Origin of the sequence: Hyphomicrobium sp. (assembly GCF_003987855.1) — a bacterium.
Classification (GTDB): domain Bacteria; phylum Pseudomonadota; class Alphaproteobacteria; order Rhizobiales; family Hyphomicrobiaceae; genus Hyphomicrobium_B.
Genome location: NZ_RXIZ01000015.1, coordinates 385522 through 443192, shown reverse-complemented (window position 1 = coordinate 443192; position 57671 = coordinate 385522). Strand labels below are relative to the sequence as shown.

Sequence of the window (57671 nt, the reverse complement as noted above, 5' to 3'; positions counted from 1 at the left end):
ATGACCCTGAGCAGCGTGGACTTACCGGACCCCGAACGGCCGAGCAGAGAGACAATCTCGTTTTCCTTGAGTGCCAGGTTCACGTCCTTGAGGATCGGATGTTCGGTATCGTTGCTGTAGGTGTGGGTCACATGGTCGACGGTGAGTAGCGTGTCCGTGGACAGGCTGGTGGGTTTTTTGGCGAGGGTTTCCATCGGACTCTCCTATTCCAGGCGCAGGCGTTGTTCGGCGAAGGTGTAAAGGCGACGCCACAGCAGCCGGTTGAAGGCGATGACGAACAGCGACATCACCGAGATGCCGAGCACGATGCGCGGCATGTCCCCGGCTTCGGTCGCCTTGGCGATGTAGGCGCCGAGCCCCGTGGCCTCGATGCGGGTATTCCCCCAGCTCACCACCTCTGCGACGATCGAGGCGTTCCATGAGCCGCCAGCAGCGGTCAACGCGCCCGTGATGTAATAGGGAAAGATGCCCGGCAGCATAACATCCCGCCACCATTGCCAGCGCGAGACCTTCATGATGGTGGTCGCTTCGAGCAGGTCGTTGGGGAAGGCGCTTGCGCCCGCGATGACGTTGAACAGGATGTACCACTGCGTGCCAAGGATCATCAGCGGCGACAGCCAGATGTTGGGGTCGAGGTGATACCCCGCGATCACCACGACGAAGAACGGGAACATCACGTTGGCGGGAAACGCGGCGAGGAACTGCGCCAGGGGCTGCACGCGCTCGGCCACGGCCGGCCGCAGGCCGATCCACACGCCCACCGGCACCCAGATCAGACTGGCGAGCGCGATTAAGACCGCCACGCGCGCAAAAGTGATGCTGCCTAGCCAGAAGGCCGTTCCAACGTCCGAAACAGTAAGATGCTCGCGCACGAACGCGACAATGGTCCAAGCGCCCCACGCCGCGCCTGCGGCCACGCACGCAATCCATAGCCCATCGGCCCACGCGCCGCTTGCCCCGTTGACCGGCGGCACGCGCCGTGTCGCCGTGAGAAGCGTCCGCGCCCACCAATCCGACCACAGTGAAAAGAGGCGGCCCAAAAAGCGCAGCGCCCCGCTGTGGCGGAAAACATCGTAGACCCACGAGGTCGGCTTCTCGCCCTTGGCGGTCAACTCGACGCGGAACTTGTCGGCCCAGGCGACGATCGGGCGAAATACCAACTGGTCGTAAATGAGGATGACAACGCCCATGGCGACGATCGCCCAGGCCACCGCCACAAGGTCCTGCTTTTCGATGGCGAGCGCGAGGTATGAGCCGATTCCGGGCAAGGTCACCTTGGTATTGCCCACGGTGATCGCCTCCGACGCCACCACGAAGAACCAGCCGCCGGACATGGACATCATGGTGTTCCAGACGAGGCCTGGCGTGGCGAATGGCGCCTCGATGCGCCAGAAACGCATCCAGCCGGACAGCCGGAAATGCCGCGCTACCTCCTGCATGTCCTTCGGCACCGTGCGAAGGGCCTGGTAGAACGCGAAGGTCATGTTCCAGGCCTGGCTGGTAAAGATGGCGAAGATTGCCGCCATCTCCGCCCCCAACTCATTGCCGGGGAACAGCCCCATGAAGGCTGTGACGGTGAAGCTCAGGAAGCCCAGCACGGGCACCGATTGCAGGATGTCGAGCGCCGGAATGATGACAAGCTCGGCCTTCCGGCTCTTGGCGGCCAGGGTCGCGACCACGAAGGTGAACACCAGCGAGGCGATGATGGCCGCGAACATTCGCAGGGTAGAGAGAAGCGCATAGGGAATCAGATTGACCGGTTCCAACGAGACCGGCGTGAAATCAAGCGCCGCCAACGGCCGTTCCATGACGTGGGCGCCATGCGCAGCGGCGATGAAGACACCGAAAAGGATGGCGAAGGCGAAGACGTCGTAGCGATTGGGGAGGAATGCCGCCGCGCCGGGACGCATTCCGGCGGCGTGGGCGTCAGGCTTAGGATGGAAGATCATGTCTCACCTCGGTGGCCGCCATCGGCGGGCCAAGGTGAGCGTCGGTTAAACGATCACGCGAGGACCGGCGATGGCAATGGCAATCGGCTGCTACTGTCGCTAGGCATGGTCGTTAAATCTTTCGGTTTTGGACGGCACTTCGTACCGCTTGGAGAGGGGAATGCTCTCAGCCGGTTTTGTTGTCAACGAGGAAGATGTCGCCTGCCGACAATGAGGGCGAGCGGTGTTGCAGTGGATGAGACAATTCATCCCGATGGAGAGAAGACTGTCAGAGCCGTCTGCGAACAACGGACTTTCGACACAGCGGTGAAGCCGGTTGTGCGTCAGAGCGTCGTGGCGATTGGTCGGCAGGAGATGCCAAGTCGGTCACTCGAACGGTGTCAAAAGCAGCCACGCATTTCGATGATCTTTCGGCGCACGTTTCTTACCCTCGCAAGTCTTCGCGGCGACCATCGAAATGTCAGGAACGCGGTAGCTAGGTGGTAGCTACGCCGTTTTGCTTGAAAGAATGGTCGGAGCGAGAGGATTTGAACCTCCGACCCCCAGTCCCCCAGACTGTGTACTGGGAGGTGCTCCACGGTTCTAACCGGTGAATGTCTCCAAAAGACCAATAGGAATGAATAATTTGTGATGCTGCCGGGGGAAGCGCGGGGCGCGAAGTTGCGCTATCGTGAATGCTAGTTTCCCCTCTGGCATTCACGACCTAGATGAGAAAAAAAATCGTCAAATCTGCGGTGGACGGCGCGGTCGCTACGGCTGGGAAACCCATCTTTATATTCGATACCGAACTGCCAGGTTTTACGCTCAAGATCACGCCGACTGGGAGAAAGGTCTTCCAGCTGCGCTATCGCATGGGCGGCCGTGCGGCAAGACTCGTCACCTACACTATCGGGCGATACGGAGCGCTTACCCCCGAGCAGGCGCGAAAGATTGCGAAAAAGTTAGTCGGCATGATCGCCGACGGCACCAATCCAGCCGAAGTAAAAAAACGGGATAAACAGGAGCTAACCGAGGCACCGACCATTTCGCGTCTGTCCAAGGATTTCCTTGACCTATATGGCGCGACGAAGCTGAAGCCGCGTACGCTTACTGAGTACCGCCGCAACTTCAATTCTCACATCAATCCGGCAATTGGACACCTCAAGGTGCGTGATACTGCACACAGCGATGTCGAGAGGCTGCAACACTCGATGCGAGATACTCCGCCGACCGCCAATCGATCGACCTCTTGCCTGTCGGCGTTTTTTTCCTGGGCAATACGCTCCGGGTATCGTCCTGACCGGCTCAACCCGGTCAGTGGTTTGAAGAAGTATAAGGAGGAGCCTCGTAGGCGCTATCTGTCACGCCCCGAAATGTCTGCTCTAGGCGCGGCTATTCAGAGTTGCGAGCAAACCGAAAACATCTCCGTCTGGCAGGGCGCATTTTTTCGATGCCTTTTGCTAACAGCCCTGCGCCGAGACGAGTTGAGGACTCTAAGATGGCGTCAGGTCGATCTCGATCGAGGAGTGATTTTGCTCGAGGATTCAAAAGTGGGTCGGAGAGAAGTGCCGATCTCGCTCGCGGTAATACGAATTCTTCAAGCCCTTCCGCAAATCAACGGTAACCCCTACGTTTTCTGCGGAGCGAGAGCAGCGAGCCCGTTAATCAATATCGCCAAGTGCTGGAAGCGCATATTGAAGGAGGCCAAAATTGCTCATGCTCGGCCGCATGATCTACGTCACACGGCAGCGAGCGTGGCAGTCTCTGCAGGAGCAAGTATTCCTCTGATAGGCGGGGTCCTCGGGCACCGATCTTCCATGACGACAGAGCGGTACGCGCACTTGGCGCCCTCGCCGGTTCGCGCAACAGCCGAGACGATTGGGGCAGAGATCGCTCCGTTGCTAGCGATCACCTCCCCGCCCCGCGGCGGGGATAAAGCTTAGGTCGTGGCAAAAATTCCAAGATCATTTATTGCGAGGTACGAGTTCGAGCGACCGAGCCTACAAGAAGCTACTTGGTTGGACGCCACGAGGGCAGCGCGCAGGCCGACCTTCGATGAAACCGACCGGGCAAATATCGAAGAGATCTTCGCTGACTATTTGCTTCGTAACACCTCGAGGGAGGAATGGGCGTCGCATAAGGACGTGTGCAGGACGCTGGGTGTAATCGAGAGAGCCGCCAATCCAGGAGTTGTCCATTCCGTCTTCTCAAGCTGCAATCACAGAGATGATGTGCTTCGCCGACTTCGGTTGGCTGGGCTTCCGGACACCTGCTATCGCGCTCTAAGCGCGGAACAGGTCGAACCGGAAATGCTAGTCGAGCTATCCATTGCTGCCTCTACCGCATCGACTACGATCGCAGAGGAATTCGGTCGTTCGGGAGGCACTGAAAAGCTACCCGAACTCTACCGCTGCTTATCAGGCCTTGCCTGGGTATTCTCAACAAAAGGGGGCAAAATCTCCGCCGAAAAGTCAGAGAACAGTGCGCATGATGAACTTATATGGGCTCCATTCGTCCGATGGAGTTGGGCCCTTTTACAAGACCCGTGCATCCCTCTGCCTCTTCGGCCGGTATCAATAGGAGCTCTCGGGAGCTTTGCCGAGCGCAATAGGGTCTTTCTAAAAGAAGCTTCTCGACCTCCTTTTCTTTGATCACTGCACTCTGGTCGATTTCGGGGCGCGCAGACATTCAGGACCGGTGTCCCGCCCGGCTTCAACACATCGGGAGTTCGCCATGAATGAGCAAACCCTCCGAGCGAGGCTCGAAGAAGCTGATGAGATTGTGTTCACGGGGGACCTGCTAATCGCCGCGCAGCTCCGCGCCATCACCGAAATGTCGGTTAAAGGCCTCCCCACGGCTAGCGCTGAGGACCTGCTCGTTAAGTTCGAGGAGCTGCACGCTTTGCATGTTGCGCATCGGGATAGTCTTCTAACCAATCTCAATGAGCTGCTGGCGCGACGTGCACCGATCAAGGAATTCGAAATCTCGCGTCAGGTGAAGCAGGACGGCACCGACATTATGCCCCGCTTCATCGTCTTCTGCCCGAACGAAGAGTGCTCGGCCTTCATTCAATTGCCGGAAGACGCGGCCGAGCGCGTTGAGCAGCTACAAGTCATGAAATTGTTCATGATCCACAAAAGCGCATCCGGCTTCATCCTTTGCTCGGAGCTAATCGAGCCGAACTGCCTGTTTTGCGCGGCGGTCACGAGGACGGAAACCCTTGCGGCGATCCAGCGGATCAAGCGCGGCGGCAAGTTTGGCAGGATCGAATGGCAGCCGCCTGAGTGCGTCGATGATGTGATCAAGGACTTGCTGCCACCGAAATCGGTAACCATCACGAAGCAACAGCTCGAATTAATGGTCAAGGCGTTCGATAGGAACGAGGTTCCCGGCATTAGCTGGACGAGTTCGCCGCGCTAGCCACGCCGAGCGCGGCGTGCGACTCTGGCCTCTTCCCGGTGGGGTTTAGTGTCCACCGTTAGAATTTTTGGCCGACCGCCACGCTTGCCGTTCTCGCGTGCGGCGGCAGCCTTCGCCTCGGAGGTTGACCTTCCGCCTGCTGCCCCAAGAGTCGCTGCGGCAAAACTCTGCGGGTTGACCTTTCCGGCCAACAAGCTCGGGACGTACAAGTCAAGATCGAGCTGCGGCCAGTGCAAACCTAAGCCGGACGCGATAACCTCCACGTCGGCGATCTTTGTGGCCGATGCGCCGCGAAGACCACGCACTATCTCAATCGGGACAGTGAGCAAGGTTCCCGAATCCAATTTGATCGCGATCGCACGAGCATTACGGTCATATTTGGCCGCCAGCGCGTATCCCTTGGCTCGAACATCGGCGCCGCGTTCCTTGGCTTTAGCCAATTCTTTTTCAGAAATCGCCATGTATCGCACTCCAATCCGCGCATGCCTTCTCTAAATTCTTCACTACGAAGGCCAGCCAGCGGTTGATCATCTTTACTGTTACGCCGTGATCTGCTTCCCGCAATTCGGGAGGGCCGTTCGGGCAGCGGAGCAAGAAACTGGCGCTCAGTTCACCCTTACCTTTGCCTTTGATCACATGGACGTGACTGGGTCGGTGGTCGTTCGACCAGATCACAATCCTGAGATTTCCTTTCCGCCGGACCTGCCCCATGCCCCTATGTAGCAAAACCCAAGCGGTTAGGAAAGGTTGAAGCTTGCTAAATGCTAAATGTCTCGCCATCTACACGACCGCCATGCTTAAGCGTATTCCCTTCATTCGCCCAATGGCTCCGACCCTCACGAAGACCCCGCCCACCGGGCCGGAGTGGTCGCACGAGGTCAAATTTGACGGCTGGCGGGCACAAATCCACCTCGACGACGGCGAAGCTACGATCTTCAGCAAGGGCGGCTCTGACCTCACCAAGCGCTTCCGCGCTCTACGTCCGGTGCTGGACCAAATACCGGCGCGCAGGGCCATCCTCGACTGTGAGCTGGTGGCCTGCGGGCCTGACGGCATGCCCTGCTTCAAAACCCTCATGGCCTACCGCAAAACCGACGCGCCGCTCTGCCTATGGGCGTTCGATCTTCTGGCACTGGATGGCGTCCGGCTGCTGCCGTTGCCGCTCTACGAACGGCGCGCGCGCCTTGCCGACTTGATCACGGCCACGGTCAGCGAGCACATTCAGTGTTCTGGCGCGTTTGACGATCCTATGAAGCTTTTGGCCACGTGCGAGCGCATGGGGCTTGAAGGTATCGTTTCGAAGAAACGCGACGCGCCCTATAGACCCGGGCCGACGCGCGCTTGGCTTAAGACGAAGACGGTGAGCTGGCGGGAGGCGAATCGGGATCGCTGGGAACAGTTTGTGGTTGGTTGTTCCTAACGCCAAATTCACTGCTCGCAGCGGCGGTGAGCTGCTTCAACAGCGTCTGCTGCGCCTTGAGATAACCTTCGTAAACACTATTGAACCCTTCTGAAAGCTGATCGGTCCTACCCGCCAACCGCTCACGACCCTTACCGATCATCCAGCCTCGGTAGGCCAACGCGGCTCGCTCCATAACCCGTATCGGCTCGAGAAACTGCGGAAAGTATATGGCGGCGATGGCCGTGAGTTTGGACATGGGAGATACGGTCTCCTCCGATGACTTAGCATCGAGCACAATTCTTTGCCGCATAGCATCGATCCAATGTGCGTGCTCGTAGACTAAGCTGATCATCTCTTCGAGTTTTTGCTCTCTCAGTCGCCGCCGATCTTCGTCGGCCTTTGCCTTGTGAGCGTACCACTGGGTAGCTGCGCTGCCCGTTATGGCCAGCAAACCGCCGATGACCACTCCCCATAAATCGGCCATTTCGTTCTCCCGCTCGGTGAAGCGATTCTTTTAATTCTCTGCAAAGCCTCTCGAACGGCCTCTTCTGCCGTAGTGAACCGGCAGATGAGTCCACATCCGATTACCTCGACACCGTTGACCGCCGCTACCCATTTCCCATCCGCTTCCCGGATCGCGATCATGCCGTCGTCCGAAATCATCGGCGTGCTGTGCAATCCCGCGCGATAGCTTTGCAGCCTAACGCCATCGACCGTGATCCAGTGATAGAGCGGCCGAAGATCGGGCATCTTCGCCATCACCACAGGTGAGCCGGGCGCCGGCTTCGTCCTTCGCATCCGAAAGGGCGTGGCGAAACCAACCCGCCGTTCGTCGCGCCGAGCCGCCGTCAATGCCTGCGCGATCCTACGGGCGGCAGAATAGCCTTCGAGGCAGAAGCTGCCCTGCGTGATGACATCGTTCGTGATGATCTCAGTGATGATGCGCTCTGCGGCTTCACGATCTGCCGGATGCGGCGCGTCGCTCTCGTCCAGATATATTCTCAACGGTCAGCTCCCCTAGGTGCCGCCGTTCCCGATCCCCGCGACAAGGCTACGAAGGGACGCAGGCTTGTTCAAGTTCGACATCTATCGTTATGCAATGTGATGCCCGCCACCGTTGCATATGACAGTCGACCGTCAATGAATCCCCCGCCACAAACGCCTTAGTAATGCGTAGGAGATGGCGAAATGGACGGCGATGAAGCACACCTGAATGAGACCAAGTCTAGGTTGGATCAGGATTTGGAAAGCCGCGAGGACGTGACGGGAGTGGGCTTCAGCCTTCTTCTCTTCGACGCGTTCATGCGTAAAGGTTTCATAACGTGGGAACGGTTGAGTTTTGCCGGGCCGGGCCAGCGGGACCTGTGGCCGATGTACGCTAAGCGGTATCATGCTTCATCATGGGACGAAATTCCGGGCTGGAATATCGGCTTCCGGCCGAGCAAAGCGCGCCTACGGAGGCTCGCGGTGTCGCATGACCTTGCCGCAGGGGCCATTAGTTTTCCTCTGGAAAGCTACTTCGCGGCAATCAACTTGCACCTTAAGAACCATGGCACCCGCCACGGCGAGGTCATTTCGGCCGCCACTCGCGCCAGCAAAGCAATCCCAAAACTATGGCGTCGCCGACAGCGAACCACGCCCAAGCTGGAAGAGAATTCCAGATAGCGGCATCCGGAAGCCGTGGAAACAACGCCACGGCCGCTATGGTGACGACAACCACGATGGCTGTGCAGACAGCTACGCTCATAACGGCGACTGGCAGCCAAAACAGGCCTTCGGCGAGGAGCCTGAACACGCGTTCGAAGCTGAGATTGACGCCGATGAGCCGTAACGCCCCGCAGACCAATGCCGCTGTGGCCAAGACAATGAGAAACAACGCATAGGTCACGGTTGCTCCCCCGCCTTCTAACGCACGGAATCAGATATCGCTCAAAAACGAGATTTGGGCGAGACGACTCGCGCGTGATGCGCGTCATGGGGTGAAACTTTCGCCGATCAAGTTCAAGACGGTCTCCGATGGGCTCGACACATCGGGCTCGACCGGGCGCTTAGTACTGCACATGCTGGCGGCAGTTCGTCCTATTGCCGGGCCGTTGGAAGCGGCCGTCCGAATTTCTAGAAAAAATTCGATCGTGGGGGGGATACACCTGGCGAACCTCAGTTCACCCTAGGGCCACTTCTAACCGATGTGATCCTTGATGATGAGCGAAGATTTCAAAAGTCTACCCGGCAATGCAACACCTGTCGCTCGTGACCAACCGGAATTTTTCGACCAAGCATCCGCGTCCGAGTACCTTTGGCATCAGTGCGGTATCAAAGTTGCACCAGCGACGTTGAAGAAACTTCGCGTCATGGGTAACGGGCCGCCTTTTTTTCGGGGCTTCGGTCGTCGGATAACCTACCAAGGCGCGGCGCTTAAGAAGTGGGGACATGCGCAGCGTTCCCGAGCCATGGCTTCTACTTCGGAACCGAGCGAGTAGTCCTCTCTACTTCTCCTGAATGCAATTGGCGCGGAGCTAAGCTTTCCGCGACGGTCCCCCCTTGTGTCGTCTCAGCGCGGAGTAGCCATGCAGGACCTATCGACGATACTTGCCTCCGACGTAGCAGGAATTCTCAGCCAGTTATTGGGCTCTCCAACGTCTGTTTCGCGCAACGAATTCCGTTACGGTCGTCGCGGTTCGCTCGCCATTGCAGTCGCTGGGCCGAAACGTGGCTTGTGGTTCGATCACGAGGCCGGGACAGGCGGGGATCTGATCGACCTGATTATGCGCGTCCACGGTGTCAAGTTTCAGCGCGCCATCGAAATTGGGCGGGATCTTATGTCAACGCTTTCGCAGCGCAGCCATCAACGGACACCCTCGTTTCCTGTTAATCACAGCAACGCCGGAGAACGCATACGGCTTGCGCGTATTGCACTTGCTATATGGGACCGGCGCAAACCTGTGCTCGGGACAAAAGCCGAAATCTATCTTGCCAGCCGCGGGCTGAAAATCGACCGTCTCGACGTGGGACATGTGCTCGGATGGGATCCCGTTGAGTCTGCGATGCTTGCGCTTATGACCGATCCTGTCACTTCTATTCCGCGGGGCATTCACCGAACTTTCCTCGACGGCAACGCTCGCAAGCTTGGGCGCAAGATGCTGGGAGGTCAAGGAGTCGTTCGTCTCTCACCAGACGAAGACGTAAGCGACGCGCTTGGTATTTGCGAAGGCGTAGAAGACGGCCTTGCGTTGCTCATCTCAGGGTGGCAGCCGGTTTGGTCAGCGACAAGTGCTGGCGCTCTTTTCCGCTTCCCAGTGTTGCGAGCCATATCCTGCCTGACCATTTTTGCCGACCGGGACAGAGCCGGGCTCGACGCCGCTCGAGCCTGTGCTGCGCGATGGCGCGCATCCGGAAGCGATGCGGCGATCGTGGTTCCCGGAGTGATTGTAAATGTCGAATGATATAAAGGATGTGAACGAAGCCCTCGCTCGCGGTCACGACATTCTCCGCACTGCGGATGATACGTGGGGACGTTTGAAACAGCCCTCCTGGCGGGATCACGCTTTCTTGGCAAGCGAACTTCAGCGTAAGGACCATCCGCCGATTCGATACATAATTCCTGGCGTAGTTCCCGAGGGTCTCTCCATGCTGGCGGGCAGGCCAAAGCTTGGGAAAAGTTGGCTGGCACTGGAGCTTGCCGCAGCGGTGGCAGGGGGTACGCCCTGTCTTGGTGAGATTGTCCCGGAACAAGGGGATGTTCTCTACTGCGCGCTCGAAGACAACGAGCGGCGCCTCAAAAATCGAATGACGAAGCTTCTAGGGCCGAACTTGCCTTGGCCGCACTGTCTAACGCTCACCACGAAGTGGGAGCGGCTGGATAAGGGTGGGGTACGCGACATCAAGGATTGGATAGAGAGTTCTCAATCGCCGCGCCTCGTTATCCTGGACACGCTCGCCAGCGTGCGCCAGGTCACGAATAAAGAAGGATATGCCGCCGACTACCAAGCATTGACGGCGATTCATCGACTGGCGAACGATCGCGGTATCGCGATCCTCGTTCTGCACCACCAGCGAAAAGGTGAAGCGGAGGATCCGATTGACACGATCAGCGGTACGCTCGGCATTGCGGGTTGCGTAGACACCCCAATTATTCTTTCAAGAAAAACAGCTGGTGCGAGCCTATACGTCCGTGGTCGCGATGTCGAAGAAACGGAACATGCGGTGCAGTTCGACAAGGCCTTGTGCCGATGGCGCATTGTCGGCGACGCTGATGAACTCCACCGATCGGATACCAGGCGGAAAATTCTTGCCACCCTTAAGGAAGCGGCTGGCAGCCTTGGACCGTCAGTGATTGCCGATCGAGCCGGACTGAGCGAGCCAGTAGTGAGAAACCGTTTGAGCGCCATGGTCCAAGCAGGAGAGGTCACAAAGGTCGGCAGGGGCGAGTACATTCATCCGGACTGCGAGACCTCGTTACGTCCGTGACTATCGTTACCTTTTTGAGGCACGAGTAACGAAAGCAACGAATGTAACGACTGGTGAAGCTCGAAGCGAAGCCGATGGTGAACAGAATGGTTTGGTTCAAAAGGTTTGCCAAAGAAGGGCGCACAACCGTGCACGCAGACCCTGCACCCGAACCGCAGCCGCTCACCATGCCCTCCAAGTGGGCAGATGCGCCGCAGTCTGCCGGACGATCGAGCAGTCGCCGCCGAAGGCCCGTGAAGCTTGCCCGTCTTTACCCGCAGGCTAACACCCCGTCTCCTGCTGATGAGCACGTCGCTGTGCTGATATGGGCCCTCTCGGAGGCTGCCACGCGCCATCCCGAACTTAAGCGTCGTTGGATACCCAAAGAGGATCTAGAGAAATTTTATGCAAATCTCGTCGCGGTGAATGGGTGGACCCCGCAATCTTGGACTGCGATGGGAAGGGTTCTCAAGAATAAGGCTCTGCGCCGCCGTACGAAAATCGGCTCACGGTCGGTCACGGTCTATAGCTTCGCCAAGGCTTTTAATGGGGGGTCAAGGTGAGTGCCATTGCAGAGTCTTCGATTATTATACCGTCGTCATCGGGACGTGAGTACAGCGGTGCATTGCATTTCTCCCACCTATTATAGGGGGCGAAATTTCCTCGCTCTCACCTAACCGGAGCGATTATGAACACTGTACCCTTAAACCGGCGAGCTTTCGTCATAGCTGCTGGCCTTACGGTCGTTGCGCCCTCCCTACCGTCACATGCCAATTCGTCCGGAATGTCTTCGGAGTACTTAGCCTGTGAGGAGGCATGGATCGCGGCAGAACGCGTCCGCCTGTCGCAAATCGATGAACATCCTACCGCCTCTGAGATCAAGGCGCAATCAGAAGCTGGTGATCAGTACAGGGCGGCGAAGGAGAAGCTACTTGCTCGACCTATTCGCAATATCTTCGATGCGGTGGCCTTGCTTCGCACGAACGTATGGTACGGGGGAAACTTCATACGGCCCGAAGAGTGGATGGCCAACAGCGATGAATTGCGCACGTTGCGCGCCATAGAGGAATACGCCGGAACGGGGAGCTGGGCCGTTCCAGTCGATCTTATCGCGCTCGAGCAAACGATGATCGCCAAGGAAGAGCTATGGCAAAAATCCAGGAAGCTGCGCGTCAATGTAGACCGTGCATGACGAGCCTCAAGGGTCGTTTCAGATAGGAGCTCAGTGTGTTCTTTTAGGGCCTGGCCCAGCGGAACAAAATAATATCGCTCCTTTGAATTCCGATGCTTATATTATGGAACGAATATGTCCACCTCGCATCCTATTGGAACAGATAAGAGGCTGGCAATGCAATTTGGATATGCCCGCACGAGCACCGTCGAACAGAAAGCAGGTTATGAGGCACAGCTTCGCGACCTCGAAGCCGCCGGGGCCGAAAAGGTCTTCAAGGAGCAGGTATCGAGCGTTGGCGACCGGTCGGAGCTGGAACGGCTCCTCGGCATCCTACGAACAGGCGACGTGCTGATTGTGACAAAGCTCGACCGACTGGCGCGTTCAGTCGCCGACCTCGTCACCATCTCGGCCCGGATCGAGGAAGCCGGGGCGACGCTGAAGATTCTCTCGTTGCAACTCGACACCGGCAACGCCCAGGGCCGACTGATGGTCAATGTGGTCGGCGCGATTGCGCAATTTGAACGAGAATTGATGTTGGAGCGCCAGCGCGAGGGCATCAGCAAGGCGAAAGCGGACGGCAAGTATAAAGGTCGGAAGCCCCTCGATCCGGCAATCACCGCCAAAGTTCGGCAGATGCACGCGGACAAGCGACGGCCGACGGATATCGCTCGCGCGCTCGGCATCGGCCGAACTTCGGTTTATAGAGCACTTGAGAGCTAAGCTTTGAGGGGGAGTGCCGATGGCCACGTCTCCGATAATTCGTCAAGAATTGGAAAAGCTGCCACAAGTCAAAGGCACATGGTTCGAGTGGGACCTCGAACACGATGGGAATAAGAAAACGCTGGTTGTGGAAGTCTCGTTTGACACCGACCCAAACAATTCCGACTTCGCTTTCTCGGCACTCGATGACAATGGAGATGCCTTGCCTTGACGTCCTGAAGAATAAGACGACGATGATTATCAGCCGGTTCGGGTAGTTCCGGCGCGACGTTGATCCGGCAGGAATTTACAGTCCGGCGAGCGTCAAGCGGATTACCAAGGGACCTTGAACCGATCCGACGGCGGGTGAGTGACAACAACCGGAATACCTTGTTCGAATCTTGCTTTCGGCCCTTTCCCGCTGCGTTAGAATCTCGACCTGAATCTCATCCTGCCGTTACCGCTCGAGTGCGAGGGGCTTGGCCTAAATCTTGGCCCGAGGTCGGCGGCATCTTATGCGTATCTTAGTACGCGTCGGGAGGTAGAGTCCGCCAATAGCGGCCGTGTCGCTACGTACATACTAAGCCGCGAGAAGGTCTTTCTTCTCGAACCCGCTTCGCACGATGCGCCTCCGGGCAGCCGGTGATCTCGACGGCCATGTTTCGCATTCGCCTTCTTCGGCCGGAAACACCGGCATCCTCTCGTGATTGATGCTGTCGGTTAGCGTGTTCAGCGCGGTCGTCACGAATGAATAGGCGTCCAGTTGACGTTCAGGCCGTCCTTTTTCACCGGGCCGTTGCACCGCTGCCAAACGCCAGGGAACGCGAATAGCCGCCGGTCGTTGCGTAGTGCTTTGCCGCTAGCGTTGCGAAGACGGGTCGCTGCGCTTGATGTCACTCGTTTACTAAAGCGAATGTCGAGGATTTTCCTGGCTTCACTCGGCAGCTCGCAGCAAGAGATCCTTCGTTGGCGCGAGTGCCTCGGCGAGCAGCGCGTCGAGCAGGCGGCGGCGGATGGCGGCGGTCTGGTCGAGGCTCGCCTCCAGCCGGTCGCAGAGCGCCATCAGCGCATCGACCTTGGCGACGATGCGGTGTTGTTCGGCGAGCGGCGGAAGGGGGATTGGAAACTCTCTCGCATCCGTAAGGCTCATGTTCGGTTGCGCGGTGATGACGCGAGAACCAAGCATAAAGTCGATGGCCGTCGGCGAATTGAAATACTGCAGGAGATACTGCACCAACGGGCCATCTGAAATTTCGACGAGGCGGACAAGTGCTACAGCTTGGTTTATGTTTGCCTCTTTATCCAAGTCAAAGATGGCGGTGCGCCCGATTGAAGCGCCGACCAAATTCATGAGGATATCGCCTCGCCTCAACATCGACCTAGGTTCAATGTCGCGGAAGCGGCTTTCGACGTATTTCAGTTCATCGAGTTTTCTTAGCTCTTGGTTGCCCACATTTTCACTTGTAATGAAAAGAATGCCTTCGTCAGCGTTCACATAATTCACGCCTTGCCATTTCGGCGATGACCCTTTGGTGATTAACCGCGAGAGTGAATCGAGGCGAACCCATGACCATTTTAGTGGCAGGTCGAATGGTTGGTTCATAATCGGATCAAGCGGCTTTTCCTTCTTGATCTCGCCCGCCTTCACCAGCCGCGCCTTCTCCTTCGCGATCCGCTTCAGCAGTTCCGAGGCCGGCTCGTCATTCGCGTCCTGCGGCTCGAGCTTGCCGCGCACGGCGAGGTTGAGGATGCTCTGGCGCAGGCGCTTGATCTGGTCGGGGCGCGTGGTGAGGGCGGATAGCGCGTCGAGGGCGAAGCGGGCGTCGTCTTGAAAAGTTTCGGGATCGGGCGCGTTGAGGCGGGCGAGGCTCGCAGCCGCCAGCCGGTCGCGTGACCTCTCGCGGCCCGCTCGCGCCGCCTCCAGCCGGTCGCACAAGTCCATCAATTCATCGACCTTGGCGACGATGCGGCGTTGCTCGGCGAGCGGTGGGAGGGGAACCTGAAGTCGCCGGACCTTGTCCGCATTCAAATTCTGGACAACAGCGCCAGCAGCGGCAATCGAGAAGGCCTGCTTTGCATATTCAGACAAAAACATTCTGTGGATATAGAGTTTGCTGATGTGGTTTTCTGGTGTGCGGATGACGAGCCAGCCGTCGTGAATACAACCGCTAATATTGGTAATGTAAGGATATCCGAAACTCATCGAGTTTGAGAGCAGCAAGTCACCAGGTACAACCAACCTACTGCGGCTGAGACCTTCGGGCTTGATGCGTTCTTCCGTGGTGTCGATGTAGATAGTGCCTCGAGTCGAATCTCCGATTTTGATCCACGGGATTCCCCTCGGGTCTTCGGTCAAAAAGGATTTGATCGGACGGGGCGATCCCCCACGAGCAATTCCCGCAATGTCGTCCAGAAGGCACCAAGCCCAAGATGCGGGTATTGCAAAGGGTTCAGCTTTCGTGAGTTCAACACTGCCTTCAAGTGAACTAAACCCTCCCTCTTTCACCAGCAGCGCTTTCTCCTTCGCGATCCGCTTCAGCAGTTCCGAGGCCGGTTCGTCGCTCGGGTCTTGCGGCACGAGCTTGCCGCGCACGGCCAGATCGAGAATGAAGCGGCGCAGGCGGGCAATCGCGTCGGGTGCATCGGCGATCCGCTCATAGTGTTGCAGCAAGCGATCCGCGTTCATCGGGCCAGCGCTTCCGCCAGAATGGCCTTCAACTGGTCACGCAAGCCCGCCGTCTCAGCCTCGGCGCGGGCGAGGTCCGCCAGCAGCGTTTCCGGGTCGCCGTGATCGTCCGCCACGGCGTGCGGGTTCTTGATGTCGAGATTGTAGCCGCGCGCCTTGATCTCCTCGACGGTGACGCGCCACGCCTGCGGGCCTTCCTCGCGGCCCTTCCGATCCTTGCCGCCCCACCAGTCCATGCAGCCCTGAAAATGCTCCAGCCGGATCGGCTTGGTCATCGAATAGGCTTTCTGGCCTTGCGGGACGCGGTGCTCGTAGAACCAGATGTCCTTGGTCGGTGCACCCTTCTCGAAGAACAAGAGGTTGGTGCCGATCGAGGCATAGGGCTTGAACACGGAGTTCGGCAGGCGAACGATAGTGTGAAGGTTGCACGCCTCCATCAAATGTTCCTTCAGCCGCGTCTTGACGCCCTCGCCGAACAAAGTGCCATCGGGCAGCACCACGGCGGCGCGCCCGCCCTCCTTCAACAGCCGCACGATGAGGGCGAGGAACAAATCCGCCGTTTCCTTGGTGCGAAAGGTGGGGAAGTTGTTCTCGATGCCGTCCTCCTCCTTGCCGCCGAAGGGCGGGTTGGTAAGCACGATATCGACACGCTCATCCTTGCCCCATGAGATGAGCGGGCGGGCCAGCGTGTTGTCGTGGCGCACGAAGCCCGCATCCTCCACGCCATGCAGCAGCATGTTGGTGACGCAGAGCATGTGAGGCAGCGGCTTTTTCTCCACCGCGCGCAAGCCCGCCTGCATGGCCTCGCGCTGCTTCGGCGTTCGGATATGCGTCTTCTCCATGTGGCGGATGGCGCAGGTGAGAAAGCCGCCCGTGCCGCAGGCGGGATCGAACAGGGTTTCGCCTGGGTGCGGGTCGATCCGGTCCACCATGAAGGCAGTGACGGCACGGGGCGTGTAATACTCGCCCGCATTGCCTGCCGATTGCAGATCGTTGAGCAATTGCTCGTAAATCTCGCCGAAATGCTGCCGGTCGGCCAAGGTGTTGAAATCGACGCCGTTGATCTTATTGAGCACCTGCCGCATCAACTGGCCGGATTTCATGTAGTTGTAAGCGTCCTCGAACACGTCGCGCACGATCTTGCGGCGGTCGCCGGGCTTGCCGGTGAGTTGGAGGCCCTTCAGCGCCGGAAACAGTTCGCCGTTGACGAAGGCGAGCAGCGCCTCGCCGGTGATGCCTTCCGGGTCGGCCGCCCAGTTCCGCCACTGGAACTTCGCCGGGATCGGCGAGGCGTAGCCGCTACGGGTGAGTTCAAGCTCCTGATCCTGATCGTCGATGATCTTGAGGAAGAACATCCAGCACAATTGGCTGATGCGCTGCGCATCACCATCGACGCCGGAATCCTGGCGCATGATGTCCTGGATGGATTTGACGAGGGTGCGGACGGCCATGGCTTCAAGCGGTTTCCTGATAGAGCGCGTCCTGCAATTCGTGGACGGCTTGCTCGAAGCCCTCCTTGCCGCCAAACGCTTTGATGAGTTGAACGACGCTGCCCATGCCGCTGAAGGGTTCGATCTTCAGCACATTGGAATCGTCGAGATTGAGCACGCCCTCGTCGCGATATTTCTCCAGAAGCGCGTCGAGCACAGCGCGGGCTTGCGGCCCATACTTCGTGAAGACGTCGCGCTTCTTGACGTTTTCGGCGCGCTCGCGGCGGGTGAGCGGTTGTCTGTCGAAAGCGACGTGGCAGATCAGATCGAAAGGATCGAGGTTCTTGGCCAATTCCTGCCCGATGGCGTCGAGCGCCAAGCCCTCGGCTTCCAGTTCCTCGATGATCGCCTGCTTGCGTTCGGTGGACTTCCAGCGCTTGAGGAAATCGTCGAGGCTGGCGAAGCGCTTCTTCAGCGCCGTCTTGGTGAAATCGCGCAAGGATTCGGTGACGAGCTTGCCGTTCGCGTCGAGATACTCCACGCGCTCGGCGACGATCCGCGCGCCGACGCCATCGACATAGACCTTGCGGATCGGCCCACCGGGCGGGATCGGCAAGCCCGGCTGATCGACCACGGTTTCATCCGCGCCGGGTTTGGGCGGCGTGTCCTCGCCTTGCGGCGCATCATCGGGCGGCGTGATCGGATCGTCTTCGCCGGGCACGTAAATCTGCGCCGGATCGCCGTCGAAATCCGGGTCGGCGAAATGCGCGGTCGCGCCGCGAAAGTCGATCAATGTGAAATAGAACTTCTTGGTGTCCTCGTGAACGCGGGTGCCGCGCCCGACGATCTGCTTGAACTCGGTCATCGAGCCCACATGCCGGTCGAGCACGATCAGGCGGCAGGTCTGCGCATCAACGCCGGTTGAAAGCAGCCGCGAGGTTGTCACCAGCACGGGATATTTCGATTCCGGGTCGATGAAGTTGCCAAGCTGATCCTGGCCTTCCTTGTCGCTGCCGGTGATGCGCATGACGTAGCGAGCGTTCTCCGCGACCAGATCGGCGTTCTCGTTGATGAGCGCCTGCCGCATCCGCGCTGCGTGTTCCTCATCGACGCAGAAAACGATGGTCTTCTGGAAGCGGTCACCGCTTTCCTTCAGGAACTCCGTGACCTTCTTCGCCGTGAGCTTCGTGCGGTCATCGAGCACAAGGGTCCGGTCGAAGTCCTTGGTGTTGTAAATGCGGTCTTCGACTTCCTCGCCGTCGCGGTCGCGCTGGCCCTTCTCGGGGCGATAGCCTTCAACGTCGCGGTCGATATGAACCTTGATGACCTTGTAGGGCGCGAGGAAGCCGTCGCTGATGCCCTGCTTCAGCGAATAGGTGAACACGGGCGCGCCGAAGTAATCGGTGTTGGAAACGTATTCAGTTTCCTTCGGCGTGGCGGTGAGGCCGATCTGCGTGGCGCTGGAGAAATATTCGAGAATCTCCCGCCAGGCCGAATCCTCGGCGGCGCTGCCGCGATGGCACTCGTCGATTACGATCAGGTCGAAGAAGCCGGGCGAGAACTCGCGGTAGAGCTTCTGGCGATCCTCTGGCCCGGTAATCGCCTGATAGAGCCCGAGATAGATTTCAAAGGCGGTGTCGATGCGCCGCTTGGTGTCGAGCGCCAGCGTCAGATCGACCTTGGTTCCGTCCTGCCGTTCGATCGTCTTGGCGTTGGTCGATAGCTTCGCCATCGCCGCGCCGAAGGGGCGGAAATCGTTGACCATCGTCTGGTCGATCAGCACGTTGCGATCGGCGAGGAACAGGATGCGCTTCTTGCGGCCCGCCCTCCACAAGCGCCAGATGATCTGAAACGCCGTGTAGGTCTTGCCCGTGCCGGTCGCCATCACCAGCAAAACCCGGTCGCGCCCCTTGGCGATGGCCTCGATCGCCGCGTTGACGGCGTTCACCTGATAATAGCGCGGGGCCTTGCCGCTGCCGTCGTCGAAATAGTCCTGAAGCACGATCTGTTCGGCTTCAGCGTCGAGGCCCTTCCAGGCGCGATAACGCGCCCACAGATCGACGGGCGAAGGGAAGGTGTCGAGCCCGAGATTGGTTTCGATCGTGGCGCTTTGGCCGGTGCGGTCGTGGAACACGAAGCCGTCGCCATTCGAGGAAAACACGAAGGGGATATCCAGGGTCTCGGCGTAGTCTAGGCCCTGCTGCATCCCGTCGCCGACCGAATGATTGTTGTCCTTGGCCTCGATCAGCGCGATCGGGATATTCGGCTTGTAGTACAGAACGAAGTCGGCCTTCTTGGCCTTGCCGCGCGTCACCAGCTTGCCGCGAACGATGATCCGGCCTTTGGTGAAATAAACCTCCTCGCGCACCTGCAACATCTCGTCCCAGCCCGCGCGCTTGACGGCGGGCAGGATGAACTTCGTGCAAATGTCGCGCTCCGTGAGGAGGCGCTTATCCAAGCCGAGCACGCGAACTCCCCCGTCCTAAAAATGAGGACGCATCTCGATTCTCAATAGCGGAACCCTGCACGATAGCGTTCGGTGAATGCCATGTGAATGTTGGATACTTATGCAAGCGGGGCAGAAACAAATAAGTCTTTGAAAGAATGGTCGGAGCGAGAGGATTTGAACCTCCGACCCCCAGTCCCCCAGACTGGTGCGCTAACCAGGCTGCGCTACGCTCCGATTTGGAAAAGTCGACGGCGCCTGCAATTTCGGATTGCAGAACTGTGGCCGTCCCGGTCAGGGGTTGGGTACCTGGAACGTCCTCGCACGTCAAGGACGATAAGGGGCTTCAGCCCCTAATGGGCGCACGCCGTTAAAGGCACGCCATAAGTGGAGATCAGCGGCGGTATTCCGGTAAACGCTGCAATAGGTCGATTATCGGATAATCGACCCAGGCGTGGGTGACAAGATCGCGGTGACGGACGTCGCCTCCCGGGACGACGGCCACGCCGCCGGCGGCGAGGCGTGTGTTGATCTGCGGGCTGACGTCCACGTCGTGGGCGGCCAAAATGTCTTCAAGCTGCGCATTCTGGTTTTTCGTCGATCCGAGATAGACGCTGACGAAGAACGCGGACGGATCGGCCTCGATCCAGTGGGCGAACTTGTCGAGATCGCCGTAGAGAGAATCAAGCAGCACGACCCCGCGGACTCTTTTCTTCAGTCCGCCTCGCTCGATTGCGGACGCCGCAGCGACATAGCCGCCACTATACGCGACGATCACGATCGGCATGCTGGCGAAAGTGCGAAGTGATTTCTTATCGCCGTGCAGGCGCGCAAGCTGCTGACCCGCCTCACCTACAAAACGACCGAATGCGCCGGCTTGCCAAAACTTCCCTGCGCTCGAATCGCGGGCATCGACCGCGAGCTGCGGTGCCACGAGAACGACATTCGCGTTCGATGCTGATATCTGCGCTGGCACTTTCTGCCGGGCGAGGACATCACGTTCCAATGTTGCCCCATGCCCGTGAAAGAAAACCAGCATCAATGCCGGACGGCGAATGTCGAAGCCTTTCGGAATGTGAAGAAGAACGCGATTGTCGTTGTACGTTTCATCTTCCCAGTACACTCGCGAGCCGGTGCTGTGCCCCTTGCGGCCGTTCTCGTTGACGTTGAGAAACGGCGCGTCTGAGTTGGGCATCGTACCGTGATAAGGGAATGGCGCCGTATCGAAGTGGACGAGCGCCGTTTTGTCGGCCTTGAGAGGATGGCTTCGTGACTGGACCTGCGTCTTCGATGGTACGATCTGACGCTGCTTGCTCTCGGCGCGCGAGAGGCCGAACGCGAGAGCCACGCCCGCACCCAGCGCGCGCGCAAGAAATCGTCGCCGTGCGCAATTCAATGCCGGCAGCGCCATGTCTTACGACACTCCGCAGTTCAGAACGGTGGCCATGAGAATCGCGTTTACCCTCAGGATAGAATAGGCGCAGTGCCGCATATTCTGAACGAAAGTATGCATGATAAGGCTCAAAATTGTTCAATTCGTGAGGCAATCACTCCTCACGGAGCCTGCAGACGATTTGGCACATAGAGTCGTCTGCACAAAAAGTGTTTAGCGCGCATCGGTTAGATGCATTTTGGCAACGCGATTTTAACATGTCCGGCTGGCAGTTGTTGGAATCCACCCGAGTCAATAGTGTTCGCGAGTTGGTCACGGTTCAGCGATCTCATGACAACTGCAGCTAGCATCAGCGCTACGTCGTCCGTAAATCCCGGATTAGACGTCCGCACCGTATCGACCATGACAGCGACCGCGCTTGCGGTCGCGGACATGATAGGCATTGGTGTGTTCACGAGCCTCGGCTTTCAGGTCGCGAGCATCCCCTCGCCTTTCACCGTGTTGATGCTGTGGATCGTCGGTGGTATCGCCGCGCTTTGCGGCGCCTTGGCCTATGCCGAATTGGCAGCGGCCTTTCCGCGCTCGGGTGGCGAATATAACTTTCTGTCTCGCATCTATCATCCTGCCGTCGGATTTTTGGCTGGTTGGATATCGGCGACGCTGGGATTTTCCGCCCCTATCGCGCTCGCAGCGATGGCGTTCGGGGAGTACTTCAAAGGCGTCGTTCCCGGCGCATCGCCTCTTCTGCTGGGCCTCGTGGTCGTCTGGTGCGTGACAGCCATTCATCTCAGCGGCATCAAGCACTCGAGCAAATTTCAAAACATCTCTACGCTGATCAAAGGGGCGTTGATCCTCGCGCTGATCATCGCAGGTATTGCCTACGGCGTGCCGGAGCCCGTGTCGTTCGTGCCAACGTCTGTCGATATGAGCTATATCGCGAGCGCTCCGTTCGCCGTCAGTCTCGTGTTCGTGATGTACGCCTATTCGGGCTGGAACGCGGCGACCTATATCGCCGGCGAAATCCGCGAACCTGCTGTCAGTCTGCCTCGTTCTATCATCGCCGCCACGCTGATCGTGATCAGCTGCTACGTCGCGCTCAATGCCGTGTTTCTATACACCACGCCGATCTCGGCGATGGCAGGTCAGCTCGACGTTGCCATGGTTGCCGGCAAGCATATCTTCGGCGAAGTCGGTGGCACGATTGTTGGCGCACTGATTTGCATCGGGCTCGTTTCGTCGATCAGCGCTATGGCTTGGATCGGCCCGCGCGTGACAATGGCGATGGGTAAAGACCACGCTGTCTTTCGCGCGCTCTCGGTCACCAACAAGAATGGCGTGCCCACTGCCGCCATCCTGCTCCAGCTCATCATCGTCAGCTTGCTGCTGACGACGCAAAGCTTTGAAGCGGTACTTGATACGATTCAATTCAGCCTGACGCTCTGCTCATTCCTGGCTGTCCTTGGCGTCATCGTATTGCGCTGGAAAGAACCCAACCTGCCCCGCCCCTATCGTACCTGGGGTTATCCTCTCACGCCATTTGTCTTCCTCGGCGTGACCGCGTTCATGATGTACCACCTCATTGTAGAGCGTCCGCTTCAGTCATTAGCTGGTCTCGCCATCATGCTGACGGGTTTGGCCGTTTATGCCTATTCGCAACGGCGCCCGATAGATGGCAAGGACCTCAATAGGACCCAACATGGCTAGATTCCGCGTCACATCGGCGATCGCCTTCGCGGCGCTCGCCGCATTCATCGCGCCTCTTTCCGTTCAAGCTGAGCCGCGAGCGAGCCTTAACGATACAGCGCGCTTCATTGCAGGCATGCAGCCGTCAGCCGGTTCGCCTCTCAGCGCGGCCACAGGTGATGCCTATTGGAAGCAATACGCCCAGAGCTTCGACGATGCTTGGAGTGGTTTGGAGAGGCGCCAGCTCACCAAAATCAACGCGCTCGTCTCGAAGGATTTCACCAATCCCCAGCCGGTGCTATTCTATTTCTTCAGCGGACCCGACTTTCTTTACGCGGACGCTTTCTTCCCGTCGGCAACGACGTACGTGATGGCGGGCCTTGAGCCTCCGGGCCAGATTCCGGATCTTCGGAAGCTTTCGCGCGGAGAAACGGCAGGAGCACTGCGCGATCTTCGCTCCTCGCTGAGTTCGGTTCTGAGCTACAGCTTCTTCCAGACGAAATTCATGCGCGTCGATTTTAGCCGGGCGAAGCTCAACGGAACGTTGCCCGTGCTCATGACTTTCCTCGCGCGGTCGGGAAAGACAATTTACGACGCCGAGCTGTTTGATCTGCAGAGCGATGGAACGCTGCACCCTGTTGAGGAGCAGATTGCCAATCCGACGGGCAAGGGCGTGAAGATCACCTTCGGCGACGCCGCCGTTGGAAAAAAGAAGACGCTTTATTACTTCAGCACCGATTTGTCCGATGGCGGCATCAAGAACAGCGGCTTCTTGACCTTCTGCGATACGCTCGGAAAAGGCGACAGCTTCGTCAAGAGCGCGTCCTATCTCATGCATCAGGACAACTTCTCGACTGTTCGGGATTACCTGCTGAAGCACAGCGCATCGCTGTTGGAAGACGACTCGGGCATTCCAGTCCGCTTCTTTGCTCAGGGGTGGCAGCTTCATCCCTACGGCCGTTATGTCGGTCCGATCGGCCTTTTCGCCGGGCAGTATCAGTCGAAGCTCAATGAAGTATTCGGCAAGGGACGTGCAACGCCGATCGACTTCAGCCTTGGCTACCGCTGGAAGCCCAACGAGTCGAATATTCTGCGCGCGGTAAAGGACGATACGGCAACGGCCTTCGAGATGCCGCCTCCCGTTATCAAAGCTAGTGCCTCGGGAGACGCCGGCAAAGCTAAGGTCGTCGCCGCGGCAGACCATCCGACGAAGGCGCGCAATAAATACCATCGCCGCAAGCAGGAGACCGTAAGCAATTACTGGCCAAAGCTATTCGGCTACGCGCCTTGAGTTCGTCGCTCATCTTGCGTCATAATCTAGGCCGCCCATTTGACCGTTGGGCGGCCTTAAATGTTTTTGGCGCCCAAGAACGCCTCAATGTTCTTGGTTGGGAACTGGATAACCTCTGGGCGCTCGGGAAGCTCGCGCGCGGCAATCGCAGCGACGTGGGCGGGGCCGACGTCCAGACTTCTGAGGTCGAATTCTGCATTTGAGAAGACGGGGACCGGACTTGGCGATCCACCGACGACCCCATGCTCCGTCAGAAGCCGTCCGATGCCAGATCCGCGGGCTTTTGCGACTGCTTCTAGCCGGACCCAAGCCGTGAGAACGTCCGCGTCTATACTCGCAGAAAGCCGGGGCGCGTCGTGAAATCTGGCGGCGGCGCTCACGATCCGCTGCCGCCGGTCGGCCGACATCTTCAGCTTGCGCGTTACGGCTTCGAGGTCGACGCCCACCACGCTATCGGCGACCGCGATAAGGGCAAAGCCCTCAGTGTGGGAAATGCTGAACTGGGGCCCGCCTTCTGCGAGCACCGGGCGGCCGCCCTCTTCTGCGCGAATTGGCACGCGTCTTAGACTTTGGCCGCCAACCCTTTCCAACACCACACGGAGAGCGATGCGGGATGCGCGCCAATTCTGCCGTTGATGTTCATCTGAAATAGTGACCGCGCGCCGCTCATCTTCCTCCGAGAGGCGGGGGCGATTTTGCTCCTCCGCGGCGAGTGCGGCGTGAGCGGCAACAAGATCGACCATGACGATTTCGAGCGCCATCGTCCGTCTGTCGACGCTCGGGCGGCTGGGGTCGGCCTGTGAATCAGGTGCGGCTGGCACGAGGTTTCTTGAGATCGTCGGTACCGACGGCGGGATTGATGGGCTGACCGCGGAGTATAGCAGCAGCTATTTCTAATTCCCGGATCGCGGTTTTAAGTCCCGTCTTGGCGAGCGCCGCCGGCTCCTTAAGCGTTGCAACTTCCAACTCTGCGGCGACCGGTGCTTTTGCGAGAGGTTTCCGGCCTCTTTTGCGGGCGGCAGGGGTGGCAGCGGGCGCTGCCTGGGCTGGAGCGGATCGATGGGCAGCGGCTTTAACCTGGTCGACGCCATGCTCGCGCAAGATCTTTTGCACGCCGCGGATGGTATAGCCCTCCGCATGGAGCAGCGTACGGATACCGCGCAGGAGTTCCATATCCTCTGGGCGATAATAACGCCGTCCGCCGCCACGCTTCATTGGCCGGATCTGGGGAAAACGTCCCTCCCAGAAACGGAGCACGTGTTTCGGGATCTGAAGCTCGTCCGCCACTTCACCGATCGTACGAAATGCTTCCGCCGACTTGTTCATGGCTTGCCCCCTCGTGCTCATGAAACCAAGCGAATTGAACGCTTAGTTTCCCGCACTTTGCAACAGGCTACATCAGCGCTTTGTGTGACCTTTGTTGATCCTGTCCTTCATGATGTTGGACGGCCGGAAGACCAGCACGCGGCGCGGCGTGATCGGCACTTCTTCCCCGGTCTTGGGGTTACGGCCGATCCGCTGACCTTTCTGGCGAATGCCGAAAGAACCAAAGGAGGAGAGTTTTACTGCGTCTCCGCCAGCCAAGCTCCCGGAGATCTCGTCCAGCACGCGTTCGACCAGATCCTGGCTCTCGTTGCGCGGCAACCCGACTTTCTCCACGACGGCTTCCGCAAGATCAGCTCGCGTCAATGTCTTGCCCACCATCTTCACCTCCCGGCCGAGCTACATTCCGACCGGGGATGGTAGCGGCGGTTGGTCGCGGGGTCAACGGGACGGGCTACCAACTGACTGAAAAAGAACGATTTTCTACGCTGCAGTGCACCAAATTGGTTACCATCGGGCCAATACGGCGCCCCAAGTGAAGCCGCCGCCCATGGCTTCCATGAGGATCAAACTGCCTTCTTTCACCCTGTGGGCCTCAAACGCGTCATTGAGCGCGAGGGGGATGGATGCGGCCGACGTGTTGCCGTGCTTGTCGAGGGTCATGACGATCTTTTCAGGCGCAACGCCAAGCTTTTTGGCGATACCGTCGAGAATGCGCTTGTTGGCCTGATGTGGAATGAAAAGATCAATCTCTTCAGGCGTGTAACCCGTTTCGACGAGGGTCTCTTCGATGACCCCGGAAATTTTCTGCACTGCGTGCCGGAAAACTTCCCGGCCATTCATCCGCAGGTGCCCGACCGTCTTCGTCGACCCGGGGCCGCCGTCGACGTAAAGCAGGTCTTCGAAGCGCCCGTCCGATCTGATGAGGGTCGAGATGATGCCGCGATCCTCGCGACCTCCGCGTTGGGGCTGAGCCTCGAGCACGACCGCACCCGCTCCGTCCCCGAACAGAACGCACGTCGAGCGATCGGACCAGTCGAGAATCCGCGAAAACGTCTCGGCGCCGATGACAAGCGCCCGTTTCGACTGGCCGGCTTTGAGGAAATTATCCGCCGTCGCAAGCGCAAAAACGAAGCCGGAGCATACCGCTTGAAGATCAAAGGCGGCGCCCTTGGTCACCCCCAGCATCGACTGGATTCTGACCGCGGTCGCGGGAAACGTACGATCGGGAGTCGAGGTGGCGCAAACGATCAGGTCGATGTCGACGGGATCGATACCGGCACGGATCAAGGCCTGCTTGGCTGCGGCGGCGCCAAGCTCCGACGTCAGTTCCTTCTCATCGGAGATATGGCGCCGAACAATGCCGGAGCGTTCGCGGATCCAAGCGTCGCTCGTGTCTACGATTTTTGCGAGATCATCGTTCGTCACTATGCGCTTGGGAAGATGCGCGCCGACGCCGCGAATAACAGAGCGGAGAACTGCCAAATCTATGCCTTTCCGAGCAAGCTTCCGGTTGCGTCGCGGCCGGTACCGCCGCCAGCGTTGGCCGAAAGCCTATGATGGAAGCCGTCGATATCGGCCGTCAGGCGCGCAATCAAGCCGGAATCGGCCATTTCGTAGGCAAGATCGACGGCGCTCGCAAATCCAAAGGCGTCGGTGCCTCCGTGGCTCTTCACCGCAATTCCATTGAGGCCCAGGAATGTGCCGCCGTTGACGCGGCGGGGGTCCATTTTCTCCTTAAGCACCCGGAACCCGCCCTGCGCCAGCAAAGCCCCGACTTTGCTCATGAAAGAGCTGGTCATGGCCGCGCGAAGATAGCTGCTGATCTGCTTTGCCGTACCCTCGGCGGTTTTGAGAGCGATATTGCCGGCAAAGCCCTCGACCACGACGACGTCTACGGCACCCTGACCGATCTGGTCACCCTCGACGAACCCCTTGTACTCGAGAGGCAAGACATCGATCGACTTCAGGAGCGCGTGCGCCGCCTTTACGTCCTCGTTGCCCTTCATTTCTTCGGTGCCGACGTTCAAGAGGCCGACTGATGGCTTTTCAATGTGAAACACGGCCCGCGCCATTGCCGCGCCCATGAGAGAGAAGTCAGCAAGCTGACTGGCGGTGGCGCCAATGTTTGCGCCGACATCAAGAACGATGCATTCCGAGTTGATCGTCGGCCAGAGAGCGGCGATGGCCGGGCGCTCGATGCCGGCCATCGGACGCAAGACGAGCTTTGCGATCGCCATCAGGGCGCCAGTGTTGCCAGCTGAAACCGCGGCATCGGCTTCACCCGATTTGACCGCTTCGAGCGGAAGCCACATGCTCGAGCCCTTACCGCGGCGGAGCGCCTGGCTCGGTTTCTCTTCCATTGCAATGACGAGGTCGGTGTGGACGACACGGCTCTTTGCGCGCAAGGCCGGATGCTGCGCCAGCGCCGCATCGATGCGCGCCTGCTGACCGTACATGATGAAGTTCAACGCGGGTTGGCGCTCAAGTGATAGAGCTGCCCCTGGGATCACGACCTCGGGGCCGTGATCGCCGCCCATTGCGTCGAGTGCAATCGTCTTTGGGCTTGCCATTCTTGTCGATTGCCGCGAATCCGTGTTTTGGCGCCTGACGCGCGCCGACTCGGGTTACGGCCCTGTCTGTCCCCGAAAATTCGGCGAGACCATAGCCTTTTGGAGCCCGCCCACAAGGCGAAATCGCGCCTCGTGACAGAACCACTCACACCCCATTACTTTAGCTTGGCTTTTCATCCCCATACGGCGGCCGAAAGAAAGAAACTCGAGGCTATAAACAGGTGGTCGGCCGGGACAGGGCGGAATTCAGCTCTGGTCCTTGAGCTTGGCCAATGCCGCGAACGGATTGGGCGCCGCCGTTTCATCAGCCTTGTCCTGCCACGTGAATTCGGCTCCCTCACGTCGCGGGTAGGGGTCAAGGGACGCCGAGAGTGTCTCGAATGCGATGCGTCCCACGGGGATGGTCCCATGCTCGAGAGGTTCGACGTCCGAGCCATCGAGTACTCCCGCTTCTTCGTCGCTTTCCTCATTTGAAAGGTCGGGCCAGAACTCGACGTCGAACGCGGCATCGACTTTCCCGGCAACAGGCTCGAGCGACACGACGCACGCCTGTTCAACGTCCGCATTGAGCGACCCGGAAAGGCGATACGCAGCGCCGGAAATGGAAACGATGCGGTATTGAACCGAAAGCGCCGAAACATTCAAGATGTTCAGCGTTTGGGCAACCGCCTTCGTCTCGTCGTTTGTCGCGGTGCGCGTCCGACTGAGGCCCCCAGCTGGTATTTCCGTCGTTTTTTCCGTCCAATCCAAAACGTTCGTCACGTCACCGTCATCCTAGAGTTCGAAAGGCAATTACCTAAGAGCGTCCGCCCCGTTTCGCTTTGCGCCCACGCGACAAAATCCTTTTCCGTCAGAGCGGCCGACGCATCTTTTACATAGAGAGCCAAGATGCGGGCAGCATCCTTGTGGGCTTCGCCACTGCCTAAGATGTATTGTCCCAGGCTCGAGGCAAGAATGGATTTATCGGTTGCGAGATCGCGCTGATAGATGGTCGCCCGCTCGTAAAAGGCCGCCGCTGCGCGCTTAACCTTCTTGGGCACAGAAAGATCACCAACGCCCATTTCGCGCATGCAGTCGTCCATGTCGGTTACGAACGTTTCGATCGCACGCTGTCTGATGTCGTCCGCATTCGGTCCGTGAAGCGCTTCAAGGGCAAGATAGAGGTGAAGAACGATCAGTTCGAAGCGGCCGACCGGTGTGTCCGGAACGCCTAGAACACTGTAAAAAGCGGGCTGCCGCGCCATGGCCACGACGCTGCCATAAAGCTCTTCTGCTCTGCGGCCGGCTTCCGCCCGCTTTCTCAGCCATTGCAACATCTCGGGGTCCTGGGTTTGCGGCGCGAAACCAACAAATGTCTGGGGATCATGCCTTGCGGCCACGGGGGCGCGCAGTTGCTGGCGTTCCGCTCACAATCTAAACAACCGTGACGGAAAGGCGAGGCGATTCCCGCGAAATGAAAGTTCGAATGAAAAAGAACGGGATCAATCTCCGGTTTCGGGCGACCGCTGTGATGCTCAGCGCAGTCGCGTGTACTGCCGTTCTGGCGGGATGTGGCGCAGCAACGATCACGAAGCATGGCCAGCAGTTCCGAGAGACGGACCTTCAGGCCATCCAACCGGGAATGAGCCAAGATCAAGTGCGGACCGCGCTCGGGACGCCCGCAACCACGGCCGTCATCGGCGACGGGCGCGCATATTATTATATCTCGAGCACGGACACGCAAAAGGCGTTTTTCCTGCCGAGCGAGCAGGATCGGCAAGTGGTCGCCGTCTACTTCAATCAAGGCGGTACGGTCGACAGCATCGCCAATTATGGCCTGAAAGACGGCAAGGTATTCGACTTCATCAGCCGCACGACGCCTGCACCGGGCGGCAAGGATGAAGGTGTCCTCAAAGCCTTGTTCCGCAACCTCGGCAAGCAACAGCTCTTTGGAAACGGTTAATCGTTCGCCAGACCAGAGCGAAGCTCGTTCTCTTCGTCTGCTACTGCTATAGAAAGTTCACGCCGCAGCCGCCTATTCTCGATGCTGCAGTTGAACAATTTTCGGTTGGCACACGTTCGGCCGATAGTTCCCCCCGCTTCAACAGATGCCCAGGTATTCAATGACCCAGAAAATCGAAGAAGGCTTCATGGCTTTTCTCGCCGACGGCAAAGACGGCATCGGCGCCATCCGCGACGTCACGCCGACATCACTCGTGCTCTACGTCGAGAACGCAGGTGAGTTCGTCATTCCGCTTTCGGCGGTGAAGGACGTGCACTCGCAGAAGGTGCTATTGAAGCCCGAGCTATTGGACAAGAGGCTGCTGGCCGCCATCGGCCACGTGCACGATAGCGAAGATCCGAAGCTGGTTGGCTAAATGGGCGGCTGACGAACTATAACCGTCGCGCCCGGCAGAATAAAAAAAGGCTCCGCAACTTGCGGAGCCTTTTTCTTATTTGTGTTCTGATCAGGACATGTGGGCGAGAACAGCGAGAAGCAGCAGCGCCACGATGTTCGTGATCTTGATCGCGGGGTTCACGGCGGGCCCTGCAGTGTCCTTATAGGGATCGCCGACCGTATCACCGGTGACGGAAGCCTTATGGGCCTCCGATCCCTTCATGTGCCGCACGCCGTCCTTGTCGACAAAACCATCTTCGAAGCTCTTCTTCGCGTTGTCCCAGGCGCCGCCGCCCGAGGTCATCGAGATGGCGACAAAGATGCCGGTGACGATCACGCCGAGCAGCATGGCGCCGACGGCCGAGAACGCGGCGCCTTTGCCAGCGATGGCGTTGACGACGAAGAACAGTGCGATAGGCGAGAGCACCGGAAGCAGCGACGGCACGATCATTTCCTTGATCGCTGCGCGCGTCAGCAGATCCACCGCAGCGGCATAGTCGGGCTTTTCCGTGCCCTTCATGATGCCCGGCTTGGCCTTGAACTGACGGCGCACCTCTTCAACGATAGCGCCGCCTGCGCGGCCCACGGCCGTCATCGCCAGACCCCCGAAGAGATAGGGGATCAGGCCGCCGAGAAGGAGGCCGGCCACGACATAGGGGTTCTCAAGGCCGAAGTTGACTTGCACGCCCTTGAAGAATTGGTAGCCGGTGGCGCCCGCCTTATTCGCCTCATCGATGAAATGATGAAGGTCATAGTTGTAGGCGGCAAAAAGCACTAGCGCACCGAGCCCGGCCGAGCCGATGGCATAGCCCTTGGTCACGGCCTTGGTGGTGTTGCCGACCGCATCGAGGGCGTCGGTGGAACGGCGGACTTCTTTCGGCAGGCCTGCCATTTCCGCGATGCCGCCAGCATTATCCGTAACAGGCCCGAAGGCGTCGAGCGCCACGATCATGCCGGCGAGACCAAGCATCGTCGTCGTTGCGATCGCGGTGCCAAAGAGACCGCCAAGCTGATACGTGGCGATGATGGCAGCGACGATGGCAATCGTCGGCAATGCACAGGCTTCGAGAGATACGGCGAGGCCCTGGATCACGTTGGTACCGTGACCGGTGACCGACGCCTGGCTGATCGAACGTACAGGGCGATAGCCGATGCCGGTGTAATACTCGGTAATCCAGACGATGAGCCCCGTTAGCACTAGGCCGACGATACCGCACAAGAACAGGTTCATGCCGGTGATCGTCTGACCCGCCGCCGTGCCGACTTCACCAAAGCCGCCAAGAACGTATTGGGTCGCGCCGTAGAGCCCGACGACCGACAGTACGGCCGATGCAATGACGCCGCGATAAAGAGCGCCCATGATCGAGCCGTTGGTGCCGAGCTTCACGAAGTACGTGCCGATGATCGACGTAACGATGCAAGCAGCGCAAATTGCGAGCGGATAGAGGATGATCGCGGCCAGGTTGGGCTGGCCGGCGAAGAAGATCGCAGCAAGCACCATGGTGGCGACGACCGTGACCGCGTACGTTTCAAAGAGGTCCGCCGCCATGCCTGCGCAGTCGCCGACGTTGTCGCCGACGTTATCAGCGATCGTCGCCGGATTGCGCGGATCGTCTTCTGGAATGCCAGCTTCAACTTTGCCGACGAGATCGCCGCCGACGTCAGCGCCTTTGGTGAAGATGCCGCCGCCGAGACGAGCGAAGATCGAAATCAGCGACGCTCCAAAGCCGAGCGAAACGAGTGCGTCGACCACCTCGCGTCCGCCAGGGTCCTTGCCGAGGCCGACCGTCAGAACCGTGTAGTAGACAGCGACGCCGAGCAGCGCCAAGCCAGCGACGAGAAGGCCGGTGATGGCACCGGCCTTGAATGCGATGTCGAGGCCCTTGGCCAGCGAAACGGTGGCCGCCTGCGCGGTCCGCACGTTCGCCCTGACGGATACGTTCATGCCAATGAAGCCTGCGAGCCCAGAGAGGACCGCGCCGATCAGGAAGCCTATCGCCTGAAGCGGTCCAAGCAGCAGCCAAGCGATGACGAAGATCACCGCGCCCACGATGGCAATGGTGCGATATTGCCTGCTCAGGTAGGCCTGCGCGCCTTCACGGACCGCCGCCGCAATCTCCTGCATGCGGGCGGTGCCTTGGTCGGCACTGAGGACTGCGTTCGCAGTAATGAACGCATAGAGGATAGCAAGCGCCCCGCAGGCGATAATCCCCCAAAGAATGTTGGTCATATGTGGTCCCTTTTGGCACGCTTCCTATCGAGTCCGTTTGGATCGGACCTGCATTACCGGTGCGTACTGGTGCTGCGGTAACAGCTATCACCCCGGCTTTTCTCGACTTCTGCCGTTCCGGCTTAAGTGCGGGCGGACCATGCCAAAAGTGTCGCAGTGTTGCAACTCGCGCGACACGCCGTCCAAAGCGAAAAGAGACGGCCGGGGCGGATAATCGCTCGGGCCGTTCATCTAATTGAATTACGTATCGGCGGATGCGTTAGCGGCGCCAGTGACCGCCGTGACGCCAGCCGCCACGATAGCCCCATCCCCGGTGGCCACCCCAGTAGGCTCGGTGGCCCCAGCGGCGATAGCCCCAGCCTCGGCCGTACCAGCGACGATGCCCATAATAATACGGACCGCCGTAATAGCCGCCATAGTAATACCGAGGGTAATAGCCGTATCCGTAGTAATAAGGCCAGCCCCAGCCGCCGTAGTAGAAGCTAGGACCCCACCAGCGACGGCGCCAACCCCAACCGCGGTGCCAGCCGTGCCGCCGCCAACCGCCGTAGCCCCAGCGGCCGTGACGGTAGTAGGCTTTGGATACGACATTGGAGGAGTTGTCGACTTTCACCGCAGTCAATCCTGCGGCCGCGTTTGCAGATGCCGGGAGTGTTCCCGCGAAAAGAAGTCCGGCGAGAACGGACAAACACATTACGAGCTTTCGCATTGGTCTCTCCACCGAGGGCGCTCGCCCTCGCACGCTTGTTGGCCGGACACGTCCGGCTGAGTTTCAACCTCGTGTCACCAACACCGTGGCACGAGCTGCATGCACCTTGAAGTCTCGTCCCCGCCTTTTGCGACTTAAGTCCTGGCGTCGTGAACCGGCGATGAATAGCAGTCCTGTCTCGCTACTCTCGCGCCAAGCATAAGCTGCTGTCTCCAGTCAGGAGCCGTGTTAGTTAAGCGGCGAAAACGATGGACGAGCAAATCCGATGGTCACAATCCAAGACAGTTTGCGCAGTGCAAAAGGGCGTGAACTGGTCACGCAGATCGCGAAGGCGTTTGGTACAGACGCAACGCAGACCCAAGCGGCCGTCGCGTCGTTAGCGGACGAGTTGAGCGTGCGAATTCAGCGCGCGATGCTCTCCCGAGGGGGCGTCGCGGACGTCGTTTCGCTTGTCACGTCTCCTGGCGCTCAACAAGCGCTTGCGGATCCAACGGTTCTCACATCGCCTACCGTCTCGGCTGACGGCGATCAAATCCTCGATGTCCTGATCGGCAGCAAACACCTGAGTCGCGGAATAGCCGCGCGAACGGCGTCTCAGACTGGGCTAGACGTCGATACGGTCCAAAAAATGCTACCGGTCGTCGCCAACTTGCTTATCGGAGAGTTGCAGCGCCAGTCTGGCCCGGCGATCGCAAAAGTAGCGAGCAGCATTCCCGGATTTGCAGGCGCCGGCGGAAGCCCGCTGCCTATGCCGGGGGACATTTTCCCACCAGCTGGATCGAGAAACGATAGCGCTCCAGACGAACCGTCGACGTACTCGCCTCCTCAGCGCCCCGGCGGTCCAAGCGACGGCGGTAGCCCCCTGCCGATTCCTGGCGACAACATACCCGGCCTAGGGCGGCGCAATCGCTATCCGTCGCCTGAGCCAGATCAGGACGACAATCCATACAGCCGGCTGCCGGACATTGTCCGCCGTGGCGGTGAACGCGTGCCGGGCCCAGATGGGGGCTCGCTGGAAAACATCATCCGCTCGATCCTCGGAAACCTACTCGGATCCAACAGCGGTGTGATCGGCACGATGATCAGGCTGTTCCTGGTGCGCTGGATCGTGTCGCTCTTGCGCCGTGTTCTCGGAGGCGTGTTCGGCGGCCGCTGATACGTGCACAATGAAAAAAGGGCCGTCTTTCGACAGCCCTTTACGAATAGGAAGCGCGATTACTTATCGGCCCTTGCGGCACGGCCGGGCGTTGAGATCGCAACCCCAGCTGCCACCGGCGCCCGAGCAGCTCACTGACTTGCTCGATGCTAGGCTCCAGTGGGCCCAGTCCGAACCGTATTCGAAATCAGTGAAGTCGGACCACGACTTGATCGCGGATGCGAGCGCTGCCTTCTTCGAGGCCTGACCGTTGCTCGAACCGTAGTGATAGTGATCGTCGAAGCAGACCTTGTTTCCGCGCTCGCGTTGCTGCGCGTGGATCGCGGCAACGCCCGTCTCATCCGCAAGCGCGGGGGCAGCACAGGAAAACAGTGCAGCCGCGACAAGCGCCGGCTTCATCCAATCGAAGCGATTCATTTTTCCCTCTCCGAAGCCAACCAAAGGGTCAGTTCCCCGTCCGGCTATTTCGCAGATTCAGTGGTGCGGGAGGCAACTTTGTCGAGATCGAGACAAAGAAATTCCGCGGGAGAGGCAATCCGGGCACAGCTTCTTTGCCAGGGCGCAAAGCACCTGCGTCTTTCGAAGCCGTCCCGGAGCTTTCCGCAGATCATTTGACGGCGACGACCGAAATTTCCACAAGCATGCGGGGATCGATCACCTTGGCTTCCACGCAAGCGCGTGCCGGTGCACCCTCGCCGCCGAGCCAAGCGCTCCAGGCTTTGTTCATGCCTTCGCGGCTGCGAATATCGCTCAGCCATACCGTCGCTTGCACGATCTTGGACTTGGTGGTGCCGGCGAGCGCCAGGAGGCGATCAATCTCGGCGAGCACCTCTGCGGTCTGGCCTTCCACGTCCTTCGACAGATCGGCAGGGATGACGCCAGCGGTAAAAACGAAGCCGTTGGCCTCGGTGACCTTGGAATAGATCGGCGATGTTTCGTAACGAGTGATGGTCACGTGAGGTCTCCTGTCTGCGGATGGAATTCGGCCCGCCTCATAGCAGGTGGCCGTCCGCGCAAGAAGCCTCAAAGCAGCGGTGGGTCTTCGTGCCGCTCGCCGTCGACAACAAGGCCCTTAAGAGCGGAGGTGCCATCGGAGCTTACAGCAACGATGGCTTCGATTTTATGGTCGCGGACCTTGGCTTCCAAAGCGCGCCCCGTGCCTTCCGGAACAAAGTACTGCTCTATGCCGTAACGGACCGATAAGGTTGTGGAAGCCGGATTTTCCGATTTCCAGGACGTGAGGACGCGCCCCTTCAGCACGATTTCGCCGGGATCGATGTGGGCTGGATAGACACGTCCGACGTGAGAAGCCGTCCAGCCACCCTCGGGCTTCGGAGACAGCGTGACGTAGACGTTTCCATCCACCGCGACGTCTTTGTATTCCTGGTCCATCTCCGCGTCGGGCTTCGTGATGGTGCTGACGTCGTAACCGAGCGTGACGTAATCGCCGCGAAAAATATCGCGCGGATCGAGCGGGCGGACCGCGAGCGTGATTTCGCGGCCCGTCTTCAGGAGGCGATGTCGCTCATAAATCATATCGAAAAGGGCAGCCGACTGGAGAAGCGCCACGCCTCCGAGCAGAGGCCACAGCCATTTGCGATCGACGATCATGCGGGCAGCCCTCCATTCGAGCTACGGCGCGCAAGCTGCAGCGCCGCATAAGAGAGCGCCGCAACGATCAGAGCCGCAATCAGGAAGAAGACGGACGTACCCAAAATCGAGCCGACGGTGACGCCATAGAGCGCGAGAACCTCGATGGAGAAGGCGATATAGGCGATCCATAACGCCCCACGATTTCCCGCGGACATCGCGTAAGCGATGACGGCAACCAGCAGCACCAGGGTAACAACCGCGAGAATGATGAGACGTCCGGAAACTGGGTTCTCGAAAAACTGGAGGACGAATAGCCCTTCGAAAGCGACGGCCACAGCGTAAGCGAAAAGCGGCGCAGCAACGTGGTCAAGATCGGGGCGGAATTTTTCGACTGCTACGGCGCCAACGGCAGCGAGAACGCCGATGACCGCGACGAGATCGTGTGAATGTCCGGATCCCAACTGATATCCCAGTGAGATAATGAAAAGGCTCAGCGCAAGAGCAGAAAGATGCAGGCCGGGCCACCAACGCTGCCATGCGAACGCAACGGTCACCAATCCCCAGCCGATGAGAAACGGCCAATGGACGTAACTGCTTGTTGAGGTCTTGAGGAACGACCAAGTACAAACGAGGATGAGTGTCAGCGCGAGCGTCGGGTTGGAGCGCAAAGTAGCTCCGGCGACGAAAGTGCCTATCCACCAAAGAAGAACGCCGTCCGCTGGATCCCCGGCGATGTGATACATCTGGCTGACGAGCATGATGCTGGCGCCAAACATCCCGGACGAAAAAAGGACGGCAGCGTCGGCGAGCATCGAATGTCCGCGCCTTTCAAGCCACCCCGCCGCGCCGTAACCGGCCCAAACGCATGTCAGCAGAAGCAGCAGACGGGCGAGCCTTGGCATGTCATCCCAATGCGCCGCTACAAATGAGATTGCAGCGAACCCGAATAGCACGCTTGCGAGGATGCCGAGCGCGGAAGCCAAATTCAGGCTGCGGCCGCTGCTCAAGATTTCGTCGGCGATGGCAACGCGACCCTGCTCGCTTACCCAGCCATTGGACTGCCAGCGATCCAAGTCACGTAACAGACGTTTTTTATAAAGCGACCACATGTCGACCTTCACTGCGGCTCCGTCGGCTCGAATAAAGCGCGCATCCTTCGTTTGACCAGTACCGGCCGGAACGTCGATGCCGATGGATTACTGTAGCTAACGGTGATTATCCCCAAATTCGCTAAGATCTTTGAATTTGTCACAGCTTGGTTAGCCTCAGGGTTCTTGACGCCAGACCAGAACTTCCCCACTCTAGTTGCAAATGATTGTCATTTGCGACAAGGCAAAAATCCTCCGTGGAAGCTCGACTTAGGACCCAGTCGGACATCACCGAAACCCCGGCAGACGGGGGATGGCGGCGTCCGGCGAAGGATCCGTCCCTTGCCGACGTTTTCCGCAGCGTTCGCGTGCCCGGCCAGGGCAACAGCTGGCGGCGTCTCGCCGCCTTCTTCGGTCCCGGCTACATGGTGGCTGTCGGCTACATGGATCCGGGAAACTGGGCGACCTCGATCGCAGGCGGATCGAAGTTCGGATACGCGCTCCTGTTCGTTGCCCTGCTTTCGAACATCATGGCGATCGTACTGCAGTCGCTTTGTGCGCGCCTCGCCATCGGATCGGGACGAGATCTCGCGCAGGCGTGCCGGGACGCCTATCCGCAATGGGCGGCTTTTCCGCTTTGGCTCTTCGCCGAAATCGCGATCATCGCAACCGACGTAGCGGAGGTTATCGGCACGGCGATAGGTCTCAACTTGCTATTTGGAATTCCGCTCGAGATCGGCGTTCTGCTGACGGCACTTGATGTCTTCATTGTTTTGCTGCTGCAGAAGTTGGGATTTCGCTATCTCGAGGCTTTCATCATCACCATGCTCGGTGTCATCGCCATCTGCTTTGCCGTGCAGATCGCGATGGTTGATCCGGAATGGGGCGCCGTCATCCGCGGTTTTGCGCCGACCACGGAAATTCTCAAAAATCCCGAGATGCTCTATTTGGCGCTCGGCATTATCGGCGCCACGGTAATGCCGCACAATCTTTACCTTCATTCCGCGATCGTCCAGACGCGCGACTACGGCACCTCGACGCAACAAAAGCGCGAGGCTCTCAAGTTTGCGACGATCGACTCGACCGCGGCGCTTTCGCTCGCGCTGTTGATCAATGCTTCGATCCTGATCCTCGCTGCGGCAGCCTTTCACACGGCGGGCAAGACAGAGGTCGTGGAACTCGGCGAAGCGCAGTCGCTGCTGCATCCGCTGCTGGGATCGGCCATCGCGCCTACGCTGTTCGGCATTGCCCTTCTTTGCTGCGGGTTGAACTCGACCGTAACCGCTACGCTCGCCGGGCAAACGGTGATGGAAGGCTTCCTGCACATTCGCTTGGCCCCCTGGCTTCGGCGGCTCATCACACGCTCCGTCGCGCTTCTACCCGCGGCCGGCGTTACCCTGCTTTACGGCGAAGCCGAAACCGGCAAGCTTCTCATCCTGACACAAGTGGTTCTGAGCTTGCAGTTGCCGTTCGCTGTCGTCCCGCTGGTGCAATTCACGGCGAGCCGAGGCAAGCTCGGCGAGCTTGTCGCCCCGCGCTGGCTTACGGCAATGGCGGTCGTTATCGCGGTCACTATTGTCGCGCTTAATGCCAAGCTGGTTTACGATTACATCGTCGGCTGACGCCCGGAATTTGCTTTGAGGCGCATCCCCGCTTAAGAATGCGGAGGCCCGGCACGCTTATGCGGGCCCTTCAACAAATTACAATGCAAAGAGTCGCCTTGCCTAGCGATCATAACACTGCTGTTCACGTCGTCGGCGCCGGGCTTGCGGGCTCTGAAGCCGCGCATCAGATCGCGTCAACAGGCACGCCAGTGGTGCTGCACGAGATGCGGCCTGTAAAGAGCACCGAAGCGCACAAAACGGACGGTTTTGCAGAACTCGTCTGCTCGAACTCTTTTCGCTCGGATGATTGGGAGAACAATGCCGTTGGGCTGCTGCACGAGGAACTCCGGCGCGCGGGCTCCCTCATCATGGCAGCGGCTGACAAGCACAAACTTCCAGCAGGTGGCGCGCTTGCTGTCGATCGGGATGCCTTCTCGGCGGAGGTAACAGCTCGTCTGGCGGAGAACCCGCTCGTGACGATTGAGCGTGGCGAGATCGGCGGATTGCCGCCAGAGGATTGGAAGAACGTCGTCATCGCGACGGGGCCTCTCACTTCACCAGATCTGAGCGCAGCGCTAGCCAGGTTGACGGGCGAGAACTCTCTCGCATTCTTCGATGCGATCGCTCCGGTCATCCACCGCGACTCCATCGATACATCGATTGCCTGGTTTCAATCGCGCTACGACAAAGCCGGACCGGCGGGAACCGGTGCCGACTATCTCAACTGTCCGATGTCGAAAGCGGAGTATGAAGCATTCGTCGACGCGCTGCTTGCGGGCGAAAAGACGAGCTTCAAAGAATGGGAAGCTTCTACGCCCTATTTCGATGGCTGCTTGCCAGTGGAAGTGATGGCCGAACGCGGACGCGATACTCTGCGGTATGGACCAATGAAGCCGGTCGGCCTTGATGATCCACGCACCGGGCGCTGGCCCTATGCCGTCGTGCAGCTCCGACAGGATAACGCGTTGGCCACTCTCTGGAACATGGTAGGATTCCAGACGAAGCTGAAACACGCGGAGCAGGTGCGCATCTTCAGAATGATTCCGGGGCTGGAGAATGCGGAGTTTGCGCGGCTCGGCGGACTTCATCGCAACACGTATCTCAATTCGCCCAAGCTGCTGGACGGATCGCTGCGGCTTAAAGCAATGCCGCGCCTTCGCTTCGCGGGTCAGATCACCGGTGTGGAAGGCTACATCGAGAGCGCTGCGATCGGACTCCTCGCGGGGCGGTTCGCGGCCGCAGACGCGAGGAGGTTGGAGAGTTCGTCGCCTCCACCAACCACTGCGCTCGGCGCTCTTCTGAATCACATCACTGGAGGGCACATCCTCGCGGACGATGGAGAGCGCGGGTCAGCGCGATCGTTCCAGCCGATGAACATCAACTATGGGCTGCTTCCGGATCTAAAAGCCAATCCAACGCACGATGGAAATGGGCAGAAGCTCAAAGGTCCTGAGCGCGGACGCGAAAAGAAGCGGATGATGTCCCGTCGTGCGATCGCCGATCTCGAGCGATGGCTTGGAAACGCGGCGGACCTCAAACAATCCGCCTAGCGAAATCTATTGACCACTTGCGGCAGGAGCGAACGGCTTTGGAGCGAAGTCATCGCTCGCAGCAGGTGCAGTGCTCGGCGTGGGAGCTGGGCTTGCAGGCGCGGGAGGCGCCACGGATTCAATCGCCACGGGCGATTGCGATACGGCCGGCCCCTTCGTGGATCCTTGCGGCTCTGCGACGGGCGGCAATGCCGATCGCTGGAGGATCAGCGTGTTCCCCGCAGGCACTGCGGCAGGCGGGACTGCCGGATCCACCGCCGCCTGGACCGGCGGTGTCGGCGGCGATGGTGCGGTTGTCGTCGGCGCTGGATCTGTTCCAGGCGCTCCTGATGTCACGCCAATCGTTTCGATCGTGGTGGGCTTATCGTCAGGGTCGGGCTCGCCAACATCACTGTCATCGTCTGGCTCGGCAGATTTCGCCGGGATTGTGCCAGTGATCGGCGCAGGCGCGCCGCCGCCCTGCGATTTCGACAAGACAGATTTCACATCGGGAATGTCGACATTGGGCTCGGCGACTGGCGGGACATCGCCGGGTGCTGGAACCGTGTAGCCGGTTGGATCGGCGTCGGGTCCTTGCCCGTACTTCGCCAGGACGGCGCGTGCCTTTTCAACAACGGCGTCTGCGATCGCTGCCTGACCTTCTGCAGTGGGATGGAAAGCGCCAGAGTAGGTTGAGGCGAGCACCAACTGAAACGGCGCGAAAGGCTCGAAGGGCAAGATCTTCGTCAATAGACCGGCGGCGACATGAAAGTTGCCCGTCAAGAAGGCGTCGTTGGGTGTTCGGAACCAACGCTGACGGGCAGCGTAAGGCTGGTAATCACCCGGATTGTAGGGCGTCCACATCCCATCGATCTTGCGGGGAAGGCGAAGGTCGTCAACATCGCTCACACCTTCGACGCTCAATCCCGCGCAGATGCTGCGGCCAATGAACGAGCGACGGTGTGTCTCGACGAAAGTCCAGCCGAACTCGTCAGAGCTTTCACGCATCTGCCGATTGAGCTTGTCAGCAAACCAGGTTCCGAGCTTCAATTTCGTGCGGTCCAGCTGGAAGTCCGGAAAGACGTCCATGCCGGCGTTGCCGCTTCCGCACATCTGGCTGCCATCGCCCTGCAGCGCCAGACCTGGATAGGCGACGAGCAAAATGCGATCGCTCTCGTTCCAAGGAATATAAAGCAGTGCGTGGATCGCGCGATTAAGAGCCTTGTAGCGCGGAGCCAGCTTATCGAGCGCGGCTGTCGACTCGGCATCGCTGTGAACCTCGCCGAGCCAGCCGCCGAGCTTCCGGAGCAGCGATTCATTGGAGAGCACCGTATTCGCGACCAGACGCGAAAAACCGATGTCGTTACCTCCGATCGACAAGAGGACCAGATCAATCTTGCGCGCGTCGTCCTGCGGGCACTTCCGCATGACGATGTCGCGAAGCTCGGGCACAGCACCGTTCTGATAGTAGGAGTCGGGAAGGCCGACGGCTTCGGTTTCGTTCTTTCCGCACTGAGCTTCGGCAACCGCTGATAGCTGTGAAAGCCGTGGCGGGTTCGGCACCCATTCGTTGCCCTTGTAGCGAAGGAATAGTCCTTCGGTTATCTCCGCGCCGGCACAGGAAACGCCAACGTACGTCACCGCGCGATGGGGGTCCTCAACCGCCAACTGCAACGCTGTGCGCAATTGCTCCGAATAGAGCGACCTGTGGCAGGCTTGATCGAGCCAGCGGGCGTTTTCCTTGATGAAGGATTTGTCGCCGAGATCGCGCCAGGGGCCGATGCGCGCCGGATATCCGGTTAACGTGCCGTATATCCCCATCGTGCTGTAGTCGGTCGTACGCTCTCGCGAAAAGCGGACCGGAACGTCCGGATTCCCCTCGCCCGAAGCAAAGCTATCGCCCATTCCCGCGATGAGGATATCGCGGACCTTGATCTCGGATTTGGCAATCTGCCGACCGCCGATTTCGACGGTGATCAGCGCGCCACCCGGATAGGGCACGACGAAGCGGACGGATTCACTACAGGGCTGGGTGATCGCATCGCCCCGGGGATTTTTGGCATCCCCGCGCGGCGCGGAATACCAACTACACGACAGCGTGGAAGCCGCGTCTATGCCTGAGATCTTGGCGATGACCGCATGGCGAGACGGATTGATGTAGTCGTCGTAGGCATCGCATTTGAACCTGTTATTCTTCCAGCACGTCTTCTGGACCATAGACGCGGCCCAACCGTCACGATCATTGCTTTGAAGCGCGTGCTCCGCAGAGATCACCGGTGTGGCGCGGTCGCGCGCGCCCAATGACCTGTAGGTCTCACGATGAACGTTGGTGTCGTGCGGATCGATAAAGAAGCGGAATGGGTTTTCGAGACGCCAGGTAATTACAGGCAAGGCCTCTGCCGCTTGCGACAGCGACAGTACGAAAGCCGCGCAAGCCAGAGGAAGGACGAACCACGCTGCGAAGTCCCGCAGCTTACGTCTAAGTTTAGTTGCCATCTGCCCTCTTCGCCTGGTCGTCAGATGCGACCTGACCAATGCGCGCGTGCAATACGCCACAACTGAGCAATAGGCGCGATCTCTACAATGTCGCGCGCCGGCTCGTGCCGAGTATGTTCCAAAGCGCGGAAATGGGGCTCGACGAGGGCAAGCGGCAACAAAGCGGTCGTAAATATCCGTGGTTTGCCCGTGAGATGACGCCGCACGTCGACCATCGCCCGGCGGCCCTCTGCCACGAGCCAGCCGATTTGCGGCCTCCAGTCCGCCAGAGGTTCATCCGTGTAAGGGTTCGGAGCCCTTGCCGTTGGAAGCAGGGCGCGCCCGTGCATCAAGGCGTAGGGCAACTCCAAGCCGATCCTCGCGGAACCTACGGCGCGCGCGGCCAAGTCCACAATTTCATCGTCCAGCTCGGCACCAAGAATACGTGCGGCGAACCGCAACGGCGTGCCGTCGATGATCCGCATGCTCGCGAAAAGATCATTGTCATTTGCGGGCGGTTCGCCATAGAGGGCGCGCGCATGGGCCTCCAGGTAGTCCTCGATGAATCCGAGCGGCAGATCCCGCCGCCGGATCACCTCCGCAAAGGCATCCAGAACTGGATTGCCGGAACGACCGCTCTCTCCCCTGCTCAGGAACGCATCGCGCCACCATGCAACCCTGATTTCGCCGAGCGCGGCTTCGTGCACCTGGCGGGAAATACGCTCGATCTCGCCCGTAAAGGCAGCAAGCGCGATCAGATCGTCGCGAGCTTCCGCGGGAGCGAATAGCGCCGCGTAGAAACGACCCAAAGCGTTGGCGCGTGCGCTCGCGCGGACTGCCTCGAAATCGATCGGTGGTATGCTGCTGTCGCTCAAGCGTCGCTTCCCACAACTGGTGCCATCGCGTTTCAGGGCACCGCGATCAACGCGGCTGCGATTGGGCGCTTTTCGGCGATCAGAATGTTGTAAGTGCGCGCGGCTGCGCCGGTCGACATGGGTTCCAGGCCAATGCCAGCGTTCGCGAAGAGAGCGTAGACTTCCGGCTCAGGCCAAATTTGCTTCTCGCCTGTGCCGAGCAACACCGTGATCGGTGCTTCTACACGGTCGAGGAGAAAGCCGATATCGGGATTCGAGAGCGATTCTACGCTGGTCACTGGCCATGCGTAGATGCCCGACGGCAAGCACAGGATTGAACCGCGGTGGCTCATTTCGGCAAAGCGGAAGCCGCCGTTGCCGTAAGCCGTCACCGGCGTCTCGTAGGGATATCGGGCGACGTCGCTCGTCATCGCGGCGCCGCCCCGGTCTTTCTAAACTTTTGCCTTCGTGGTCTTGGCACCGGCTGAACCCAGCATCTTGGCCGCGGCTTCGCTCCAATCGCGCTTGACGCCGAGATAGCCAAGCAGCGGCGCTGCAATGAAGATCGACGAATAGGTGCCGATCACGACGCCAAGCAGCATCGCGAGGTTGAAGCTTCTGATCACTTCGCCGCCGAAGATATAAAGCGAAACGAGCACGGCAACGGCTGTCAAGCCGGTCAAGATGGTGCGCGACAGCGTTTCGTTGATCGATAAATTGAGAAGCTCGTTGAGCTCCATCTTCTTGTACTTGCGCAGGTTCTCACGAATACGGTCGGACACGACGACAGTATCGTTCACCGAGTAGCCGAGAATCGTCAGAAGCGCTGCGACCGTCGAGAGGTCAAATTCGATCCGGAAGAGCGAGAAGATGCCAGCGGTGACGAGAACATCGTGCGTCAACGCGACGACCGCGCCGACAGCGAACTGCCATTCAAATCGGAACCATACGTAGGCGACGATCGCGAGAATACCTGCCGCAACGGCGATGAAGCCCGTCATGCGCAATTCGCTGGATACTGCCGGTCCCACGACCTCGACACGCCGCTGCACGTAGTCGGCTTCCGTGGCGGCGGTCACCTTCTTCAATCCTTCCTGCTGTGCTGCCTCACCGCCGGGCTGTTCCTCAAGGCGGACGAGCACGTCATCGGGACTGCCAAACTCCTGGATCTGAACGTTGCCAAGCCCCAGGCCGTTGAGCTTCTCGCGAAGGCCGCTGATGTCGGCGTTGCCGGATTTGGTCTTCAATTCGACGAGCGAACCGCCCTTGAAGTCGACGCCGTAGTTGAGACCAAGGGTGATGCAGAGGCCAAGCGAGATCAGCATGGCGACGATGGAAGCCGCAAGTGCGGGACCCTTGTACTTCATAAAGGGTAGACGCAGGTCGTGCGGGAAGAAGTCGACGCCCTTGAAAACAGGAAGGAGTTTCATGAACACGGGAGCGTCTCCTAGACCGGCACGGTCTGAATGCGGCCCTTCGGCTGAGCCTTGAGCCAGAACCATATGAGCATTCGCACGACCGTCACCGAGGCGAAGATCGAAGTCAGAATGCCGATTGTCAGCGTCACGGCGAAGCCGCGGATGGGACCGGACCCGAGCCAGAACATGATGACCGCGCAAGCGAGCGTCGTCAGCTGACTGTCGGCGATCGTGATGAATGCGCGCTGGAACCCGGTGTCGATTGCAGCAACCGGCGTTCTGCCGGCTCGTAGCTCTTCACGGATGCGCTCATAGATCAAAACGTTGGCGTCAACGGCCATGGCAACGCCGAGGACAAGACCGGCGATGCCGGGCAAGGTTAGGGTCGAGCCGATGAGCGTCATCAGCGCAACCGTCAACACCAAGTGCACCACGAGGCCGACGCAGGCGAAAATGCCGAACGTGCCGTAGGCCAAGATCGTGAGACAGACCACGGCAATGCCGCCGATCATACCCGCGAGCTTGCCGTCGGCAATGGAGTCGGCGCCGAGGGACGGGCCGACGGTGCGTTCTTCGACGATCGTGAGTTTGGTGGGGAGCGAGCCCGATCTCAGCTGAACCGCGAGCTTGTTCGTGCTCTCGACGGTGAAGTTGCCGGAAATCTGACCGGAGCCGCCAAGGATCGGTTCGCGAATGACCGGCGCGGACAAGACTTTGTCGTCGAGCACGATGGCGAAGGGCTTGCCGACGTTGTCTTTGGTGAAGTTTGCGAACTTGCGCGCACCGACTTGGTTGAAGCGGAAATTGATCACCGGCTCGTTGGTTCGGCTATCGAAGCCTGGCTGAGCGTCGGCAAGATCTTCGCCCTGAACGACCGGCTGCTCGCGCAGTAGATATTCGCTCGGGCCGCCCTCTTCCTTATCGCTGGGATAGATCTTGAAGCCCGTCGGAATACCGCCTTGCTTGGCATCTTCGGCAGACGTCGAGGTATTGACCTCGTGGAAGGTCAGTTTGGCCGTCTCGCCGATGAGCGCCTTGAGGTCCTTCGTATCCTTCAGGCCAGGAAACTGGATCAGAATCCGATCGGTGCCTTGGCGCACAATCGTCGATTCAGAGGTCCCTAGATTGTTGACGCGGCGGTTGATCGTCTCGATCGATGCCGCAGCGGCATTCGCAATGCGGGCGCGCAAGCCAGCTTCCGAAGGCTTCACGATCACAGTGCCCGGATCGTTGCCTTCGCTGACATCCAAATCATAGCCGCCGGAACCCAGCACGGCAGTGCCGATTGTCTGGCGGATCTTGTGAAGTTCCTTGATTGCCTGTGCGCGCTCGTCGGGCTTAGCGAGCTTGATAACAAGCTGTGAGCCTTGAATGCCGACGCCGGTAAATCCGATCTTCGCTTCCCGCAAAACCTTACGGGACTCGTCGCGCAAATTGTTCAGCCAGTCCTTCTTGATCTCTTCCTGATCCATGGCGAGCAGCAAGTGGGCGCCGCCTTGAAGGTCGAGGCCGAGCGTCAACTGCTTGTGCGGCAGGAACCATGGCCATGAAGCGACGGTTTCCTTGGAGAACAAGTTGGGGAGCGCCACCATAAATCCCGCGAAGCACGTAAGCAGGATCAGGAAGACTTTGGTGCGAGTGAACTGCAGCATTGGAAGTAGGTCTCGTGCATTTAGGAGATGTGCGGGTCAAGCCGTGCACATCAGGCGCATCTTGTGTTTGGCACGCGGGACGACTTCAATCACGTTGCGTCTTTGACAGGTTCGCCCTTGGCACGCACTTCCAGGAGGGTGCTCTTGATGATGCGTACCTTAAAGTTTTCTGCGAGTTCGACTTCGATCTCGTCGCTGTTGTCGACCGCCTTCGTCACTTTGCCGACCATACCACCAGATGTGACGACCGTATCACCGCGGCGGACGGCGTTGACCCGGGCGCGAAGTTCCTTGGCACGCTGCGACTGAGGACGTATCAGCAGGAAATAGAAGATCGCCAGCATCAGGAGCATCGGAATCAGCAGACCGCCGAGCGGGTCCATGACACTCGGGGCTGCAGCGGCCTGTGCGAAGGCGGGAGTCGTAAACATTGGCAGGAAACGTCCTCTGGGTGCGATTGGAATAAGCACTGCCGCCCCGAAACCCAATGGGCCGGGGGGAAAGAGCCCCTCAAATTTGGGCGGACTATAGTGGTCCGAGGCTCTTTTGCAACCTCGCAAAGGCCTGTTTAAGGCCGTTGGCACAACGTTCGCGAGCGATTAAACACGGTTTTCCCGGCAGATAGCTTGCCGGGCGCAATCACCTCCTGGAAATCACGATGAGTGACGCCGATCCCTACCGTCCGCTGCTCGAGCGGATAGCAGACGCTCTCGAGCGCCTAAGCCCACCTCCGCTTCGCAAAGCTGATTTCGGCGCGGCCGACGCCTTCATTTGGCACGCGGAGAATGGCAGCTTCGAACCAGTTCCGGAGGTCAGCCGCGTGCCGCTCAAGCTCCTGAAGGGCATTGACCGGACCGCGGGAATTCTTCTCGACAACACGCGCCGGTTCGCAGAGGGGCTGCCGGCGAACAATGCCCTCCTCTGGGGGGCCCGAGGCATGGGAAAGTCGAGCCTCGTGAAGGCGGCGCATGCGGATGCGCTCGCTGGTAGCGGCGGGTTGAAGCTCGTTGAAATTCACCGGGAAGACATCGCGTCGCTGCCGCGGTGCCTGTCTCTGTTGAAGGCTGCGGCGCCTTTGCGCTTCATCGTCTTCAGCGACGATCTTTCATTCGATCATGACGATACGAGTTACAAATCCCTCAAGGCCGTGCTCGACGGCGGCATCGAGGGCCGACCTCAGAACGTGATTTTTTACGCGACGTCCAATCGGCGGCATCTGATGCCGCGCGATATGATCGATAACGAGCGGGCGACGGCGATCAACCCTGGCGAAGCGACGGAAGAGAAAGTCTCGTTGTCTGATCGCTTTGGCCTGTGGCTCGGATTTCATAACGCCAGCCAAGACGACTATCTGGCGATGGTTCGCGCCTACGTCGAGCACTTCGGCATCAAGATCGATGACATTGAACTGGAACGCGACGCGCTGGAGTGGTCAACGACCCGGGGGGCGCGGTCAGGGCGGGTGGCGTGGCAGTACGTGCAAGACCTCGCCGGGCGGAAAAGAACTTCGATCTGACTGGCGGCACGCTCCGCATCGCAGGTGCGTAGCGCATCAATAAAGGGAGCCGGATCTTGGGACCCGGCCCCCTAGTCTTCCCTCTGTGCCAGCGCGTTGCCCCCGCGCTAGATCGTTACGTCAAAGCTTTTCAAGGTACGGTATCGGATCTACCGGCCGTGAGCCTTGACGCAATTCAAAGTGGACCTGCGGCTGATCGACGGAGCCGGTCTTGCCTGCCTTGGCGATGACCTGCCCGCGACGGACTTTATCGCCCCGCTTCACCAGAAGCTCGTCGTTATGAGCGTAAGCCGTCACCCAGCCATTGTCGTGACGAAGCAGGACGAGGTTGCCATAGCCCTTGAGCTCGTTTCCAGCGTACGCAACCACACCGGATTCCGCAGCGTGAACCTCGGTTCCGAGCGGCACCTGAAGGTTGATACCGTCGTTGTGCGTTCCGTCCGTACGGCTGCCGAAGCCAGCGATGACCTTACCGCTTGTTGGCCACCGCAGTTTCACGCTGTCGCCGGTGGCCGAAGCCGCAGCTGGTGCCGATGACGGCGGCGGAGCAGCAATTGCAACCTTCTGTTCGGCCACGTCAGGCTTGCGCTGTGGCGCAGACGGCTGCACCGGTGGCACCACCGGGGATGCATCGGTTGCCTTGTCGGAAAGCGATGCGACGCGCTTCTCGCCATTGATGATAGTCGGCTGCATCGTCGTCGCGTCGCCCAAGCGTGGAGGCTCCGAAGTCGCTTCTGCGGTCGCGGCCGGCGGCAATGCGGGTTGAGCAGATGCTACGGATGGCGGCGAAGAAACCGCGGGCGCGGCGTTGGCGACGTTCGAGGTGTCGCCCGCGGCTCCACCAGGCACGCGCAGTGTCATTCCCGGCTTTACGCGGCGCGGATCGGTGATGCCGTTCACCTGCTGCAGCTCAGAGAACTTTGCTTTGTATGTGCGCGCGATGCCGTAGAGCGAGTCTCCAGGCTTCACCGTATAGCTCGCACTATATCGAGCAGCGACGTCCGGGCTCGCCTGTGCGAGCGGAATCGGAGCCGGCCGCGCGGATTCGACCGCCGCGCTCGCGGCAGCTGCGCTCGATTTCGAGGCAACGGCAGGAGCGTTTTCTGTCGGCAGGTAAAGCTTCTGTCCCGGCTTGAGATTGGGGTTGCTGAGATTGTTGACGCTCATCAACCCAGCAAGCGAGACGCGATGACGACGGGACAGCCCATAGATGGTGTCACCCGGCTTTACTTCGATCATCTCGCCGCGGGAGAACTGCGCCGGATGTTCCTTGGGGGCTTCAGCCGTGTAGCCAGGTTCCCGCTTGGCTTTGCCAAATGGCTTCGCCTGATAGGCGGGTTGCTGAGGCGGCGGAGCGTACGCTGGACGGTCGGTCGCCGGGTCGGACAACGCAGCGACCTGAACCGATTTCGCGCCAGCCCCATACGGACCACGCGGGGTCGCTGAGTCCACAGCTTGGTTATCGCTTAGTGAACTCGTGTGTACGGGTTCCGGCGGGATCGGATTGCTCCCGGTAACCGGTCCATCATCGAAATTAAAGGATGTGCTGTCAAAGCGCGTGACATCAGCGCTGCAGCCCGCAAGCGAAACACCTGCGATAAAAAGGAAAAAGCCTGTCGCGGACTTGAGGCTCAAGCGCCCGCAATGGCTAACGCCAAAACAACTCATCATGGTACGCACCTCTACTCGCACCATCCATTAACCTTTAACAGGTTAACAGGCGGTAAACACCGCTGCGCGATTTCATTTCGATGCCCCGAGTTGTCGTTCATTCGATACGCCGTCCACTCTTGCCCAGAGAGCGAATAGCGTTGTGAGGAGAGATCGTGACCCGCCGCGATGCAGTGAGCATCTCGCCGGTTTTGTTCGATTAGATGAAAATTGCGCTCACTTCGCGGAGGGATTTCGTCTTTCCGGCGGCTTTTTCTCCAACGCCGAGAAGATGTCCGTCGTCGGATGATCAGCCGAGCCGGTGAGCCAGTTGGTCCAAGGCGGCGCGATAGGTGAGATCGACGCTCAAAGGCGTTACGGAAATCTTGCCTTCTGCAATCGCGGCCAAATCAGTTCCAGGCACGAGCGTCGATTTCCGTCGCTCAAAACCAAACCAAAAGTACGGCGTACCCCACGGATCGGTGCGGCTATCGATATCGAGCATCGCCTGGTCGCGAACGCCTTGGGCCGTTACGGCTACGCCCTTGATTGCATCCGGTGTTGCATCCGGGAAATTGATGTTGATGAGCGTCTTCGGATCCCATTTCGCATCGAGCAGCTTCTTGATCAGCGAGGGCGCGTGCGCGAGTGGCGTGTCCCAAATCGCGCGCCGCCCACCCTCCTCGAAACTCATCATGAGCGATAGAGCGATTGCCGGAATGCCAAGGAGTGCTCCTTCCATCGCAGCGGCGACCGTGCCTGAATAGGTTATATCCTCGGCAAGGTTGGACCCATGGTTGACGCCAGATAGAACGAGATCGGGCGGCTGGTCCCTCAGGATGTGGCGGACGGCCATGATTACGCAATCGGTGGGCGTGCCGGCTATTGCAAAGCTTCGATCGTCGAGCTTACGCAAACGCAGCGGTGTATGAAGCGTCATCGAATGCGAGGTGCCGGACTGGTTCGTCTCCGGCGCAACAGTCCACACGTCAGGAGAAATTCCGAGCGCGATCGCCTTTAGGACTTCGAGCCCGCGTGCATTGATGCCGTCGTCGTTGGTGATGAGAATGCGCATAATTAGCCGACAATCTCGCCTTTCTGATTCATGCGGATCGAAAAACCGCAATTGAGTTTCGCCGCATGCAGGCTTTAGACCTTTTGTATTTGCGCCAATCCGCCCATGTAGGGACGCAGCGCCTCAGGAACGACGACACTTCCGTCCGCCTGCTGATAGTTTTCGAGCACGGCAACGAGGGTGCGGCCGACAGCCAGGCCGGAGCCGTTGAGCGTATTGACGTAGATGGGCTTGCCGCCGTCCTTCGGGCGATAGCGCGCGTCCATGCGGCGTGCCTGGAACTCGCCGCAGACCGAACAAGAGGAAATCTCGCGATAGGTATTTTGACCGGGTAGCCAGACTTCGATGTCGTAGGTTTTCTGCGAAGCAAAGCCCATGTCGCCCGTGCACAGAAGCATTGTGCGGAAGGGCAGACCAAGGCGCTTCAGGACTTCTTCGGCGCAGGACGTCATGCGCTCGTGTTCCTCAAGCGCCATCTCAGGCGTGACGACGGAAACGAGCTCGACCTTAGAGAACTGGTGCTGCCGAATCATGCCACGCGTATCGCGTCCAGCCGCGCCGGCTTCCGAGCGGAAGCATGGCGTCCATGCCGTCATGCGCATCGGCAATTGCGCTTCGTCGATGATCTGGTCGCGAACGAGGTTGGTCAGCGAAATTTCAGCCGTGGGAATGAGCCAAAAGTCGTTCGTCGTCTTGAAGAGATCCTCGGCAAACTTAGGCAAGTTGCCGGTGCCGTAGGCTGCTGGGTCTTTGACCAGCAACGGTGGATTGACTTCGGTATAGCCAAATTCGCCCGTGTGAAGATCAAGCATGAAGCTCGCAATCGCCCGCTCTAACCGTGCAAGCGCGCCTTTCAAAACGACGAAGCGGGCGCCAGAGATCTTCTGCGCGGCTTCGAAGTCCATCAGGCCGAGAGCTTCGCCGATTTCGAAATGCTGTTTTGGCGCAAAGCCGAACGTTGCAGGCGTGCCGATTTTGCGAACTTCGACGTTGCCTGTCTCGTCCTTGCCGAAAGGAACGTCGGTACGCGGCGTATTGGGAATAACGGAAAGAACGTCACGAATTTCGGCATCAAGGCGACGCTCTTCTTCTTCGCCTGTCGCGATCGTCTGCTTGAGCGCGGCGACCTCGGTCATAAGTCGCGTCGCCGTTGTATCGTCCTTGGCGGCCTTGGCTTTGCCGATATCCTTCGAGGCAGCATTGCGCTGCGACTGCGCTTCCTGAAGGGAGGTGAGCAGCGCGCGACGCTTCTCATCGAGAGCGATAATGCGATCTGCCTGCGGTTCGAGACCGCGCCGCCGCAGACCGTCATCGAAGGTCTGAGCGTTGTCTCTGATCCACTTGATATCGAACACGGGGGCCTCTCACAGTCGAAACAGTGAGGCCGTCCTATACGATGCTACAGATCCGGTCCAGTCCAGGCGGATTGGATGGCACCGGAATGCCGGTACCATCCAAATTTCGGGACTAACGACAGTCCCAGACGCCATGCTGCGTGAACTGGCTCGACTGGCATGACGCGTGGTCGCCTTCAGAAGCAGATACGCCCGCTAAGGGCGCGACGCCCAGCGCAAAGGCAGCAGCAGTGACAGCGATTTTGAGAAACTTCGTCATGAAATTGATCCTTCGTAAGAGTTGGGGGTCGCGTCAGCTACGTCCGTGAGCTCACAGCCGAGATCGCAGTCCGACTTCACCGCGGCGGCAATGCCTCCGCGACCGGACGGTGACCTTTCTTATTTTTCTGGAGCGTCTCTCGCGTCTTCTGCGCGATTGGACGAAAGTGAAAGCGACTGACAACCGACGGCGTCCACGCGCCACCGGAGACTTCGGAGATCCGACAGAAAGTCGCGAGCGCATCGAACAGACGTAACAATGCGCTCGCTCAAGTACATACGTACTCTCCGCCTGCTGCGTTACGCGAAAATTTCGAGGATGCGCGAATGCGCGACCGGCGCTCGCGACGTCATCTATGCTTTTTCGCTGGCCTTGGCCTGCTGGCGCTCAACGAGACGGACGGCGAGGATGGAGATCTCGTATAGACCGACCGTCGGCAGCGCCATGATGCACATGCTCAAGGCATCCGGGGGCGTCAGCAGCGCCGCTGCCACGAAGATTCCGACGATGGCGTATCGCCGTCCCTTCGCGAGCGCTTGCGACGTCACGATGCCGGTTCGCGCCAGAAGCGTAAGGATGACGGGCAGCTGAAACACGATGCCGAAGCCGAAGATCAGCGTCATGATCAGCGACAGATATTCGGAGACCTTGGGAAGCAATTCGATCTCGGGCACGCCGGCGCCGCCGGATGTCTGCGTCAACCCGATCGAAAAGCGGATCAGCACCGGCATAGCGACGAAATACACCATCATCGCGCCGATCACGAAAAGCACGGGCGTAGCGATCAAGTACGGAAGGAATGCGCGACGCTCATTCTTGTAGAGGCCTGGAGCTACGAATTTGTAGACCTGCGTGGCGACCACGGGAAACGACAGAAAAGCTGCGCCGAACATCGCGAGCTTAACCTGCGTCATGATCTGCTCGAGAAAATGCGTGGCGATGAGCTTCACATGGTCGCTGCCGGATGCCCACATGTACGGCCAAACCAGCACGTTGTAGATGTGACCCGCGACCGAAAAGCAAATGAAGAACATGAGGACGAACGCGCCAAGTGCCCAGATCAGCCGCTCGCGCAGTTCGATCAGATGATCGAGAAGCGGGGCCTTACTGGCGTCGATCTCATCTTGGCCCTCGCGCATCGGCTCGGTGTCCGAGCCAATCGTCGTCGGCAAGCGCTCCTGCATCTGTTCAGGACTCCGTCTTATTCGCGGAGGATGCTGGCATGGAGCCGGCCATCTCAGATGCGGGCGTTGGAAGGGGCGGAGTGGGCAGTGTGGCCGAAGCGGCAGCTGGCGGCGGCGGCATGGCGGCATCAACTCTCGAAGCTGATGCAGCATCGTTGAGCGAGGTCTTTGCCTTCATCACCTCTGCGTTGATCGAGCTTTGCATCTGCTCGACCTCCTTGCGCATGGAGTCGAGTTCAGCCTCTCGCATCGCGGCGTCAAATTGGGCTTTGAACTCGTTGGCGTGACGGCGCGCCATTCCGGCGTAGCGCCCGAGCGTACGCAAGAAGACCGGCAACTCCTTCGGTCCGACGAAAACGAGCGTCACGATCCCGAGGATCAGAAGCTCGCTCCAGCTGATGTCAAACATCGAGGAACCCTGTCGAGATCAGCTATGCGTGGCGAGCTCTGAAGCGGTCAGCCGACCTTCGAGCGGTCAGGATTGGCGGCTTCATTCTCGATCGTACGCGGCATCGGCTTAGGCTCGTCGTCTTCGGCCATGCCCTTCTTGAAACTCTTGATGCCTTTGGCGACGTCGCCCATCAACTCGGAAATCTTGCCGCGGCCGAATAGCAGCAGAGCGATGACCAAGAGCAACAGAATGTGTTGCGCACTAAGACCCATGTTGAAACCTCTCAGCGGCAGCCAGGCGTTGTAGGGGCTGGCGCTCTTCGTATTTAGGGCTTTATCGCAGAACCGCCAGAGCGCGGCAAGGTTCGCGATGTTGTGGCAAAGCCCTGCGGCCCGGTCGTCGACCTAGGCTGCAAGGTTGGTTTCGCTCGGTTTCGCCCGATCGTTTCAGGAGCGCCAGCTAAATTAAGGAATTGTAACCTTCCGCCAGAGGCCTAGGCCTCATCAACTGGATGCTCGGAGGTTGTGGCCTCGTCCTCATCTTCGGAGGCGGCTTCTTCATCGAGCGCAAGCTGTTCCTGCTCCTCCTCGTCGCCCTCATCCGTTAGCGGGAGTTCATCCGGCATCAGTGCGGCCACATCGGTCGGAGATGGGACAGTGAATCCCGGCGGGAGATTTGCGTCGAGAAGACCCTGGGCCTTGAGATCAGCAAGCCCGGGCAAATCCTTGATGCTGTCCATGCCGAAATGGATGAGGAAGTCTTCGGTCGTTCCATATGTCAGTGGACGGCCAGGCGCGCGACGTCGTCCCCGGGGACGTATCCAGCCTGTCTCCATAAGGACGTCGAGTGTGCCGGGTGAAGTGCTCACTCCCCGGATCTCTTCGATCTCGGCACGCGTCACAGGCTGGTGATAGGCGATGATCGATAGCGTCTCGAGAGCCGCCTTCGAGAGCTTACGTTCCTCCTTCTGCTGACGTTCGAGCAGAAATGAGAGATCGTCGGCGGTACGAAGCTGCCACCGGCCAGCAACGCGTACGAGATTGACGCCGCGATCGCGATACTCGGCCTGCAGTTCCAAAAGCAGCGCGTTGACATCATCGTTCGCGTCTAGAGCGCGCGCGAACGCCTTCACATCGAGCGGCTCAGCGGCTGCGAAAAGCATGGCTTCGATACGCCGGAGCTTCTCCCGTGGCGCGTGCGGGTGGCGCGCAGCCGGCTTCTCCGGATCGAGCAATGCCGAAGGAATTTCCTCATCACCTGCCGCCGCCTCTTCGATGTTCGCGGCCGCTTCTTTCTTCTCGCGCGTGTTGTCCGATACCAATGTCAGTCTCGGCGGAACCATATCTATGGGCCCCCTTATAACGATGTTTTCGGCGCGACTAACCGATCTTTTGCCATTCGGCTCCCTCTTCGCGCTTGCGCATGTAGATCGGCGAGAATGGAGCGTCCTGGCGGAGCTCAATTAACCCTTCGCGCGCCATTTCGAGCGTGGCGCCGAACGAACTCGCGAGCGCCGTGCGCTCTTCCTCATTCTTCGGCAGATACTGCTCGAGAAAGAGATCGAGCTGCGCCCAGTTTCCTTCGGAAGCGCCGACGAGCCGCTCGAGCCGCTGGCGAGCCTCCTTGATCGACCAGACCCGCCGGGCTTTTACGACATGGATAACGCGTACCGTCCGCCTTCGCTGGTCCGCATAGGCCTTCAGCAAATCGTAGACACTCGCCGTATAGGTGGTATCGCGGGTGACCTTGATATGTTCGGGAAGTCCGCGGGCAAAGACATCCTGATCGAGGCGGCGCCGAGTCATCAGGACTGCAGCTTGATTGCGCATCGCCTCCAAGCGCAGCAGACGAAACGACAACTTCTGCGCCATTTCTTCCGCCGACGCGGTTTCTACGTTGTCCTTTTCCTTGGGAAGCAGAAGACGCGATTTCAGGTAGGCCAGCCATGCGGCCATGACGAGGTAATCGGCCGCAATTTCGAGTTTCAGCCGCTGCGCTTCGGCAATGAAACCGAGATACTGTTCAACCAGCGCCTGGATGGAGATCCTGGCGATGTCGACTTTTTGAGTGCGGGCAAGAGCGAGAAGAAGGTCCAAGGGACCTTCGAACCCTTCGATATCGACAACGAAGCCGTCCTCGCCAGCCGGAGCATTCTCAAAGCTCGCGTTCCAGTCGGAAGCTTCGTCTGCGCTCTGGGTTGCCGTCTCTTCCATTTGTCCGGTTTCTGGCGGTGGCGCGGCGATCAAGAATTGGGGGACACTACACTGATTCAGACGGTGGGAGTCTGCTGGCCCAGTACGCCGGCCAGAAGTTGTAGCGCCCGCTCTTTATCGTAGGGGTCCCGGCGGGCGATGCAAGCACATGCGTCTGAGAACCTCTCCAGAGATCTACCTGCGAGCGTTGGAACGCCTTCAGCGGCTGCCCGCATTTCGTCGATTTCACCGTTGCAATGGAGGGCCAAATCGGACCCTGCGGCAATGACGGCCTCGGCCCGCGCACGCATCGGCCCAGTGAGCGCTTGCATGCTGAGGTCGTCACTCATCAGGAGATTGTCGAAGCCAATCTCGCCACGAATGACATTGCGCGTGACGACCGCGGAGGTACTCGCCGGATTGTCAGGATCGATGCTGGAATAGACGACGTGGGCCGTCATGGCCGCAGGCAACCCGGCGAGAGATTTGAACGGAGCGAAATCGCTCGCCGATAAGATCTCGTGCGGCGTGTCTACGACAGGCAAGGCAAGATGGCTGTCTGCCGTCGCGCGGCCATGTCCAGGAATATGCTTGACAACGGGCACGACACCGCCGGCGAGATAGCCCTCGGCGACGGCTCGAGCGAGCGCGACAACCTGCGAAACGGACCGGCCGTAGGCTCTATCGCTGATAATCTCGTGGGCACCCTCAACCGGTAGATCGGCGACGGGCGCGCAGTTCATATTGATACCGTAAGCGCGAAGTTCGTCCGCGGTTAAACGGGCAACTGCGAACGCCGCTTCCTTTGCCTCATCCGGATCCTCATCGTAAAGGTCGGCATACGCCGCAGCGGGAGGCAGGGCCCGAGCGACGGGCGGCCTCAAACGTTGGACGCGTCCGCCCTCCTGATCGATCAGGACGAGGAAGTCATCCCGCCCGACAGCAGATTGGGTCTCCTCGACGAGCCTGGCAAACTGGGCACGATCGAAAATGTTGCGACGGAACAGGATCAAACCTGCCGGCCGCGCGTCGCGGTAGAACCGGCGTTCGTCGTCGGTCAACGTCACACCGGAGAGACCGGTAATCAAACTAGCTGTCATGGTGCTCCATCTCTCACCTGAGGTGGACAAACGCGAACGGCCGGCGCGAGAAGGCGCCGGCCGGAATCTACATGAAATTCGGGTCTGTCAGTACGATGTCACCCAGCAACCGCTGTACCCGGCCGACTTGAGCTGAGAGCAAACGTTGCTCGCTTCTTCGCGGGAACCCGGAGGCCCAACGATGAGGCGATCGTAGGTGCCCTTCGATAGATTCGCGGACGCGATGTCGGGAGTCTTGCCGGCAAGCGCTGTCGAATATTTCTGCTGCATATCGGCGAACCGCTTCAGAGCGTCGATTCGGCTCGAGGCTGAATGCGGAACTGAGGCCAGCACCGCGACAAAACCAGCGCCCCCGGTTCCCGTCGAAGCC

General features: G+C 59.4%; 56 protein-coding genes and 1 tRNA gene (1 of these 57 running past the window's edge). 16 read left to right on the top strand and 41 right to left on the bottom strand.

The window, feature by feature from the left end; genetic code table 11:
• Window positions 1-194, bottom strand: the start of a protein-coding gene (locus tag EKK30_RS15020; RefSeq protein WP_290986312.1) for a nitrate/sulfonate/bicarbonate ABC transporter ATP-binding protein. It extends 1123 nt beyond the left edge of the window; only the first 194 of its 1317 coding nucleotides appear in the window; the start codon lies at window positions 192-194; the stop codon falls past the left edge of the window.
• Between the two features lie 9 nt (window positions 195-203).
• The gene (locus EKK30_RS15015) at window positions 204-1910 is read right to left on the bottom strand and encodes an ABC transporter permease subunit (protein WP_290986533.1); all 1707 of its coding nucleotides are present in this window, start codon (window positions 1908-1910) and stop codon (window positions 204-206) included.
• A 746-nt stretch (window positions 1911-2656) separates the two neighbouring features.
• On the opposite strand from EKK30_RS15015, the gene EKK30_RS15010 reads away from it, so the two are divergent.
• Entirely contained in the window at window positions 2657-3871 is a 1215-nt protein-coding gene (locus tag EKK30_RS15010; protein ID WP_290986311.1) for a site-specific integrase, read from the top strand.
• 790 nt (window positions 3872-4661) lie between these two features.
• Window positions 4662-5348: a hypothetical protein gene (locus EKK30_RS15005; RefSeq protein WP_290986310.1), complete on the top strand. Its 687-nt coding sequence runs from the start codon at window positions 4662-4664 to the stop codon at window positions 5346-5348.
• Here the strand turns inward: EKK30_RS15005 and EKK30_RS15000 are convergent.
• Complete coding sequence (locus tag EKK30_RS15000; protein WP_290986309.1) at window positions 5345-5809, bottom strand: DUF2442 domain-containing protein; 465 nt, start codon at window positions 5807-5809, stop codon at window positions 5345-5347. The genes EKK30_RS15005 and EKK30_RS15000 overlap by 4 nt on opposite strands.
• Window positions 5796-6059 (bottom strand): DUF4160 domain-containing protein, encoded by a 264-nt coding sequence (locus EKK30_RS14995; RefSeq protein WP_290986308.1) that lies wholly within the window; start codon window positions 6057-6059, stop codon window positions 5796-5798. The genes EKK30_RS15000 and EKK30_RS14995 overlap by 14 nt, the downstream gene beginning before the upstream one ends.
• 43 nt (window positions 6060-6102) lie before the next feature.
• On the opposite strand from EKK30_RS14995, the gene EKK30_RS14990 reads away from it, so the two are divergent.
• Complete coding sequence (locus EKK30_RS14990; protein WP_290986307.1) at window positions 6103-6768, top strand: hypothetical protein; 666 nt, start codon at window positions 6103-6105, stop codon at window positions 6766-6768.
• Here the strand turns inward: EKK30_RS14990 and EKK30_RS14985 are convergent.
• Both EKK30_RS14985 and EKK30_RS14980 read right to left on the bottom strand, forming a co-directional pair.
• Window positions 6695-7234 (bottom strand): hypothetical protein, encoded by a 540-nt coding sequence (locus tag EKK30_RS14985; protein ID WP_290986306.1) that lies wholly within the window; start codon window positions 7232-7234, stop codon window positions 6695-6697. The genes EKK30_RS14990 and EKK30_RS14985 overlap by 74 nt on opposite strands.
• A complete protein-coding gene (locus EKK30_RS14980) occupies window positions 7189-7755 on the bottom strand; it encodes a hypothetical protein (RefSeq protein ID WP_290986305.1) in 567 nt (188 codons plus the stop codon). The genes EKK30_RS14985 and EKK30_RS14980 overlap by 46 nt, the downstream gene beginning before the upstream one ends.
• Window positions 7756-7938: 183 nt before the next feature.
• Between EKK30_RS14980 and EKK30_RS14975 the strand changes: the two genes are divergently transcribed.
• From EKK30_RS14975 to EKK30_RS14955, 5 genes are all read left to right on the top strand, one after another.
• Window positions 7939-8415, top strand: a complete 477-nt coding sequence (locus tag EKK30_RS14975) for a hypothetical protein (protein ID WP_290986304.1) — start codon at window positions 7939-7941, stop codon at window positions 8413-8415.
• Window positions 8416-9317: 902 nt separating this feature from the next.
• The gene (locus EKK30_RS14970; RefSeq protein WP_290986303.1) at window positions 9318-10193 is read left to right on the top strand and encodes a toprim domain-containing protein; all 876 of its coding nucleotides are present in this window, start codon (window positions 9318-9320) and stop codon (window positions 10191-10193) included.
• Complete coding sequence (locus tag EKK30_RS14965) at window positions 10183-11217, top strand: AAA family ATPase (RefSeq protein WP_290986302.1); 1035 nt, start codon at window positions 10183-10185, stop codon at window positions 11215-11217. Before EKK30_RS14970 ends, EKK30_RS14965 begins: the two co-directional genes overlap by 11 nt.
• A 667-nt stretch (window positions 11218-11884) precedes the next feature.
• Window positions 11885-12388, top strand: coding sequence for a hypothetical protein (locus tag EKK30_RS14960; protein ID WP_290986301.1), 504 nt, complete (start codon window positions 11885-11887; stop codon window positions 12386-12388).
• A 156-nt stretch (window positions 12389-12544) separates the two neighbouring features.
• Window positions 12545-13090 (top strand): recombinase family protein, encoded by a 546-nt coding sequence (locus tag EKK30_RS14955; protein ID WP_290986299.1) that lies wholly within the window; start codon window positions 12545-12547, stop codon window positions 13088-13090.
• Window positions 13091-14003: 913 nt separating this feature from the next.
• Here EKK30_RS14955 and EKK30_RS14950 read toward each other — a convergent pair.
• The 5 genes from EKK30_RS14950 to EKK30_RS14930 all read right to left on the bottom strand — a co-directional run bounded on the left by EKK30_RS14950 (window position 14004) and on the right by EKK30_RS14930 (window position 21042).
• Window positions 14004-15755, bottom strand: a complete 1752-nt coding sequence (locus EKK30_RS14950) for a restriction endonuclease subunit S (protein ID WP_290986297.1) — start codon at window positions 15753-15755, stop codon at window positions 14004-14006.
• Window positions 15752-17206 carry an N-6 DNA methylase gene (locus EKK30_RS14945; protein ID WP_290986296.1) on the bottom strand — a complete coding sequence of 485 codons (1455 nt, stop codon included), beginning with the start codon at window positions 17204-17206 and terminating at the stop codon, window positions 15752-15754. Before EKK30_RS14945 ends, EKK30_RS14950 begins: the two co-directional genes overlap by 4 nt.
• A 4-nt stretch (window positions 17207-17210) precedes the next feature.
• Window positions 17211-19643, bottom strand: coding sequence for an EcoAI/FtnUII family type I restriction enzme subunit R (gene hsdR, locus EKK30_RS14940; RefSeq protein WP_366927356.1), 2433 nt, complete (start codon window positions 19641-19643; stop codon window positions 17211-17213).
• A gap of 147 nt (window positions 19644-19790) precedes the next feature.
• Window positions 19791-19868, bottom strand: a tRNA-Pro gene (locus EKK30_RS14935).
• A gap of 157 nt (window positions 19869-20025) precedes the next feature.
• Window positions 20026-21042 (bottom strand): alpha/beta hydrolase, encoded by a 1017-nt coding sequence (locus EKK30_RS14930; protein WP_290986294.1) that lies wholly within the window; start codon window positions 21040-21042, stop codon window positions 20026-20028.
• Between the two features lie 312 nt (window positions 21043-21354).
• On the opposite strand from EKK30_RS14930, the gene EKK30_RS14925 reads away from it, so the two are divergent.
• Both EKK30_RS14925 and EKK30_RS14920 read left to right on the top strand, forming a co-directional pair.
• Window positions 21355-22728, top strand: coding sequence for an amino acid permease (locus EKK30_RS14925; protein ID WP_290986292.1), 1374 nt, complete (start codon window positions 21355-21357; stop codon window positions 22726-22728).
• Window positions 22721-23998, top strand: coding sequence for a hypothetical protein (locus tag EKK30_RS14920; RefSeq protein ID WP_290986291.1), 1278 nt, complete (start codon window positions 22721-22723; stop codon window positions 23996-23998). Before EKK30_RS14925 ends, EKK30_RS14920 begins: the two co-directional genes overlap by 8 nt.
• A 56-nt stretch (window positions 23999-24054) precedes the next feature.
• Here EKK30_RS14920 and EKK30_RS14915 read toward each other — a convergent pair whose 3' ends face one another.
• The 7 genes from EKK30_RS14915 to EKK30_RS14885 all read right to left on the bottom strand — a co-directional run bounded on the left by EKK30_RS14915 (window position 24055) and on the right by EKK30_RS14885 (window position 29210).
• On the bottom strand, window positions 24055-24819 hold the full coding sequence (locus EKK30_RS14915; protein WP_290986290.1) for a phosphopantetheinyl transferase: 765 nt from the start codon (window positions 24817-24819) through the stop codon (window positions 24055-24057).
• Window positions 24803-25324, bottom strand: a complete 522-nt coding sequence (locus EKK30_RS14910) for a MerR family transcriptional regulator (protein ID WP_290986288.1) — start codon at window positions 25322-25324, stop codon at window positions 24803-24805. Before EKK30_RS14910 ends, EKK30_RS14915 begins: the two co-directional genes overlap by 17 nt.
• 72 nt (window positions 25325-25396) lie before the next feature.
• Window positions 25397-25702, bottom strand: coding sequence for an integration host factor subunit alpha (locus tag EKK30_RS14905; RefSeq protein ID WP_290986286.1), 306 nt, complete (start codon window positions 25700-25702; stop codon window positions 25397-25399).
• Window positions 25703-25828: 126 nt separating this feature from the next.
• Window positions 25829-26806, bottom strand: a complete 978-nt coding sequence (locus tag EKK30_RS14900) for a beta-ketoacyl-ACP synthase III (protein WP_290986285.1) — start codon at window positions 26804-26806, stop codon at window positions 25829-25831.
• Between the two features lie 2 nt (window positions 26807-26808).
• Window positions 26809-27894 (bottom strand): phosphate acyltransferase PlsX, encoded by a 1086-nt coding sequence (gene plsX / locus EKK30_RS14895; RefSeq protein ID WP_290986283.1) that lies wholly within the window; start codon window positions 27892-27894, stop codon window positions 26809-26811.
• A gap of 246 nt (window positions 27895-28140) precedes the next feature.
• Window positions 28141-28656: a DUF177 domain-containing protein gene (locus EKK30_RS14890; RefSeq protein WP_290986282.1), complete on the bottom strand. Its 516-nt coding sequence runs from the start codon at window positions 28654-28656 to the stop codon at window positions 28141-28143.
• Window positions 28653-29210, bottom strand: coding sequence for a ubiquinol-cytochrome C chaperone family protein (locus EKK30_RS14885; protein ID WP_290986281.1), 558 nt, complete (start codon window positions 29208-29210; stop codon window positions 28653-28655). The genes EKK30_RS14890 and EKK30_RS14885 overlap by 4 nt, the downstream gene beginning before the upstream one ends.
• Window positions 29211-29359: 149 nt before the next feature.
• On the opposite strand from EKK30_RS14885, the gene bamE reads away from it, so the two are divergent.
• Both bamE and EKK30_RS14875 read left to right on the top strand, forming a co-directional pair.
• Window positions 29360-29836 carry an outer membrane protein assembly factor BamE gene (bamE, locus tag EKK30_RS14880; protein WP_290986279.1) on the top strand — a complete coding sequence of 159 codons (477 nt, stop codon included), beginning with the start codon at window positions 29360-29362 and terminating at the stop codon, window positions 29834-29836.
• A gap of 160 nt (window positions 29837-29996) precedes the next feature.
• Complete coding sequence (locus EKK30_RS14875; RefSeq protein WP_290986278.1) at window positions 29997-30251, top strand: hypothetical protein; 255 nt, start codon at window positions 29997-29999, stop codon at window positions 30249-30251.
• A gap of 90 nt (window positions 30252-30341) precedes the next feature.
• Here EKK30_RS14875 and EKK30_RS14870 read toward each other — a convergent pair whose 3' ends face one another.
• Both EKK30_RS14870 and EKK30_RS14865 read right to left on the bottom strand, forming a co-directional pair.
• Entirely contained in the window at window positions 30342-32501 is a 2160-nt protein-coding gene (locus tag EKK30_RS14870) for a sodium-translocating pyrophosphatase (protein ID WP_290986277.1), read from the bottom strand.
• A 259-nt stretch (window positions 32502-32760) separates the two neighbouring features.
• Window positions 32761-33210, bottom strand: coding sequence for a VrrB protein (locus EKK30_RS14865; RefSeq protein ID WP_290986276.1), 450 nt, complete (start codon window positions 33208-33210; stop codon window positions 32761-32763).
• 265 nt (window positions 33211-33475) lie between these two features.
• On the opposite strand from EKK30_RS14865, the gene EKK30_RS14860 reads away from it, so the two are divergent.
• On the top strand, window positions 33476-34366 hold the full coding sequence (locus EKK30_RS14860; RefSeq protein ID WP_290986275.1) for a DUF937 domain-containing protein: 891 nt from the start codon (window positions 33476-33478) through the stop codon (window positions 34364-34366).
• Window positions 34367-34429: 63 nt separating this feature from the next.
• Here EKK30_RS14860 and EKK30_RS14855 read toward each other — a convergent pair whose 3' ends face one another.
• The 4 genes from EKK30_RS14855 to EKK30_RS14840 form a co-directional block, all read right to left on the bottom strand.
• Window positions 34430-34783: a hypothetical protein gene (locus tag EKK30_RS14855; protein ID WP_290986273.1), complete on the bottom strand. Its 354-nt coding sequence runs from the start codon at window positions 34781-34783 to the stop codon at window positions 34430-34432.
• A 190-nt stretch (window positions 34784-34973) separates the two neighbouring features.
• Window positions 34974-35321, bottom strand: a complete 348-nt coding sequence (locus tag EKK30_RS14850) for a RidA family protein (protein ID WP_290986272.1) — start codon at window positions 35319-35321, stop codon at window positions 34974-34976.
• A 68-nt stretch (window positions 35322-35389) separates the two neighbouring features.
• Entirely contained in the window at window positions 35390-35977 is a 588-nt protein-coding gene (locus EKK30_RS14845) for a GDYXXLXY domain-containing protein (RefSeq protein WP_290986271.1), read from the bottom strand.
• Complete coding sequence (locus EKK30_RS14840; RefSeq protein ID WP_290986270.1) at window positions 35974-37080, bottom strand: DUF2157 domain-containing protein; 1107 nt, start codon at window positions 37078-37080, stop codon at window positions 35974-35976. Before EKK30_RS14840 ends, EKK30_RS14845 begins: the two co-directional genes overlap by 4 nt.
• A gap of 224 nt (window positions 37081-37304) precedes the next feature.
• Between EKK30_RS14840 and EKK30_RS14835 the strand changes: the two genes are divergently transcribed.
• Together EKK30_RS14835 and trmFO are read left to right on the top strand one after the other, a co-directional pair.
• Window positions 37305-38669, top strand: a complete 1365-nt coding sequence (locus tag EKK30_RS14835) for an Nramp family divalent metal transporter (RefSeq protein WP_290986269.1) — start codon at window positions 37305-37307, stop codon at window positions 38667-38669.
• Between the two features lie 98 nt (window positions 38670-38767).
• Entirely contained in the window at window positions 38768-40201 is a 1434-nt protein-coding gene (gene trmFO / locus EKK30_RS14830) for a methylenetetrahydrofolate--tRNA-(uracil(54)-C(5))-methyltransferase (FADH(2)-oxidizing) TrmFO (protein WP_290986267.1), read from the top strand.
• Between the two features lie 6 nt (window positions 40202-40207).
• On the opposite strand, the gene EKK30_RS14825 is transcribed toward trmFO, so the two are convergent.
• From EKK30_RS14825 to yajC, 6 genes are all read right to left on the bottom strand, one after another.
• A complete protein-coding gene (locus EKK30_RS14825; protein ID WP_290986266.1) occupies window positions 40208-42676 on the bottom strand; it encodes a hypothetical protein in 2469 nt (822 codons plus the stop codon).
• Window positions 42677-42696: 20 nt separating this feature from the next.
• A complete protein-coding gene (locus EKK30_RS14820) occupies window positions 42697-43530 on the bottom strand; it encodes a squalene/phytoene synthase family protein (protein ID WP_290986265.1) in 834 nt (277 codons plus the stop codon).
• A 32-nt stretch (window positions 43531-43562) separates the two neighbouring features.
• Window positions 43563-43940, bottom strand: coding sequence for an MTH938/NDUFAF3 family protein (locus EKK30_RS14815; protein WP_290986264.1), 378 nt, complete (start codon window positions 43938-43940; stop codon window positions 43563-43565).
• Between the two features lie 21 nt (window positions 43941-43961).
• Window positions 43962-44945, bottom strand: coding sequence for a protein translocase subunit SecF (gene secF, locus EKK30_RS14810; RefSeq protein ID WP_290986263.1), 984 nt, complete (start codon window positions 44943-44945; stop codon window positions 43962-43964).
• A gap of 11 nt (window positions 44946-44956) precedes the next feature.
• Window positions 44957-46579 (bottom strand): protein translocase subunit SecD, encoded by a 1623-nt coding sequence (secD, locus tag EKK30_RS14805; RefSeq protein WP_290986262.1) that lies wholly within the window; start codon window positions 46577-46579, stop codon window positions 44957-44959.
• An 89-nt stretch (window positions 46580-46668) separates the two neighbouring features.
• Window positions 46669-47010 (bottom strand): preprotein translocase subunit YajC, encoded by a 342-nt coding sequence (yajC, locus tag EKK30_RS14800; RefSeq protein ID WP_290986260.1) that lies wholly within the window; start codon window positions 47008-47010, stop codon window positions 46669-46671.
• A gap of 227 nt (window positions 47011-47237) precedes the next feature.
• Between yajC and EKK30_RS14795 the strand changes: the two genes are divergently transcribed.
• Entirely contained in the window at window positions 47238-48095 is an 858-nt protein-coding gene (locus tag EKK30_RS14795; RefSeq protein WP_290986259.1) for an ATP-binding protein, read from the top strand.
• Window positions 48096-48215: 120 nt separating this feature from the next.
• Here the strand turns inward: EKK30_RS14795 and EKK30_RS14790 are convergent, their stop codons facing one another.
• The 11 genes from EKK30_RS14790 to EKK30_RS14740 all read right to left on the bottom strand — a co-directional run.
• Window positions 48216-49547, bottom strand: a complete 1332-nt coding sequence (locus tag EKK30_RS14790; protein WP_290986258.1) for a LysM peptidoglycan-binding domain-containing M23 family metallopeptidase — start codon at window positions 49545-49547, stop codon at window positions 48216-48218.
• A gap of 508 nt (window positions 49548-50055) precedes the next feature.
• The gene (gene surE / locus EKK30_RS14785) at window positions 50056-50820 is read right to left on the bottom strand and encodes a 5'/3'-nucleotidase SurE (protein WP_290986257.1); all 765 of its coding nucleotides are present in this window, start codon (window positions 50818-50820) and stop codon (window positions 50056-50058) included.
• Between the two features lie 74 nt (window positions 50821-50894).
• A complete protein-coding gene (serS, locus tag EKK30_RS14780; RefSeq protein WP_290986256.1) occupies window positions 50895-52175 on the bottom strand; it encodes a serine--tRNA ligase in 1281 nt (426 codons plus the stop codon).
• Between the two features lie 112 nt (window positions 52176-52287).
• A complete protein-coding gene (locus EKK30_RS14775) occupies window positions 52288-52434 on the bottom strand; it encodes a hypothetical protein (protein WP_290986254.1) in 147 nt (48 codons plus the stop codon).
• Window positions 52435-52787: 353 nt separating this feature from the next.
• Window positions 52788-53618 (bottom strand): twin-arginine translocase subunit TatC, encoded by an 831-nt coding sequence (tatC, locus tag EKK30_RS14770; RefSeq protein WP_290986253.1) that lies wholly within the window; start codon window positions 53616-53618, stop codon window positions 52788-52790.
• Between the two features lie 4 nt (window positions 53619-53622).
• Entirely contained in the window at window positions 53623-54027 is a 405-nt protein-coding gene (tatB, locus tag EKK30_RS14765; RefSeq protein WP_290986252.1) for a Sec-independent protein translocase protein TatB, read from the bottom strand.
• Between the two features lie 47 nt (window positions 54028-54074).
• Window positions 54075-54281, bottom strand: a complete 207-nt coding sequence (locus EKK30_RS14760) for a twin-arginine translocase TatA/TatE family subunit (protein ID WP_290986251.1) — start codon at window positions 54279-54281, stop codon at window positions 54075-54077.
• 221 nt (window positions 54282-54502) lie between these two features.
• Window positions 54503-55351, bottom strand: a complete 849-nt coding sequence (gene scpB, locus EKK30_RS14755) for an SMC-Scp complex subunit ScpB (RefSeq protein WP_290986250.1) — start codon at window positions 55349-55351, stop codon at window positions 54503-54505.
• Window positions 55352-55388: 37 nt separating this feature from the next.
• Complete coding sequence (locus tag EKK30_RS14750) at window positions 55389-56222, bottom strand: ScpA family protein (RefSeq protein WP_290986248.1); 834 nt, start codon at window positions 56220-56222, stop codon at window positions 55389-55391.
• A 56-nt stretch (window positions 56223-56278) separates the two neighbouring features.
• Window positions 56279-57301 carry a beta-N-acetylhexosaminidase gene (gene nagZ / locus EKK30_RS14745; protein WP_290986247.1) on the bottom strand — a complete coding sequence of 341 codons (1023 nt, stop codon included), beginning with the start codon at window positions 57299-57301 and terminating at the stop codon, window positions 56279-56281.
• A gap of 87 nt (window positions 57302-57388) precedes the next feature.
• Window positions 57389-57671 (bottom strand): SPOR domain-containing protein (locus tag EKK30_RS14740; RefSeq protein ID WP_290986246.1); only part of this gene is annotated, 283 nt, incomplete at its 5' end.

Coding starts and splice junctions, on each gene's coding strand:
- tatC (WP_290986253.1), bottom strand. CDS start 53,618: ATGCAGGAGCGCTTGCCGACGACGATTGGCTCGGACACCGAGCCGATG.
- EKK30_RS14865 (WP_290986276.1), bottom strand. CDS start 33,210: ATGCGAAAGCTCGTAATGTGTTTGTCCGTTCTCGCCGGACTTCTTTTC.
- bamE (WP_290986279.1), top strand. CDS start 29,360: ATGAAAAAGAACGGGATCAATCTCCGGTTTCGGGCGACCGCTGTGATG.
- EKK30_RS14845 (WP_290986271.1), bottom strand. CDS start 35,977: ATGATCGTCGATCGCAAATGGCTGTGGCCTCTGCTCGGAGGCGTGGCG.
- EKK30_RS14875 (WP_290986278.1), top strand. CDS start 29,997: ATGACCCAGAAAATCGAAGAAGGCTTCATGGCTTTTCTCGCCGACGGC.
- EKK30_RS15005 (WP_290986310.1), top strand. CDS start 4,662: ATGAATGAGCAAACCCTCCGAGCGAGGCTCGAAGAAGCTGATGAGATT.
- EKK30_RS14920 (WP_290986291.1), top strand. CDS start 22,721: ATGGCTAGATTCCGCGTCACATCGGCGATCGCCTTCGCGGCGCTCGCC.
- EKK30_RS14970 (WP_290986303.1), top strand. CDS start 9,318: ATGCAGGACCTATCGACGATACTTGCCTCCGACGTAGCAGGAATTCTC.
- EKK30_RS14960 (WP_290986301.1), top strand. CDS start 11,885: ATGAACACTGTACCCTTAAACCGGCGAGCTTTCGTCATAGCTGCTGGC.
- EKK30_RS15015 (WP_290986533.1), bottom strand. CDS start 1,910: ATGCGTCCCGGCGCGGCGGCATTCCTCCCCAATCGCTACGACGTCTTC.
- EKK30_RS14910 (WP_290986288.1), bottom strand. CDS start 25,324: ATGAACAAGTCGGCGGAAGCATTTCGTACGATCGGTGAAGTGGCGGAC.
- EKK30_RS14795 (WP_290986259.1), top strand. CDS start 47,238: ATGAGTGACGCCGATCCCTACCGTCCGCTGCTCGAGCGGATAGCAGAC.
- EKK30_RS15010 (WP_290986311.1), top strand. CDS start 2,657: ATGAGAAAAAAAATCGTCAAATCTGCGGTGGACGGCGCGGTCGCTACG.
- EKK30_RS14925 (WP_290986292.1), top strand. CDS start 21,355: ATGACAACTGCAGCTAGCATCAGCGCTACGTCGTCCGTAAATCCCGGA.
- EKK30_RS14885 (WP_290986281.1), bottom strand. CDS start 29,210: ATGTTGCAATGGCTGAGAAAGCGGGCGGAAGCCGGCCGCAGAGCAGAA.
- EKK30_RS15000 (WP_290986309.1), bottom strand. CDS start 5,809: ATGGCGATTTCTGAAAAAGAATTGGCTAAAGCCAAGGAACGCGGCGCC.
- EKK30_RS14860 (WP_290986275.1), top strand. CDS start 33,476: ATGGTCACAATCCAAGACAGTTTGCGCAGTGCAAAAGGGCGTGAACTG.
- EKK30_RS14955 (WP_290986299.1), top strand. CDS start 12,545: ATGCAATTTGGATATGCCCGCACGAGCACCGTCGAACAGAAAGCAGGT.
- EKK30_RS14965 (WP_290986302.1), top strand. CDS start 10,183: ATGTCGAATGATATAAAGGATGTGAACGAAGCCCTCGCTCGCGGTCAC.
- EKK30_RS14975 (WP_290986304.1), top strand. CDS start 7,939: ATGGACGGCGATGAAGCACACCTGAATGAGACCAAGTCTAGGTTGGAT.
- EKK30_RS14775 (WP_290986254.1), bottom strand. CDS start 52,434: ATGACGAAGTTTCTCAAAATCGCTGTCACTGCTGCTGCCTTTGCGCTG.
- EKK30_RS14995 (WP_290986308.1), bottom strand. CDS start 6,059: ATGGGGCAGGTCCGGCGGAAAGGAAATCTCAGGATTGTGATCTGGTCG.
- EKK30_RS14760 (WP_290986251.1), bottom strand. CDS start 54,281: ATGGGTCTTAGTGCGCAACACATTCTGTTGCTCTTGGTCATCGCTCTG.
- EKK30_RS14945 (WP_290986296.1), bottom strand. CDS start 17,206: ATGGCCGTCCGCACCCTCGTCAAATCCATCCAGGACATCATGCGCCAG.
- secD (WP_290986262.1), bottom strand. CDS start 46,579: ATGCTGCAGTTCACTCGCACCAAAGTCTTCCTGATCCTGCTTACGTGC.
- tatB (WP_290986252.1), bottom strand. CDS start 54,027: ATGTTTGACATCAGCTGGAGCGAGCTTCTGATCCTCGGGATCGTGACG.
- EKK30_RS14815 (WP_290986264.1), bottom strand. CDS start 43,940: ATGACGAGCGACGTCGCCCGATATCCCTACGAGACGCCGGTGACGGCT.
- surE (WP_290986257.1), bottom strand. CDS start 50,820: ATGCGCATTCTCATCACCAACGACGACGGCATCAATGCACGCGGGCTC.
- EKK30_RS14825 (WP_290986266.1), bottom strand. CDS start 42,676: ATGGCAACTAAACTTAGACGTAAGCTGCGGGACTTCGCAGCGTGGTTC.
- EKK30_RS14905 (WP_290986286.1), bottom strand. CDS start 25,702: ATGGTGGGCAAGACATTGACGCGAGCTGATCTTGCGGAAGCCGTCGTG.
- EKK30_RS14950 (WP_290986297.1), bottom strand. CDS start 15,755: ATGAACGCGGATCGCTTGCTGCAACACTATGAGCGGATCGCCGATGCA.
- nagZ (WP_290986247.1), bottom strand. CDS start 57,301: ATGACAGCTAGTTTGATTACCGGTCTCTCCGGTGTGACGTTGACCGAC.
- plsX (WP_290986283.1), bottom strand. CDS start 27,894: ATGGCAAGCCCAAAGACGATTGCACTCGACGCAATGGGCGGCGATCAC.
- EKK30_RS14930 (WP_290986294.1), bottom strand. CDS start 21,042: ATGGCGCTGCCGGCATTGAATTGCGCACGGCGACGATTTCTTGCGCGC.
- EKK30_RS14855 (WP_290986273.1), bottom strand. CDS start 34,783: ATGAATCGCTTCGATTGGATGAAGCCGGCGCTTGTCGCGGCTGCACTG.
- yajC (WP_290986260.1), bottom strand. CDS start 47,010: ATGTTTACGACTCCCGCCTTCGCACAGGCCGCTGCAGCCCCGAGTGTC.
- EKK30_RS14985 (WP_290986306.1), bottom strand. CDS start 7,234: ATGGCCGATTTATGGGGAGTGGTCATCGGCGGTTTGCTGGCCATAACG.
- scpB (WP_290986250.1), bottom strand. CDS start 55,351: ATGGTTCCGCCGAGACTGACATTGGTATCGGACAACACGCGCGAGAAG.
- EKK30_RS14870 (WP_290986277.1), bottom strand. CDS start 32,501: ATGACCAACATTCTTTGGGGGATTATCGCCTGCGGGGCGCTTGCTATC.
- EKK30_RS14750 (WP_290986248.1), bottom strand. CDS start 56,222: ATGGAAGAGACGGCAACCCAGAGCGCAGACGAAGCTTCCGACTGGAAC.